The sequence below is a fragment of the Polaromonas sp. P1_F4 genome (genome assembly GCF_056405675.1).
Genome location: NZ_JBFUBP010000005.1, coordinates 163,549 through 221,219 on the forward strand (window position 1 = coordinate 163,549; position 57,671 = coordinate 221,219).

Sequence of the window (57,671 nt, forward strand, 5' to 3'; positions counted from 1 at the left end):
TCCAGGTCAACGGCAAGCTGCGCGGCTCCGTCACTGTTCCCGCCGGCGCCGACAAGGCCACCGTCGAGGCCGCCGCGCTGGCGTCGGAGGCTTTCACCAAACAGGCTGCGGGTGCGCCCGCCAAGAAGGTGATCGTGGTGCCAGGCCGGCTGGTCAACATCGTCATTTAGGTCATTGAGACCGCTTCAAAAAAACACACAGAAAGCAAGCCATGCAGCGTCGCGCATTCCTCACACTGTCGGCCTCAGCCGCCGCACTGACCTTGAGCGGATGCGGCTTCGCACTGCGCAAGGCGCCCACCTTTGCCTTCACTACGCTTTATTCGGGCTTGGCCGAGACTTCGCCGCTGGGGGTGGAACTCAGGCGCTCACTGCAGGCGACGCGCAAAGTGGAGGTGATCACCGAGGCCCGCAGGATCAATGAGGCGCAAGTCATCCTCGATGCACTGGGCGATCAGCGCGAAAAAGTTATCCTGAGCCGCAATGCCTCGGGCCAGGTGCGCGAGTTTCAGCTGCGCCTGCGCTTTCGCTTCAAGCTGCGTACCCTGGCGGGCAAGGAACTCATCCCCGACACTGAAATCATGCAGCAGCGCGACATCAGCTTCAATGAGTCGGCGGTATTGGCAAAGGAGGCCGAAGAAGCCCTGCTGTACCGCGATATGCAAAGCGATGTCGTCCAGCAGATCATGCGCCGCCTGGCGGCGGTGACGGAACTCTGAAGCCCCTAGCCCATCAGGCCCGCATCAGTGTGCTTTTGCCGAACAGGCTCTCGATGAGGTCCACGGCCACCTCGGCCGTGCCGTTGCGCACGTCCAGTGCCGGGTTCAGCTCCATCACATCAAGCGAGCCGAGCAAACCGGTGTCGGCAATCATCTCCATGCACAGCTGCGCCTCCCGGTAAGTAGGGCCGCCCTTGATGGCGGTGTCTACACCCGGTGCGATCGACGGGTCGAGGAAGTCCACGTCAAAGCTCACATGCAGGTGGGTGTTGGCGTCCATGCCCGAGAGCGCTTTTTCCATGGCGTGTCGCATGCCCATCTCGTCGATGTAGCGCATGTCGAACACCTCCAGGCCCTCTTGCCGCACAAAGCGCTTTTCGCCCTCGTCCACGCTGCGGATGCCGATTTGCCGAATCGCCTTGGGGCTCATGGCGGGCACCGTGCCGCCGATGCTGGTGAGCTCGGCCGGGCCGTGGCCGCACAGCACAGCCACGGGCATGCCGTGCACATTGCCGGTGGGCGTGAGGGTGTTGGTGTTGAAGTCGGTGTGGGCGTCCAGCCAGAGCACGCGCAGCGTTTTGCCGGTGTTACGGCAGTGGCGCGCCACGGCGCTGATCGAGCCAATCCCAAGGCAGTGGTCGCCGCCCAGAAGAATAGGAAGGTGGCCGGCTGCCAGGCTCTGGTACATCGCCTCATGCACCGACTTGTTCCAGGCGACCACCTCGTCCAGATGCCGGTAGCCCTCGTCGGGCGGCAGCCAGGGGTTGGTGGGGCCGGCGAGGTTGCCGGTGTCGACCACCTCCAGCCCCCGGCCGTGTAGCGCTTCGCGGATGCCCGCCACGCGCAAGGCTTCAGGGCCCATGGACGCGCCGCGGCTGCCCGCGCCGATGTCGGTGGGAGCGCCAATCAGTGCTACGGAAGTGGTCATCAACGGGCCATTTCAGGAATAGAGGAATTACGCGGCGCCTTGGCGGCCGGCGCTGCAGCCGGAGCGAGCAGGCCAAACAGGTCTTTGGGATTGTCCAGGTGCGGCACCAGGTCGATCTGGCGGCGATTGGCTTCGTCTGCCAGTTGCAGCTTGTGCAGATAGCGCAGCGCCGAATAGTCTTCCAGCGCGAAACCGACCGAATCAAAAATCGTGACTTCTGCGGGCGATGCACGCCCTTTGGCCGTGCCCTTGAGCACGTCGGCAAATTCCGCCACCTTGAAGTCTTCCGGCATTTGCTGGATCTCGCCTTCGATGCGCGACTGCGGCTCGAACTCAACCACCACGCGCGCGTCCTTGCGCAGCAGGATGTCGGCATGCAGCTCGGTCTTGCCGGGGCAGTCGCCGCCCACGGCATTCAGGTGCATGCCGGGTTGGATCATCCCGGGCGTCAGGATGACGGCGTTGCGTTTGTCGGCGGTGATGGTGGTCACGATGTCGGCTCCTTGCACGGCGTGGTCCGCAGACTGGCAAATCGTCACGCTGAGACCCTGCAGCCCCATCGCATGCAGGTTACGGGCCAGTTTATCGCTGGCTGCCGCGTCAATGTCAAACAGGCGCATCTCGCGTATGCCCAGCATGTGGTGAAAGGCGATCGCCTGGAATTCGCTTTGTGCGCCGTTGCCGATGATGGCCATGACGCGGCTGTCAGGGCGGGCCATCCACTTGGCGGCCAGCGCCGACATAGCCGCCGTGCGCAGCGCGGTGGTGATGGTGAGCTCTGACAGCAGCAGCGGGTAGCCGGTGTCCACATCGGCCAGCACGCCGAAGGCGGTTACCGTCAGCAAACCCAGCTCTGTGTTTTTCGGGTGGCCGTTGACGTACTTGAAGGAGTACTGGTGGCCGTCGCTGGTGGGCATGAGTTCGATCACGCCGTCGGGCGAGTGGATGGCGTGGCGCGCCGACTTGTCAAAGTCGTTCCAGCGCCGGTAGTCATGCTCGATCTCGCCGGCCAGGCCCTCGATAAAGGCTGCAGCGCCGCGCTGGCGGACGATTTTCTGAATGCTTTCAATGCCAATGTAGTCAACCATGTGGGGCTCCCGGTCTTATGTTGATTTCCATTGTCCGCAGCCGCTGCGCCAAAGAAAAGTCAGTAAGTTGATCAAATTAATGACTTGTTTGAGCAAATAGCCAACTTTAGTTGGCGTTTCGACAATAAAATCGCTTGATGGACGACACCGACCGCCAATTGCTTTCCCTGCTGCGCGACGACGCCCGGGCTTCGGTGGCCTCTATCGCCAAGGTTTTGCGCGTCTCGCGCGGCACGGTGCAAAACCGCCTGGCCCGGCTGGAGGCCGACGGCACCATCACCGGCTACACCGTGCGCCTGAAGCCCCAGGCCGAGGGTCACCGCATACGCGCCTTCATGACAGTGGCGGTCGAAGGCAACCGCACGGACGCGGTGCTGGCCGCCCTGCGCGGCGACCCGGCCGTGAGCGCACTGCACACCACCAACGGCCGCTGGGACATGGTGGCTGAGCTGCAGGCCGACAGCCTGGAGGCCTTTGACCGCGTGCTGAGCCGCATCCGCCTGCTTGAGGGCATTGCCAATACCGAGACCAGTTTGCTGCTGTCGACCACGAAGCTGTGAACCACTAAACTCCCGTCATGAATCTGGCCCCCGCCCAACTCCAGGAACACCTCAAGCGCGGTTTGAAAAGCCTGTACACCCTGCACGGCGACGAGCCGCTGCTGGTGCAGGAGTTTGCCGACGCGCTGCGCGGTGCGGCGCGCGAACAGGGCTATACCGAGCGCACGGTGCACACCGTGGCCGGCGCGCATTTCGACTGGAGCGAGGTGCTGGCCAGCGGCGGTTCGCTCAGCCTTTTCGCCGACAAACAAATCGTCGAGATCCGCATCCCCAGCGGCAAGCCTGGAAAAGACGGCTCCGTCGCGTTGCAGCAAATCGCCGAACGCGCACAGGGCGACGACTCCACCCTCACCCTGGTCATGCTGCCGCGGCTGGACAGCATGACGGCCAAGGGCGCGTGGTTCGGCGCGCTCGAAAGCTTCGGCGTCACCGTCAAATTCGATCCGATAGACCGGCGCAGCCTGCCGCAGTGGATTGCCCAGCGCCTGCAACAGCAGGGCCAGCGCGTGGCCGCCGGCGAAGAAGGCCAGCGCACGCTGCAATTCTTTGCCGATCGGGTGGAAGGCAACCTGCTGGCCGCGCACCAGGAAATCCAGAAGCTGGGACTGCTGTACCCGGCCCAATCCGGCGGCAGCGACGGCGTTCTCACTTTCGATCAGGTTGAAAACGCCGTGCTCAACGTGGCGCGCTACGACGTCTTCAAACTTTCTGAAGCCGTGCTGGGCGGCCAGTCGGTGCGCGTGGCACGCATGCTCGACGGCCTGCAGTCCGAAGGCGAGTCCGAGGTACTGGTGCACTGGGCGCTGGCCGAAGACATCCGCAGCATGAAACGCGTGAAAGATGCGATTAGCGCCGGCCGCCCCATGCCCATGGCGCTGCGCGAAAACCGCGTCTGGGGCATCAAGGAAAAGTTGTTTGAACGCGTGCTGCCACAGATCGGTGACACCACTTTGTCCAATCTGTTGCACGCCGCGCACAAGGTTGACGGCATCGTTAAAGGCCTCAAGCAGCCCGACTGGCCGGCCGACGGCTGGCAGGCGTTGCACCGGCTGGCCGGTATGGTGTGTGAGCAATGCGCCATGCAGGGGCAGGGCCGTCCCAGGCAGGCATAGTCCCCCGCGCACCGGGCCCGCGTCAGAGGCCTAAAATGGTGTGATGAACGCGCCTGACTCCCACAAAGCCCTTTCTTCGTCCAGCGACCTCGCCAGCGATGTCCCTCGACTGATGGAAGCGCTTGGGTCCAAGGCAAAAGTGGCTTCAGCCCAGATGGCACGGGCGCAAGCAGCTATCAAAAACAGAGCGCTTGTGAATCTGGCCGCCTTGCTGCGCCAGAATGTGGCTGCGCTGGAAACCGCCAACCAGCGTGATATTGAGCGCGCCACGGCTTCAGGTCTGGCCGGGCCCATGCTGGACCGACTCAAACTCAGCCCCAAAATCATCGAGACCGTAGCCGTTGGCTGCGAGCAGCTCGCCGTGATGCCCGACGTCATTGGCGACATCATTGGGATGAAAGAGCAGCCCAGCGGCATCCGCGTGGGGCAGATGCGCGTGCCCATCGGCGTGTTCGGCATGATTTACGAGAGCCGGCCCAACGTGACGATTGAAGCCGCGTCGCTGGCGATCAAGAGTGGCAATGCCTGCATCCTGCGCGGCGGCTCGGAAGCGATTGAATCGAACAAGGCACTGGCTGCGCTGGTGCAGCAGGCGCTGACCGACGCCAGCCTGCCTGCTGACGCGGTGCAACTGGTGCCCACCACCGACCGCGAAGCCGTGGGCCATTTGATCGCCATGCCGCAGTATGTGGACGTGATCATCCCGCGCGGCGGCAAAGGTTTGATCGAGCGCATCAGCCGCGATGCCAAGGTGCCGGTCATCAAGCATCTGGACGGCAACTGCCATGTGTATGTCGACGACCCTTGCGACATCGAGATGGCGGTGAAAGTGGCCGACAACGCCAAAACCCAAAAATACAGCCCCTGCAATGCCAGCGAAGGTTTGCTGGTCGCGCGCGGCGTGGCGGCGCAGTTTCTGCCCAAAATCGGCGCCATCTACGCCGCCAAAGGCGTTGAAATGCGTTGCGATGCCGAATCGCAGGCCATTCTGGCTAGCGTTAAAGGCGCCAACCTCAAGGCTGCCACCGAGCAGGACTGGTACGAGGAGTACCTCGCGCCCATCATCAGCATCAAGGTGGTGGCGGGTATTGATGAAGCAATCGCCCACATCAACCAGTACTCCAGCCACCACACCGACGCCATTCTCACGCGCGACCACATCAATGCCCAGCGCTTTCTGCGCGAGGTGGATTCAGCCAGCGTCATGGTGAATGCGAGCACCCGCTTCGCCGATGGATTCGAGTTTGGGCTGGGCGCCGAAATCGGCATCAGCACCGACAAGTTCCACGCGCGTGGACCGGTCGGGATTGAGGGGCTGACGTCCCTCAAATATGTGGTGCTGGGCCAGGGCGAAGTCCGTACCTGAAGCCATGCCGGGCTGAGAAGTCGGCCCACGGATTTTTGGATGGCTTGCGTTGGCGTTACCCCTTGTAACCCCCGTAGTTTGTCCCAATCTCCCTAAAATTCGGTCAGATATAACCGAAGCAAATAACAGATTCCCTCATCGAAAGTGGCCGCATGGTTCCGCACCTCATCACCGCCCTGAACGGCCCTATCAACGAACTCGAACAACGCGTCCTGGACTCCACGCCGGCGATTGAGCGCTGGTTTCGGCTGGAGTGGATGGAGCACACGCCGCCGTTTTACAGCTCGGTCGATATCCGCAACGCCGGCTTCAAGCTCGCCCCGGTCGACACCAACCTCTACCCCGGTGGCTGGAACAACCTGACGCCCGAAATGCTGCCGCTGGCGGTGCAGGCCGCCATGGCCGCGATCGAAAAGATCTGTCCCGAGGCGCGCAACCTGCTGGTTGTGCCCGAGAACCACACGCGCAACAGTTTTTACCTGTCCAACGTGCTGCAGCTCAAGCGCATCTTTCACCAGGCGGGCCTCAATGTGCGCTTCGGCTCGCTGAGCTCCGACATCAAGGAGCCCACCACGCTGAACCTGCCGACCGGAGAGACCATCACGATCGAGCCGTTGATCCGGACCGACCGCCGCTTGGGCCTGAAAGACTTCGACCCCTGCACCATTTTGCTGAACAACGACTTGTCGGCCGGCATCCCCGGCATCCTCGAAGACCTCAACGAGCAGTACCTGTTGCCGCCACTGCATGCCGGCTGGTCGGTGCGCCGCAAGTCGCGGCATTTCAAGGCCTACGAAGAAGTTTCCAAGCGTTTCGGCAAGCTGCTGGGCATAGACCCGTGGCTTATCAACCCCATGTACGCCCAGTGCGGTGAAGTCAACTTTGCCGAAGAAACCGGCATGGACTGCCTGACCACCAACGTCGATGCGCTGCTCACCAAGATCAAACGCAAGTACAAGGAATACGGCATCAACGAAAAGCCTTTTGTCGTCGTCAAGGCGGACAACGGCACCTACGGCATGGGCATCATGACGGTGCGCGACGTGAAAGACCTGGACGCGCTGAACCGCAAGACGAAAAACAAGATGAGCACGACGAAAGACGGCCAGCCGCTGTCCGAAGTGATCATCCAGGAAGGCGTGCTGACCAACGAGCGTGTCAACGACGCCGTGGCCGAGCCCGTGGTCTACATGATGGACCGCTACGTGGTGGGCGGCTTTTACCGCGTGCATGCGGAGCGCGGTGTGGACGAAAACCTCAATGCGCCCGGCGCCAGCTTTGTGCCGCTGGCCTTTGCCGACAGCGGCCGCCTGCCGCAGCCCGGCGAGAAGCCCGGCTCCAGCAGCCCCAACCGCTTCTATATGTATGGCGTAATTGCCCGTTTGGCCATGTTGGCCGCCAGTTACGAGCTCGAAGCCACCGACCCGGACGCCGAGGTGTATGACTAGGCACACCCCTATCGTTCTCACTACGCTGCGCTGCGTGTAGTGCCGTTTCCCCTTGCAGGGGACGCCGCACGGCATCCGGCAAAGCCGTCCTGCCCGCGGCTGCTTGGAAAGTCGGGGAACTGATGCACCCGCGACGGTCCGAACTGTGAGTCTTTTAGGCCTCTAGCCCAAACAGGCCGTGCGCAAGCAGCTATTAAAAAAGTAGCGCCAAAAACTCGCCTGTTGGCGCTGGCTTACCCAGCGCCTGCCGGCCCGTTTTGTTACAAGTTGTTGCGGTGCAACAAAATCGGGATTAGTTGGATTTAGGGGTGTCCGCCGACTTGCAAGCCGGGTACCTGGGCGCAAAATAGCGTTCCCAAAGGTAACCATTCCCGCCGCTTTGGACCCGCTTGAACGGGCCGAGCGCAAAGACGGGAAGTTTTTGTGTCCAGTAAAAAATCATCACTCGCGGCGCTCACCCTGGGCGCCATTGGTGTCGTCTACGGCGACATCGGAACCAGCGTCCTGTATGCCGTCAAGGAAGTTTTCGGTTCCGGGCATGTTCCCTTTACCCCAGACAACGTCTACGGCATCCTGTCCATCTTCTTCTGGACGCTGACCGTCATTGTCTCGATCAAGTATGTGGCGCTGGTGCTGCGCGCCGACAACAACGGTGAAGGCGGCCTGATCGCCATGTTGGCGCTGGCCTCCACCGCGGTGAAAGACAAGCCCCAGCTGCGCAAGACCTTGCTGATCGTTGGCATCTTCGGCACATCCCTGTTCTATGGCGATGGCGTCATCACCCCGGCCATCTCGGTGCTGTCGGCCGTCGAAGGCCTGGAAGTCGTCTCGCCTGCCTTCAAGCAGGGCGTGATCCCGATCACCCTGGTTATTTTGTTTGCCCTTTTCGCGGTGCAAAAGCACGGCACGGCGGGCATTGGCAAATTTTTCGGCCCCATCACGCTGATCTGGTTTGCCGTGCTGGCGTTGCTGGGCATTTCGCAGATCGTGACCCATCCCGAAATCCTGGTGGCAGTCAGCCCGCACTACGCGGTGATGTTCATGTGGGCCAACCCCGGTACCACCTTCATCATTCTGGGCGCCGTCGTGCTGTGCGTAACCGGCGCCGAGGCGCTATACGCCGACCTTGGCCACTTCGGCAAAAAACCGATTCGCCTGGCCTGGTTCTCGGTGGTCATGCCTTCGCTGGTGCTCAATTACTTCGGCCAGGGCGCGCTGCTCATCGGCAACCCTGCCGCGGTGAAGAACCCGTTTTTCCTGATGGCACCCGAGTGGGCGCTGCTCCCGCTGGTGGGCCTGGCCACCATGGCCACCGTCATTGCCTCGCAGGCGCTGATCACCGGCGCCTTCAGCGTGACCAAGCAGGCCATCCAGATGGGCTATCTGCCGCGCCTCAACATCCAGCACACCAGCGTGCGCGACACCGGCCAGATCTACATGCCTTTCGTCAACTGGGGCCTCTTCATAACGATCGTGCTTGCGGTGGTGATGTTCCGCTCGTCCAGCAACCTGGCGGCCGCGTACGGCATTGCGGTATGCACCGACATGCTGATCACCACTATCCTGACTTTTTACGTGATCCGCTACGGCTGGAAGTATCCGCTGAGCCTGTGCATTGCGGCGACCGGCGTTTTCTTTGTCGTTGACTTCGCGTTCTTCGCTTCCAACCTCATGAAGCTGTTTGCGGGCGGCTGGTTCCCGCTGGTGATTGGGGGTGCGGTCTTCACGCTGATGATCACCTGGAAGGAAGGGCGGCACCTGCTCAATGAAAAGCTGCGGGCCGATGCGATCGATTTACCCAGCTTCCTGGACGCCGTCTTCGTCAGCCCGCCGGCCCGTGTCGAAGGCACCGCCGTATTCCTGACAGCCGAGCCTGGCAGTGTGCCCAACGCGCTGCTCCACAACCTCAAGCACAACAAGGTGCTGCATGAGCAGAATCTGTTCGTGACGGTGCGCAACCATGAGATCCCCTGGATCGGCATGAACAAGCGCCTGGAGATCGAATCACTGGGTCACGACTGCTGGCAGGTCAACGTGCACTACGGCTTCAAGAACGACCTGGATCTGCCCAAAGCGCTGCAGCAGATCAAGGGCCGCGGCTGCGAGCTGGAGTCCATGACGACCAGCTACTTCCTCTCGCGCGACACGGTGATCCCGACTATCGGCAGCGGCATGGCGCCGTGGCGGGAGAAGCTGTTTGCGCAGATGCACCACAACGCCAGCGGTGCGGCGGACTTCCTCAACCTGCCAAACAACTCGGTGGTAGAGCTGGGCAGCAAGATTGAAATCTGAGTATTTACCTGAGAATTGGGCCTCGAGGCCAATAGTGACGGGCGCAACTAGCTATTGAATTGATAGCGATTGTGCTTCTTCCGTGGCTCGGTCGGCTTTCCCCGGGTCCGTGCCCTGGCCTGTTGCCAACCCCGGTGCCCGGATAGCAGAAAATACTGTCATGACTCTCAACGCTGCCAACCCCACACGCTTCTGGTCCGACTTGAAGAGTCCTGACTTTGCCGGCATGGATTTGACCCGCTGCATTGCCGTACTGCCCGTGGCGGCTATCGAACAGCACGGCCCTCACCTGCCGCTCAATGTGGATGCGACGTTGGTGGAGGGCGTAATTTCCGCTGCCTTGCCGCATTTGCCGCAAACGCAGCCGGTGCTGTTCTTGCCAACCCAATCGGTGGGCTTTAGCCCCGAGCACACCCGCTTCGCCGGAACGCTCACACTGAAAGCCGAAACCGTGATCCGGCTCTGGACCGAGCTGGCCGAGTCGGTCGCGCAGACGGGCGTCAAAAAACTGGTGCTGCTCAATTCGCACGGCGGCCAGGTTGGCCTGCTGGATGTGGTGGCGCGCGACCTGCGGGCCCGGCTGGGCATGCTGGTCTACAGCGTGAACTGGTTCAACCTGCCGCTCACAGGTGACGATGGCAAGTCCGTGAATGATTTGTTCAGTGCCGAAGAGCACCGCTTCGGCATCCACGCCGGCGAGATCGAAACCTCCATGATGCTGGCGCTCAAGCCGGATCAGGTCGACATGGCCAAGGCGCAGAACTTTCATTCCACTTCGCAGGACAGGGCGGCGAAGTTCAGCATCCTGGGTGACGGCCGCAGCGCCAAGCTGGCCTGGCAGATGCAGGACTACAACCCGCAAGGCGCGGTGGGTAACGCCGCCGCTGCCACCGCCGACAAAGGCCGTGCCTTGCTGGGTGCCGCGGGCAGCAGCCTGGCGCGGCTGCTGGTGGAGATCGACCAGTTGCCGGCCGATACGCTGAGCGATAAAACCGCGTTCTAGGCTTTTGCAAGCAGGCATTTAGCGCAGGATCACGGTCTGGCGCTTCCACGCGGCGTCTTGCGAGCGTGCGAAGGCCGCCAGCGTTCCCGGGTCACCGGCCTGCTTCTCGGCCGTCAAGCTGTCCATGCGCGCCACCTCGAAACTGCGGCGCAGGCGACCGGCAATGCGGGTCTCGCGGGCCAGCAGCATCTGCGGCGCGCCGCGCACCCAGCCGGCAAATTCCACATAGCCCAACTCGGGGCCGTTACTGGCGGGCGGCAGCACCTCAATCGTCCATTGCCCGGATTTCTTGCGAAACACCCACAGCTCGCGCCAGGCGTCCAGCGGCTGCACCGCGAGCGCCAGGGCCTGACCGTCGGGATGCGCATTGGCGGACGCGGCCCACACAATGCCGTAGGTGCAGCGCCTGGCCACGGCGTCCTTGCCGGGTTTGCCGTCGGCCTTGTTTTCATACAGCGCCACGCAGGTTTCGCCGGCCTGGCCCGTCTCGGTGGCTACCGTCAGTTTGGCGAAGCGGGGAAGCGCGGTTTCAGCACCCCATCGTGAGGCGCCCACGCGAATCGCTGCGTCGTTGTAGTCCTGCCTGTCGTTGTCTGTCAGCTCCAGCTTGTTCACCGCCGCGAGTTCCGCCCGGGCGCGCTGTGCGGCTGCCGTGGGCGCTTCAGCCCGGCGCGCCTGCTCAAATGCCAGGCTGGCGTGCACGCCGGCACGGCGCAGGCGCAAACGGTTTTTGCTGACTTCAGACAACTGGGCGAACTGAGCGACGCTGACTTTGTCCAGCACTTCGGCGCGCCACTGGTCTTGCACCAGGCGTTCCTGCGGGTGCAGGTCGGGGCTCATGCAGTCAGGGCGGGTCACGGCCAGCGCGGCGCGTGCGCGTTGCTCGGCGTCGGATGGCAGCGCCAGCACGCGGCGAAAGGCCTCGCCGTTGTAGCAAAGCTGCATGCTTCCGTTCTGCTCATAACCCTTAAAGTTCACGCCATAAAAGGTGGCCACTTCCATGTGCGCAGAGATCACGTCACTCGTGGCCTTGCCGTGCTTCATGGAGCCGCGACGCGCCAGGCGTTCGGCCATGGTGCCCAACGCATCAAAGGCTTCCGCGCCTATGGCGTCTGCCGGCGCGGCCTTGAGGTAAGCGGCCGTGTAGGCAATGCCCAGGGCTTCAGCGCCCGGGCTTTCGCGCAGGAAGCGCACCACCGAAAGGAGCTGGGGTGCGTCCTCGGGCTGCAGCGAGACCGTGCGAACCTGACTCACGTGGATGAAGCCTGCGCGTTCGCGCCTGTGGTCGTAGACCTGCAGGTAATCCATGCGCTGGCCGCGAATTTCCAGCGCGTCGCCTTGCCACAGGGCCGCCTGCTGTGCGGCCGAATCACGCGGTGCGGCGCGCAGGGTGGCCTGGTCCTGCGTCACGATGGCTAAAGTCAAAAGTGCGGTGGTGATCATTATTCGGCCTCTTCTTTGTCGTTGTTGTCTTGCGTGCCGGCGTCGCGCGGCGCTTGCGCCGCGGTACGGCCGGCCTTGGGCGCTCCGCCCAGCAGGCCCGCGCCTACAAAGCCGCCGCTGGTAGAGGGCGGGGCGATGATCACGGTGATCTTGTCGCTGAGCTTGTCGGCCATGGTTTTCTGGATCAGCAGCGGGTGGCGCGTGATGAGCACGCCTTCGCGCGCCATCTGCTCGCTGTTGATCTTGCCCACGCGGTCCAGCCGGTAGGCTTCAGCGTCCGCCAGTTTCTGGCGCGAATCGGCCTCGCCAGAGGCTTCAATACGCCGGGCCTGCGCGCTGCCCTCGGCCGTGCGGATGCGCGACTGCTTGTCGGCTTCGGCTTCCAGCTGGCGCTGCTCGATCTGCTTTTGCTTGAAGGGCAGGACATGCTTCATGGCTTCTTCCTGCGCCTTGGCTGCAATCACCTGTTCGCTGGCGGCGGCCTGCGCATTGGTTTCACGGCGTATTTTTTCGGCCATCGCGTCCAGCTCGGTTTCTTTCACGCGCTTTTCCTTCAGGGCCAGGGTGTAGCGCATCTTCTCCGTCGCAAGCTCTTCGGCCAGCAGCTTGTCCATGCCCTGGCGGTAATCTGCGGGCAAGTCGACCTTGCCCATTTGCACCGTACGCAGCAGGATGCCGTCGGCCGCGAGCTTGGGTTTGAGTTCAGCTTCGATGAGCTGCTGGATCTCGGCACGTTTGCTTGAGAAGATCTCCCGCACGGTGTAGCGGGTGAAGGTCTTGTAGATCACGCCTTGCACAGCGGGCTGCACGATCTGGCCCGCGATGTCGTCGGGCAGGTTTTTCGACAGCGCGTTGACCCTGGCTGGGTCCAGCGCATAGCGCACCGTGAGGTCCACGCCCAGCGACATGCCTTCGATCGACTGGAAGGGTGAGGGGCCGTCGGCCCGGCTGCTGCCTTCGGGGCGATAGACCTGATCGCGCAGCGAGAAGGTGCGCACTTCGTGCAAGCCGGGCAGCAGCAGCAGGGAACCTTCGCGGAATTCGTCGACGCCGCCGGTCAACTGGTTGGTGCGAATCGCCACGTCGCCGCGCGCCACCGACTCCATGGGAGGGTGCACCCACAGCAGGTAGCCGACCGCGCCCGCCGCGGCGGTGGCGATCATCAGGCCGCTGGCGCTGGCGGCGCGTTGCACCCCACTGGAAGCGATACGGCGGGTGCTGCGCACCCCTCTGGAAAAGATGGCGCGGATGCGCAGGGAAATACGGCTAAGGCGTGGGTTCATGATGGGCTCCTCCGGTTGGTTTGGCGAGAGGCGCGGATTGCGCTTTCTCTGGCCTCCATTGTTCGAATCGGGCCCGGAGCATTCAATGCGCCTGCGCGGTGTCTTTGCACGGTTTGGCGGCGGCAACCCTCCGCCAACGGAAGAAACACTCACACGGCCTGGCGCAGGCCACACCCATAATGGCGGCACCCCATCCTCTTGAGGCCTCATGACCAAAATTGCCGTAATCGAAGACGACCTGCCCATGAGCAACCAGCTCAAGGGCTGGATTGAATCGGCCCGCCCCGGTATCCGGGTCGACCAGTGGTTCAACCGCGACGATGCCGAGGCCGCCGTTGCCCGCGAAGGTTATGACGCCGTGGTGCTGGACATCGAACTGGGGCGCGAACGCCATGCCGGCGTGGCCATCATCAACGCCATCAACAAGCAGCGGCAGGGTACGCCCGTGCTGGTGGTGTCCGCCATGCCGGCCGCCATCTACCGCAGCATCATGAAAGCCCTGGACGCCTGGGACTACCTGCAAAAAACCACGTTTGAGGAGGCTGACTTCATCGAAACCTTCCTGGACATCCTGCGGACCGCCAAGGCCAAACCCGCAGGCAGGGCGCCAGCCGGCGACAGCCAGGAGCTGCAGCTGGACCCGCTGCGACAGAACACCGCCATCTGGCGCGGTCAGCGCGTGAACCTGCCGCTGACGGCGCAACGCATCCTGGCGGCGCTGCACGCGCGCCGCGGCGAGGTCGTGAGTTACGACGACCTCTACCAGGTGGTCAAAAGCGGCCGCAACCGCGACAACATCCGCAAGCACGTCAGCACGATTCGCGACGCGTTCAAGGAAATCGATGCGGCCTTTGACGGCATTGAAAATATCCCGATGCGAGGCTTTCGCTGGGCCGAGGCGCCGGAGCCCCCGCGCGGCAGAGGCAAGGCGTGAAGCTGCCGACCCGCCAGGACGTGGAGCGCCTGCTGCCGGCGCGCGTACCCTTCGGCCTGCGCGTATTTTTTCGCGGCGCTTTTTTTCTGCTGGCATTGGCCACCGTCGCCTTGGCCATCGCCGTGTTGCAGGACGAAAAGGAGCGCAGCTACCGCAATTACCAGGACGGCTTTCGCAAGAACCAGGCGCAGATCGCCGCCAAGCTGCGCCATCCCACGGGCCAGCTGGTGCTGCTCAACCCCACGGCCTACGAGCATGAGGTGACGCCGCTGCGCCCGTTGGTGCTGCCTTTTTCGGCCCTCGATTTCGACGATCGCAACAAGGCCCAGCAGGCAGTGGAGATGGCCGGCTGCCTGGTGCAATACCCCGATGCGGCCTCGATGTGTGTCGCCGTCGGCAACAACCCCTTTGCCGGTGGTTTTATCTACGCCGTCGGCAGCTTCAACAGCGGCCCGCTGGTGTCCCACACCTCGGGCACGCTGGACTTGAGCCTGGCGCACCGTGCCCGCATCACGGTCGACATGCGCGGGCAGCGCTACCGCTGGATCGCGCCTTTCCAGGCCATGCAGGCCATGGACGAGGGCCGCAACGCCTCGCCTTTTGCCAATGCCAGGGGCCGGCTGGTGGGCTTTGCCGATGAGGGCCCGATCACACCGGCCAGCCGGCCCGTGCGCGACTTCCGCGGCTGGCTTTGGCAAGACAGCCGCTGCGTGGACGGCACGCTGGCGGCAGACCCTGATTGTGCCCGGCGTGCCTTTGTCAGCGTGCGCCTACCGGTTGAGCTGTTTCGCGAAGCACTGTTTGCCAAAGGGCCTGCGGGCATCGTCTGGCCGCCGGCTGACCTGGACCAGATCAAGGTGCAGGTGGAAATGCTGGCCCCCGGCGAGGGAAAGCCCCTGTTCGACAGCAATGCCGGGGGCGCCACCGCGCCTTTTTCATGGTCTGAGCTGACCCCTTTGCTGCTGCCCGGCGAGAAGCTGCGCATCCGCAGGATGGGCAGCGCGGGTGTCAGCTCGGACGTCGTGTCGCTGTCCGGCGCGGAGACGACGGAGCGGTCCTCGCCCCTGATTGCGTGGTTGATACGCCGGCTGCAAGTGGATGGTTATGACGCACCCGTCACGAGCGCCGACATCATCAGCACGCCGCTCGGGCGTTATGAGCTCTCGCTGACCGGTGACATTCGCAGCGTCAACAAGGCCCTCACGGCCGTGGCCACCCGCGTGTCCTGGTTTGTGGGCGGCATGCTGCTGGCCATCTTTGTGACCTGGCTGGCCATTGAGCTGCGCATCATCCGCCGCATCACCGAACTCACCCGCCGCGCCGCCACCGTGTCCAAGGGCGTGCGCGCCAGCGACAACCTGGCAACGGTTGACCTGGCCGACCTGCGTGGCGGCGACGAGCTGGGTGTGCTCGCCGGCGGCCTGCAAGACCTGCTGCAGCGCGTAAATGAAGACGTGCGCCGCGAGCAGATTAGGGTCGCCCAGGAAAAAGACACTTGGCACGCCGTAGGTCATGAAATCATGTCGCCGCTGCAATCGCTGATGGTGCTGCACGGTAGCGTCGACGACCCGGCGCACCGCTACATCAGCCGCATGCAGCAGGCCGTGCGCGTGCTGTATGGCAGCGCGTCGCCCAGCGAAGCTTTTGAATCCACCGCGCTCAATGTGCAGACCCTGGACGCCAATGAGTTTCTGAGCCATGTGGCGCGCAACGCCGCGGCCGCGGGCATTCCCGGTGTGGCCTTTGATCCGCTGGCCCAGCCGGTCAGAGTGCGCGCCGACGAGTATTCGCTGGAAGATGTCGTGTCGCATGTGCTGCGCAACGCTGATCGCTACCGTTTGCCCGGCAGCCTGATCCGCATCACGCTGTCACAGCAGGCGCAGGAAGGCACTGCGCCTGAGGCCGTGATCACCATCAGCAACCTCGGCCCGCAGATCGAGGCCGGCTTGCTGGACAAGATTTTCGAGTACGGGGTGTCCGACCAGCCCGACACGGGCGCAACAGGTCAGCGTGGGCAGGGCCTGTTTGTCGCCAAAACCTATATGGCCAAGATGGGGGGCACCATCACCGCGCACAACCTGGACAGCGGCGTTTGCCTGGAGTTGCGCCTGCAGTGCGCTGTCGGCTGATCCCTGATCCATTGCCAATTCGCTGCGAGAGTAGGCGCGCCGCCGCAGACAGTGCTTAGGGCCTGCCAATGCCATTTATGCAGATGCGTTGCGAGTCAAAAAGGCCTTGAGCAAGGCGCAAAACGCAGGCGGGGTAGACCCCGTCAAGGCTTTGCAACGCCGCGCAAGGCCTTTTTGATCGCAACCCGGAGGGAATGGGGTGAAAACGGCGCCACTCGGCGTTGCGCTTCTAGCCAGACAAAAGTCTGGGCGTCGTCGCGCGCCTTGATTGGCACCGTTTTCACCCCATTCGCATTTGCATAAATGGCATTGGCAGGCCCTGGCACGGCAAGGCGGCGTAACGACCTATCGCAGCGAATTAGCAATGGAATAAAAATCAAAGCCCCCAGTGAGCGGTAACTCGCTGGAGGCCTTGTCTTGCCAGGCGGACCGGTAAGCCCGCTGCCATGGAAGAAAGTATCTCCCGGGAGTGGCCGAATAATTTGCCTGATTTGCTGCTGAATTTTCCATAAACAGATAAAAAATCTGTGAAATTGGAAATTTCAGATAAATTAGCCGAATGGATACTTTAGACCGGAAAATCCTTCAGGTTTTGCAGGCCGACGCGCGTACCAGTCTGCAAGACATCGGCCAGGCCGTGGGCCTGAGCCCTTCGCCCTGCTGGGGCCGCATCAAGAAGATGGAGGAGGCCGGGGTGATTGAGGGCTATACCGTGCGGCTCAATGCGCAGGCGCTGGGCCTGGGCGACACGGTGATGGTGCAGGTCACGCTCGACAGCCATTCCGACAACACGCTGGGGAAATTCGGTGAAACGCTGGCGGCGATTCCCGAAGTGATCGAGGCTTATCTGGTGTCCGGTGAATACGACTACCTGCTGCGCATTGCCGTGCACGATACCAAGGACTACGAGCGCCTGCTGCGCGAGCGGCTCTACAAGATCAAAGGCATACGCCACAGCAAATCCAGCTTTGTGCTGCGCACCCTCAAGAAGGCCGATTTGCCTCTATTGCCAGGCTGAGCCAGGCGAAGGTCAGCGCTGACAGCGGTCGGTGGGGCCGGCTGACAGCTGCGCGGACCTCACCCGCCCACACTGACGAATGCCCCGCACCCTGCAGGGGCGCCGGCGTTGCCGCCATTTCTTCAAGGGGTTTTATGCGATCGATTGCCTGTCAACGCGTCTGGCATGTTCTGGTGCTGTGCGCGGCATTCGCCTGTACGCTGGCCGCGTGCGGCGACACCGCCCTGTTGCCGCCGGAGGCCGGGATGGGTGCCAATCCAACCCTGCCCAAACCCAACAAAACCCTGTTTCCTACGGTGAACATCGCGCCGGCCAAGGGCTGGCCCGAGGGGGCTATGCCCACGCCCATGGCGGGCCTGGGCGTGACGGCCCTGGCCAGCGGCCTGGAGCATCCGCGCTGGGTTTACGTGCTGCCCAACGGTGACGTGCTGGTGGCTGAAAGCAATGCGCCGCCCAAGCCGGAAGACGAGAAATCGGCTCAAGGCCTCCGCGGCTGGTTCATGAAAAAAGTGATGGGCCGGGCCGGCGCCGGGGCGCCCACGGCTAACCGCATCACTTTGCTGCGCGATGCCGACGGCGACGGCAAGGCCGAAAGCCGCAGCGTGTTTCTGGAAAACCTCAATTCGCCCTTCGGCATGGTGCTGGTGGGCAATGATTTTTACGTGGCCAACACCGATGCCGTTGTGCGTTTCCCTTACCAACCGGGCCAGACCCGCATCACGGCGGGGCCTGTCAAGGTGGTAGACCTGCCGGCCGGCCCTATCAACCACCACTGGACAAAAAACATCATCGCCAGCCCGGACGGCAGCAAACTGTATGTCACCGTCGGCTCCAACAGCAATGTGGGCGAACGCGGCATGAAAGCCGAAACCGGCCGCGCCGCCATCTGGGAGGTCGACGCCAAAACCGGCAGCCACCGCGTGTTTGCCTCGGGCCTGCGCAATCCCAACGGCATGGGTTGGGCACCCGGCAGCGGCGCACTCTGGACGGTGGTGAACGAGCGCGACGAGATCGGCAGCGACCTCGTGCCCGACTACCTGACTTCGGTGCGTGATGGTGTGTTTTACGGCTGGCCCTACAGCTATTACGGCCAGAACGTGGACGACCGCGTCAAGCCGCCGCGTCCGGACCTGGTGGCGCAAGCGGTTTCACCCGACTACGCACTGGGCTCCCATGTCGCGCCATTGGGCATGGTGTTTTCAGAAGGCGATGCGCTGCCGCCATCACTGGCCACGGGAGTTTTTATTGGTGAACACGGTTCCTGGAACCGCGTGCCACACAGCGGGTACAAGGTGGTGTTCGTGCCTTTTCGCCAAGGCTTGCCGGCTGGTTTGCCGGTGGATGTGCTCACGGGTTTCCTGAGCCCCGAAGGCCATGCCTACGGTCGGCCGGTGGGCGTGGCGATGGACAAGCGCGGCGCGCTGCTGGTGGCCGACGATGTGGGCAATGTGGTCTGGCGGGTGAGCGGTAGCCAGCTGAAATAGAAGGTTTGGATTTCTTAAGGGAAAAATGCCTGAAACCCTTATGTGATGAGCGCGAGTAGCTATTAATTTAATAGCGATTATGCTGCCTGAATCGCATCAGGCTGTCGGCAACACCATGTCGGCGGTGCCGGGGCAGACCCAGCGGGGGTGTTCCCGCGAGGTGTCTATGCACCCGCCCGATGCATACACGCCCTTGGGTTCACGCATGCGCAGCATCAGTTCCAGGATTCGCGCCGTCTCGGCCGGGTCGGCGCTGGAGGCCTTGACGCCGGCTTCCACAATGCTTTCATTGATACGCAACTCGCCGGCTTCGTCGGTGTAGGTGGCATGCCGCCAGTGAAACAGCTCCAGGCATTTGGCCGTCAGCGTGTAGGGCTGCTCGCGCTTCCAGAAGTTGGTGAACTGCCCGTTGCCGATGTAGAACACCCAGGAGCCTTCATAACCCGAAACGTCCGAGGAGTGTTCATCGGGGTTTCGGAACCATAGCCGGTCGCCGGGCACGTAATACTTGGGCGGCAGGGGTTGCTCCATCGTGCCGTATTCGCGCAGGAACACGTCATGGAATTTGCCCGACATGATGGCGCGGCGCTCCCAGCGCTGCTGCAGCGCGGCCAGCAACGGCGGGTTGCAGGTTTCGAGTTCCTGCGCTATGGCCAGCAGGATCACGTATTCGGTCGCGCGGTAGCAGGAGAAGGAATACAGCTTGCCCGAGGCCTCGGGTTGGGTGGCTTTTTCCAGAGCGGGAATCAACGCGTGACCGGGCTTGACGGTAAAGCCAGCGTCTTCCGAGTAGACCCAGCAATCCTCCGGCCGGTTGACTTCGGTGGTGTGGAATTCCAGTGCAGTCTTGCGTGCGGCCAGCACGATGTTGCGGCGTATGCGCACTGCCGATGCCAGCTCCGCATGGCTGGGAAACTCAAAGGCGACCGGGCTGAGCAGCATGGCCAGAAGAATCTCTCGTTCCAGGTCTTCGCTGTCATTCAGCGTATCCAGCTGCAGCCGTTCCGCCAGGCCCAGGGTGTCCAGGCCGGGCGCCCATTGTGCGGCGAGGCCGTCCGGCAGGCAAAAGCTTCTTGCAGCGGCGGCCCCCGGGAAAATCTCTGTGGTTTCCACGGCGTCCTGCAGCCCGAGCTTTTCAAGCTGCACCAGGAAACTGTAGGTGGAAGCCGCCAGCGCGCCGGTTGTTTCACCGTGAAGGTGAATTCCGACAGGACGAAGGCTGGGCATCAGGGCGGCGGTCATGTTGCCGCAAAGTATCTTTGCTTGTGGTCGATTCGGCAATGGCGGAAAAACCACGAAGCCGGCTGCTCGCAGGCGCGTTCAGGCGTAGGTAATCCAGCTTGCGTGTTCGGGCGCGTCCAGGTGCGGCAAGGTGTTGTAGGTCACCAGCATGTGCCGCTTGGGCGTAAAGGCAAACTCGGTAAGTGAGCAGTTGCGTATGCGCAGGTTCAGTTCTATCGTGGTTTCAGGGCTGGTGCCCAGCACATGGCCCACTGCGGTCGAGATGGGCCCGCCGCTGGAAACCAGCAGCACATTTCCGGTGTAATTGGCACGAATGTGGTCCAGGACAGAAGTTACACCCTCAACAAACCCGGTGTAGCTTGGCATGCCCTGGGGGGTGACGACGCCGGCCATCCACTGTGCCAGCCCGTCACGCAGCAGCCGGAAGTGGCCGCGGTATTCCTCAGGTGTGGCGGGTTTTTCGAGCTTATGCGGGTGGATGGCGCCGATGACGGCGTGGCTGTCATATTCATTAAGCCCGGGGCGCTGTGCGGCTTGCATGGTGATACCCATGCCTTCACAGATCCCGGCAAAGGTATTGATCTGCCGCTGCAGCGTGCCGGTGAAGGCGGCGTCAAAGGTGATGCCCTTGTACTTGAAGTACTCGCCCAGACGCACGCTTTGCTGGCGCCCCATGGGGCTGAGCACGTCGTAGTCGTCTTCGCCAAATGAGGCCTGGCCGTGGCGCACGAGGTAGAGGGTTCCCATGGCTGGAATTGTGTCGTGCGTGGCAACTGCGGCCAGTCACGCGTGCGACCGGTGCCGGCACCCAAAGGCCAATCCAGCCGGGGCCGCGGAACCGGCTTTGCCGGGCCGCAGGCGCAGCGCCCCCTCGGGGGGCAGCGCACTACGCGAAGCGAGAAGCGTGGGGGCCGGCATCTAGCACCTTGGCGACAGTCGCCGTGTCCACATTCCCGCCGCACAAGGTGGTGCCCACCACCAGACCTTTGAGCTGGCCGCGCTCCTGCATGGCCGCAGCAAAACTGGCCGCACCCGCGCCTTCGGCCACGTTGTGTGTGTCGGCATAAAGGTCGCGCATGGCCTGGGCTACTTCGTCGTCCGTCACCTTCACGACGCGTTCCAGGTGCGGCAGCAAAATATCAAGTGCTGCCTGGTCGGCGACGCGGCAGGCCATGCCGTCGGCCAGGTAGGTGGTCACCGGTGCTTCAATCACGCGCCCCGCGGCCAGCGAGTCGGCGTAGGTGGTGGCGTGCGCGCTGACCACGCCCACGATGCGCAGCTTGCGGCCCAGCGCCAGCTTGGCGGCAACGGCCGAACACGCGCCCGAGCCCTGGCCTATCGGCACATACACCACGTCGAGTTGCGGCACCGCCAGCATGAATTCCCACCAGTAGGTGCTGACGCCGCGCAGTAAATCCGCATGAAAACTCGGCACCATGTGGGCGCCGCGTTCGGCAGCCAGCCTCTTCGCAAACTCGCGGCTTTCCTGGAAGTCATTGCCGTGCTCGATCAGTGTGACGCCCAGTGCGCGCATGGCGGCGTTTTTCTCGACCGAATTGCCGTGCGGAACCACGATGGTGCAAGGCACGCCGTGGGCGCGCGCCGCCCAGCCTATGCTCTGGCCGTGGTTGCCGCGTGTGGCGCTGATGGCTTCTCGCGGCAGTTCGCCGCGTTGCCTGAGTGCCTCAAAGTAGGTGAGTCCGCCGCGCAGCTTGAACGCACCGACCGGTGTGTGGTTCTCGTGCTTGATCCAGCAGTCGGTGCCCAGCCGCTGGCTTGAGAGGCCCCAGCGGTACTGCGGCGTGGCCTGGAATTCGCGGTAGACGACTCGCGCCGCGTCTTCAATCTCCTGCAGCGAAGGCAACATGCTGTTCCCCAGCTCCCGCGCGTGGTCGAGTACGGCGCTCATTGGATGGCCTCCGCTCTGCGAGCTGCGGCATTCGCCCTGGGAACGGCCCGGCGGCTCATGCGGCCACCCGCTTTTCAGTCAGCAGGCGCAGCGCCAGCAAGCCCAGCACGGTACCCATCACATAGCGCTGCACGCGCATCCAGCTGATGTTGCGGTTGAGGAAACCGGCAATCGCCGCGGCGAAGCAGATCAGCACCGTGTTCACACCCGTGCTGACGCTGATCTGCACGGCGCCCAGCGTCAGGCTTTGCAGCAGCAGGTCGCCGCGTTCGGGGTGCAAAAACTGCGGAAAGAAGGAGAGATAAAACATGGCGACCTTGGGGTTGAGCAGGTTGGTCATAAAACCCATGAGGAAGAGCGTGCGCGGCGGGTCGTGCGGCAGCTCGCGCGTTTCAAAAGGCGCCAGGCCTCCGGGCTTGACGGCTTGCCAGGCCATCCAGAGCAAATAGGCCGCGCCCGCCACCTTGATGGCATCAAAGGCCAGCGGCACGGCCAGCAGCAGTGCGGTTAGCCCGAACGACGCGGCCAGCAGGTGCACCACAAAACCCAGCGCCACGCCGCTCAGCGAGACCAGCCCGGCGCGGGGGCCCTGGCACAGCGTGCGAGAGATGCAATAAATCATGTTGGGCCCGGGAGTGAGCACCAGCACCAGGGCGGCAAGGGCGAACCATGCAAGTTCTGTCGTGGTAAACATTTCAGGCTCCTTTCGATTCAAGCGTGACCAGGCCGCGTGGCGTTTGCAGCGTGGCAATGAGATTGGGCGGGCCCTGCGAGAGGCCTACACCCGAAAGACCGATAACCTCGTAACCACCGCGCAGCGCGTCGGGGCGCGGGTGGCTGGCGTGCAGCGATTGCAGCGTGACGCCCGACGGCGCCATGTCATCGGCCGGGTGCGCATCGCCCCACTGGATCAGCGTGGGTAGCGCGCCGTAGAACAGCCGCTGGCCGTCTTCGCGCACGGTGATCTTCCAGCTCAGCAGGCCTTGCGGTGTCATGCGCGAGACGTCCAGCGCCTCACCGCGATCCAGCCCCAGGCGGGAAAGCGCCCGCACCGCCGCGGTCACACGGGGCGTCGAGGCGACAAAGTGCGCGAGCTGCGGGCCGGTCTTGCTCAGCCGCAGCTGCAACTCATGATCATCCAGGTCAAACCAGCGTCTGGCCGGTGCCACACGTGGGGTTTGCTTGTCCGGATTGATTGCAATGATTTCGAAATAGGCGCGTGGAAAGGCCGGCGACGCCACTGTGAAAAGCCGGTTGTGCGTGCCCATCAGCGGATGCTCGCCGCCCGGCCCTGGCGTGATGCCCAGCACGCGTTCGCACCACAGCACGCCTTCGGCCAGGTTGGCCGCCACGACCACGAGGTGATCGACCTGCGAGGCCAGTGGTGGAGATGCGGTGGTGGTTTCCATGATGAGCCTTTAGATCGTCACGCTTCCGTCGATGCAGGTGACCGATTCGCCGCCCACCCAGACCTGGCCAGCCGCATCGCGCTCGATATGCACCTGACCGGCGCGGCCCAGGTAGACACCTTGCGAGGCGGTATAGCGCTCGGGCGCGTGGCCTTCGGCAATCAGCCACTGGGCCAGGCTGGCATTGAGGCTGCCGGTGACGGGGTCTTCGTCGACACCGATGGGAGAGGCGAATGCCCGAACTTCGAAATCAGGGGTCGTTTCAGGTGCGGAGGCTGCGAACGCCTTGGCTTCGCGGTTGGCGCGTGCAATCAGCGGCGCGGTTTCCTCACGTGGGTAGCGCGCCACCACGCCGACTTTGGTGCCCAGCTTGGCCAGCGCCTTGTGATCGGGCGCCAGTTGCAGCACGGTCTCCGGGCTGTCCAGCAGCAAGCCCAGCCACATCGGGCCGTTGTCCAGGCACTGGGCGGCGAGGATGCTTGTCGCTTTTAATCCCAGCGCGCCGGCTACCTGCGCCAGCAACGCGGGGCTGGGGGCAGAGCGCTTCAGGGCCGGCGCGGCAAATGCGAGGCGCCTTGTGCCCGTCTCGCGGCGAATCTTCACCAGGCCTGCTTTGCACTCCTGCACGATAAAGTCTTTGCTGTGCGGTTGCCCACCGGCTTCCAGCCAGCTGTGGCAACTGCCCAGCGTGGGGTGGCCGGCAAAAGGCAGTTCGCCGCCGGGCGTGAAGATGCGTACGCTGTAATCAGCCGTGGCGTCTGTGGGTGGCAACAGGAAAGTGGTTTCCGAGAGGTTGGTCCACTTGGCAAAGCGCTGCATGGCGGCGTCATCCAGGCCGCTGCCGTCCATCACCACGGCCAGGGGGTTGCCGAAGTAAGGGGTGGGTGTGAACACGTCGACTTGCTTGAATGCGCGCTGCTTCATGGGGTTTCTCGGTTTTCCAGGGTAGGTTTGAAGATTTATGACAAAGGCAGGTCCAGCACGCCGCGCGTGGCGGGCCGTGCCAGGAGGTTTTGGTACCAGCGGTCCAGGTGGGGCCGAATGGGCCGCGGCTGCGGCAAGCCGAACCACCGGTGCATTTCGCAGCCCAGCGGGATGTCGGCCATGCTGAACTGGTCGCCGCCCATGAACGCATGGTCAGCCAGATGTGCGTCGAGCAGTGTTAGCAGCGCTTCGGTGGCGGCTACGGACTGCGCAATCAGTTCTGTATTGCGCTGCTCCGCAGGCGTGCGGATCCATTGCACGAAAGCCGTGCGTCCGGCCGGGTTGAAGGTGGTCTGCTGCCAGTCCATCCATTGCTCGGCTGCAAAGCGTTGCGGCAGCGCTGTGGGATAAAAATTGCCTGGCGAGTGCTTGGCGCACAGGTAGCGCACGATGACGTTGGATTCCCAGATGAGCACCTCACCGTCTTCCATCAGCGGCACCAGCGCATTCGGGTTCTTGCGCCGGTAATCGGCCTCCTTGACGATACCGAACTGGCCCCCGGCGTCGGTTCGCTGCATCGTGAGGCCCAGCTCCTGCGCGGCCCACACGACTTTTCGCACGTTGATGGAGCTGATGCGCCCCCAAAGATGAAGCATGTCAGCCCCTTTCGCGTTCATCATGCTGCCGCGCGCAGTTGAGGCACGCCGGCAGGTAGTTGCTCGCGTATGGCCGCAGCCAGCGCGGCGATGCCGATGTTGATCTGCTCGACGCTGGACGTGACGAACGAGAGGCGCAGCGTGCGGGCGTCGGCATGGTCGGCGTAGAAGGCCCAGCCGGGCACAAAGGCCACGTTGCGTTCCACGGCCTTGGGCAGCAGGTCGATGGCGTTCATGCCTTCAGGCAGGCGCACCCACAAAAACATGCCGCCGGCCGGTGTGTTCCAGCTCACACCTTCGGGCATGCCCTGCTTCATCGCGGCCAGCATCGCGTCGCGCTGCGATTTGTAGAGCGCGCGTATGGTGGGCACGTGGCGGTCCAGGAAATTGTCTTTCATGGTCTCGACCACCATGCGCTGGTTGAAGCCTGGCGTGTGCAGGTCGGCGGCCTGCTTGGCCTGCAACAGCTTGGGGTAGAGCGACTTGGGCGCAACCATGAAACCCAGGCGCAAGCCGGGGGCCAGAATTTTTGAGAACGAGCCCATGTAGACGCAGCCTTCGGGGTTGCGCGCGGTGAGCGGCAGCGGTGGTGGGGTGTCAAACCACAGGTCGCCGTAAGGGTTGTCCTCAACGATGGGCAGGCCCAGGCGTGCGGCTTCGGCGCTCAGCGCGGCGCGCCTCGCCTCGCTCATGGTGCGACCGGTCGGGTTCTGGAAATTGGGCAGCACGTAGAAGAAACGCGCGCCGGCGGCTTTGCTGGCCAGGTCAGTGATGTCCACGCCTTCGTCATCGCTGGCCACGCCGACGATTTCGGGCTCCATCGGTGTGAAGGCTTGCAGCGCACCCAGGTAGGTGGGTGTTTCCACCAGCACGCGGCTGCCGGCGTCGATCAGTATCTTGGCGATTAAATCCAGGCCCTGTTGCGAGCCGGTGGTGATCAGCACCTGCGCCGGGTCAACTTCCCAGGGCAGCATTGCGGCCACCATCTCGCGCAGCGGCGCATAGCCTTCGCTGGCCGCATACTGCAGCGCCGCATGGCCGTCTTCGCGCAGCACCTTGTCACAGGCTTCGCGAAAGGCGGCGACCGGAAAGGTCTTGGGCGAGGGCAGGCCACCGGCAAAGCTGATGATGCCGGGCTTCTCGGTGACCTTGAGGATCTCGCGGATCACCGAGGGGTTCATTTTTTTGGCGCGCTGCGCTTGGGTCCATTCCATTTCACTCTCCTCCTGATGGGCTGTCAAAGACAAGCCTGTTCACAAAAACCTTCTGCAAGGCATTTAGCTAAATGCGCTTCCGACGGCAGCCGGCGGCAGGATGAATCAATGCGTTCATTCTGCACCTCTCCCTCGCGCCTGCATGGCATGAATCAGGCTCACGGCCTGCGGCGCCACGCTTCCTGGAATTCCCCAGTAATCAAAGACGCCGCCGTCGGCCGCATGGTGCCCGCAGACGACAAACACCCCCGTTCCCAGCTGCTGCTTGAACTCGCTGGCGAGCCAGCCTACAAAGCCGCTGTTGGGAATATCACGCGCGAAATGCAGGCACACCACGGCGTAGCGGTCCTCGGCTTTTGCTGATGCAGATGCGGGCAGCAGAGCGCTCCAGACTGCATGGTCACGTACCAAAGCGAGCGCTTCGCTGGCAGGGTTTGCCACCAGATGTGCGGGAAACTGCGTCAGAGGAAATTCGGCGAAGGTGTAGTCGCCCGGCAGCATATCCACGCGCGCGTGCGCCATCACGCGCAAAAGCCGTTTGCGTGTTTGTTCGGGTGTTTCCGGCGTCACGTCCATCAGCTTGGTCCCGCTGTCGTCACGACGACGCGCCGGAGGTCTCCGGCATCATTTGCTGCTCCTGCATATTCGCTTTCAGGTGCGCAAGTCCCCGTGCGACGTATTCTTCCTTTTCACCGACTGGGGCAAAGTAGTGCAGCACCTCACGGGCTTCGTCAATGCCCTTCAGCCGGGCAATCAGCCATGCGGAAATGTATTGCGCGGACATGCAGCCGCCCGCGGTTGCCAGATTGCCCTTCGCAAAGAAGGCCTGGTTCAGAATGCTCACCCCGGCTGCCTGAACCCAGGGCTTGCTGGTCAAGTCCGTGCACGCCGGCATTTGGCCGACAAGCCCCAGCTTGGCGAGCAAAAATGTTCCGGAACACTGCGCTGCGATGAGTTGCCTTTCCGGATCAAGCTGCAGCCTGCCGAGGATGGAGGCGTCGTTGGCAACCTCACGCGTTTTCATTCCGCTGCCGATTAATACGGCATCGGCCTGGTTGGCTTCCTTCAGGCCGATGTGCGCATCGATGGTGAGGCCGTTCATGGACGTCACCCGCTCGGTAGGACTGGCAATGCTGACCCTCCAGTCAGCATCACCCCGCAGCGAAATGCGGGTCAGCATTCCGTAGGCAATCAAGGAATCCAGTTCGTTGAATCCGTCGAAGGTAAGGATGGCGATGTGCATGAAAGCTTTCCTGGTGTGGGTTGGAGAACTATTTCACTGACAGAAAAAGTTGGCGGTGTGGCGGTGGCTTGTGCTGGGTCAGTCCACGATAAACAGTTTGGCACCCGAAGGCGAGGTCGACCGGTGGGCTTCGGCGCCGTCTGCCACCTGGTAGCTCATGCCGGGCAACAGCACGTGCACACTGCCGTTGTCCAGTTCCGTATGCAACTCGCCTTCCAGGCAAAGCAGGATGTGGCCTTTGCTGCACCAGTGGTCGGAAACATAGCCGGGCGTGTACTCCACCATACGCACGCGCACGTCGCCAAACTTGCGAGTGCGCCAGAAGGCCTTGCCTTCCAGGGCGGAATGTTCGGTGCGCTCCACGTTGGACCAGTCGGTGGTGCCGAAGGGAATTTCGTTCATTTGCATGCTGCTTACTCCGTGACCGACACGATGGCTTCGATTTCCACCGCAAAGCCGCGCGGCAGTGAGCCCACGCCGACCGCCGAGCGCGCATGGCGGCCGGCCTCGCCGAATACCTGTACCAGCAAATCAGAACAACCGTTGATGACTTCGGTATGGCCCATGAAGTCGGGCGTTGCGTTGACCATGCCCAGCAGCTTGACCACACGGCGCACGCGTGAGAGTTCGCCCAGGGCGGCCTTCATGGTGGCAATCAGGTTCAGTCCGACTTCATGGGCATGTTGGCGGGCTTCCTCCGCGTTGACCTCGCGCCCGACCTTGGGGACCACACCCAGGTCCTGCCTCAGCGGCGAGCCTTTGCCCGACAGGTACAGCATGGAGCCGTCGAGCACCCAGGCATCGAAGTTACCGCGAGGGGTCACGACGGGCGGCAGGATCAGGCCGAGTTGCTGCAGGCGTTGTTCGGGGGTCATCGATGGCTCCTTGTTGTAGGGGATATCCTGGAAAACAGTGCAAAAGCGGCGGGCTGCCTCAAGCCCGCTTCATGCCCGCTTCCGCTGGTTGGGCGTGATGTGTGCAATGGTGCCGTCGCCGTAAGAGCGCAACACCTGTGAGATGACGATGTGAAAACCTTTGTACCACTGCGTGTACTGGCGTTTGGCTTCCAGGTGCTTGGGGTGTGCTGAAAAAACGCGCAGCGATTCTTCGGTTTCCCAGAAGTAAGTGGCATTGGTCAGCACGCCATCCGGCGAGCGCCAGGACTCCGAGCCCAGGTAGCCCGGCGTGGCGTGGGCGGCTTCTTCGATCAACGCGTCCAGCGTGTGGAACCGTTCGTCGTAGGTGCCGGGTTCAAAGATAAAGGCGGCTGAGTACATCACAACTTTCTGGTGTTGAGCAAAGGGCCCGATTTGGCGGCTTGCACGCGGGTGCCTGACTGCACCGGCATTTTTTTACCGATGAAAACGGTGGCAATCACGGCCAGCCCAAAGCCAACGGTGACCGCGTCCAGGTGCTCGCCAAGCAGCGGCACAGAAAACAGCATGGATAAGAACGGCTGCACCAACTGCACCTGGCTGACACGCACCGTGCCACCCAGCGCCAGACCGCGGTACCAGGCGAAAAATCCCAACCAGGCCGAGAACACCGCCACGTAGGCAAAGCCGGCCCAGGCGCTGACCTTGAGGGGTGCCTCGGGCCAACTGAGAAGAGACAGCGGCAAGGTCAGAGGCAGCGAGAGCACCAAGGCCCAGCAGATCACGTGCTCGGCGCGCATGTGCTGGGACAGCCGCGCACCGTAGCCGTAACCGACGGCCGCGCACAAACAGGCGGCCAGCAACAAAAGGTCAGCAAAATGGATGGACAGCCCGCCCGCACTGTTTGAACGCAGCATGGCGAACAGAACCACCAGCGCGCTGCCCAGCGCCGCGCACAGCCAGAAGCCGGCAGACGGACGCTGGCGGTGCAGCAGCGCGCCCACCGCCGCGGTGGCCAGGGGCAGCACACCGAGGATGACGCTTGCATGCACGGCTTCCACGTAACGCATGGCAATCGAGGTGAAGAGCGGAAAACCAAACACCACGCCGCCCGCGGTGATGGTCAGCGGCAACCAGTCCTTTCGCTGCGGCAGCGGCGCGCGGGTGGCCAGCAAAAACGCCGCCGACAACACGGCCGCCACCGTGGCCCGCCCGAGCGCGATGAAAACGCCGGACATCTGCGGTGCATCCGGCGTGCCCACGGCCAGGCGTGTCATGGGCAGCGTGACGGCAAAAATCACGATGCCCAGCAAGCCGAGCCATAGCCCTTTGTTTGTGTCGGCAGATGTGGACGTCATATAAAAAGCATCCAGATGGCGGTGGCCACGAGTACCAGCGCCATGGCGCGGTTGAACCACTGGAGCCGTCGTCCGCTGCCGGAAGGGCCGGTCAGCCACTCGCGCAGTAATGACCCTGCGAGCGCGTAAGTGAGGTTGCTCACAAAAGCGTACGCCAGCATCACAGGCAATACGATGGCCAGCCGCGCGGCCGGCGCCTCACGGCCGGCAATCCATCCGCTCACGATGGCCAGCGCCAGCATCCATGCCTTGATGTTGACAAACTGCAGTGCGGCGCCTTGCCAGAAAGTGACGTTCAGGCGCGCCGCGTCCGCCTCGCTCAACTGGCGCGACTGCGAAATCTTCCAGGCCAGCCACAGCAGGTACGCCACGCCGATGATCTTCACGGCCCAGCTCAGCAAGGGCACGGCGAGAACCAGTGCGCCCAGCCCCAGGGCACACACCAGCAGCAGCATGCCCCAGCCGACCGGCACCGCGCAGACAAAAGGCAGTGCGCGTTTCAACCCATGGTTGGCTCCCAGTGCGGTTGACAGCGTCGTGTTGGGTCCCGGCGAAAAGCTCATCGCCGTTGCCAGCACCAGTAAGGCCGTAAATTCTTGCCAGTTCATGTTTTCAACTTTATAGTTGAAAGCAATACACCACCAGTACAGTTGTTAGTACAAATTCCCAAACTGTATTGGTCAAATTGTCAGCACACATGCCGCCTGCAGGGCGTGCCGAGGCCACACCATGTTGATGAAAACCGCTTCTCAGTCCCTGACCGAACAGCTGTCGGCGCGCTTTGCCGAGCGCATCCGTAGCCGCCTGTTGGCTCCCGGTGCGCGCTTGCCTTCTGTGCGTCTGTGTGCCGAGCAGCAGGGTGTGAGTGCCTCCACCGTGGTGGCGGCCTACGACCAGTTGCTGGCGCAAGGCCTGGTGGTGGCGCGCAAGAACCGCGGTTTTTTTGTCCGTGATACTTCGCTTAATGCGGTGCTGGGGCAGGCTCCCAAAGCGCCGGCAGCTATAAAAAATATAGCAGATGCAAAAACTGGTACGACCGCGGGCCACGCCCCCCTGGGCGCCTGGAGCACTGCGACCTGGATGGCCACGCGCCAGGCGCCGGTGGATGCGACGGCGCTGATCCGCGGTATGTTCCACAAGGTCAGCAACAAGCCGCAACCCGGCATGGGCGTGTTTCCACCAGACTGGCTCGAAACCACCTTCATGCCGGCCGCCGTCCGCAAAGTCACCAGCGTCAGCGCGCTGCGGGACTTTTCGCTGCAGTACGGCGAACCCATGGGCGACAGCGGCCTGCGCCGTGCGCTTTCGCAAAAGCTCAGCGCGCTCAATGTGCACGCCGCGCCCGAGCAGATCATCACCACCGTTGGCGCCACCCATGCGCTCGACATTGTCAGCCGCACGCTGCTGCGTGCCGGGGACTGTGTGATGGTGGAGGAGCCCGGCTGGGCGGTGGAGTTCGCCCGGCTGGACGCTTTAGGCATGCGCATCCTGCCGGTACCGCGCCGCGCCGACGGCCCGGACCTGGCGGTGATGGCCCAATACTGCGAAATCCACCAGCCCAAGCTGTTTGTCAGTGTCAGCGTATTCCACAACCCGACGGGCTACTGCCTCACGCCCGGCAGCGCCCACCGCGTGCTGCAGTTGGCGATGCAACACAACTTCCACATTGTTGAAGACGACACCTACAGCCACCTGGCGCCTGAGCATGCCACGCGGCTATGCGCCCTCGATGGCCTGCAGCGCACGATTTATGTCAGCGGCTTCGCCAAGATTCTGGCACCCGGCTGGCGCGTCGGCTTCATGGCCGCACCCCCCGACCTCATCGAGCGCCTGCTGGACACCAAACTGCTGGCCACGCTAACCACGCCAGCCCTGCTGGAGAAGGCGCTGGCCTGGTGCATAGATCAGGGCCAGTTACGCCGGCATGCCGAGCGTATTCGCACCCGGCTTGACGGCGCGCGTGCACGCAGCGTCAAATTGGCCCTGGCTCACGGCTGCACATTTGCTGCGGAGCCCGCCGGCCTGTTCGGCTGGGTCGACACGGGCGTCGATACCGATGCGTTGTCCCAGCGCATGCTGGACGAGGGCTACCTGATTGCGCCTGGCGGCTTGTTTCACGCGGCGCGCAAACCCAGCACATTGATGCGCATCAACTTTGCAACCACGCAGGAGGCTGCGTTTTGGAAGGTGTTTGCGCGCTTGCGTGATGCCGTGAGGTAACTTTCCTCCTTCTTTCGCGGCTTGCCCTGGCAGCGCAGGGCCGCCCGCGAAGAAGCGAGCTTGGCGCCGGGTTCGGGCCGCTTGTCTTCGCCACGCTGCCCGCCGGGAGCGGCCGCGACTACGCGGTTATGTCTTCCGCCCGCCATGCTCCGCGTTGGAGTTCACCTGGCTTGTTGCGCCTGGGGAGTTGCTCTTCACTCCCTTTTCTCCTTGTTTTCCTCATCCTCCGGCTTCCCATTGGCGCTGCCCGGCTACCTATCCCCTTTCCAAAATGACACTCGGCTTGGCCGCTAATCTGATAGTCGTTTCCATTGGTTACGGATTAACTCTAATTGATCAGCTACAGACCCGGTTTTAGTTAATTTTCATTAATTTTTTCGAGGCTTCGGGGAGATTTTCAATGTTTTAAGATGTAACTTTCTGTTTTAATTACTATTATTAAAGGTTGAAATTCAACTAAATACGGACATTTATGCGATTTTTCTCACGAAATTTTTGTTTTTATTCACATCTATTGCATCTGTGTGAAGTAATCGAGGCTCTAAAAGTTGATAAGTAACATAAAGTTACGTCTCAAACACATATCGATGCGCATATGTTGCCGGCCCTACATGGATCTGCCTCCGAGCCAGCCATTTGCCGAGAGTCACGAAAGGACGTTACCCATGAAATCTGCCCTGAAACTTTGTATTTTTGCCGTCGGGCTGGTGTTTGGCCAGGCCGTGCTGGCCCAAGCCTCGCCGGTGTCTTCCCAGCTCCTGGCGCAGCGCGTGGAGATGGTGGGCGGCAAGCCCGTGCTCAAGCCTGCCGGCGATGGCAAACCGGGGGATGTCCTGCAGTACAGCGCAACTTACCGCAATACCAGCGCCGCTGCAGCCGGCAAGCTTCTGGCAACCATACCGGTGCCTCCGGGCACCACCTTTATCGCGGCAAGTGCCGAACCTGCACAGGCTCTGGCCTCAACGGACGGAAGCATCTTTGCACCCATGCCGCTGACGCGCATGGTCAAGCAGGCCGACGGCAGCGTGCGCAAAGAGCCCGTTCCCCTGGCTGACTATCGCGCCTTGCGCTGGGAAACCGGCACCTTGGCCGCAGGCGCCAGCACCGTGGTCAGTCTGCGTGTGCGCATCGATTCACCTGCAGCCGCACCGGCTGCGAAACCGTGATGACGGCCAGCTTCCCTCGCAGCTGCGCCTCCCGCCATGCGGGCGGCGCATTTCGCCTTTCCGTTCCCCGTTAATTGTTTGTTGATTCACCGTTGTTAAGTAGCCAGGAGAAAAAGCCATGTATGCCAATCCTTCGAGTCCGCAGCCTTTAGGGTTGCAGCACTTCTTCACCCACTGGATTGTGGGATTGTTTGTCGCGCTTGCGCTGGCTCTGGCCGGCCTGGCGGCCCATGCCGCGCCGCCGCCCGCGGGCACGTCCATCAGCAACCAGGCCTCGGCCACGTACTCGGATGCCTCCGGCATTACGCGCACGGTCACGTCGAACGTGGTGCAGACCACGGTGCAGCAGATTGCGAGCTTGACCCTGGCGGCCAACGGCGCGCAGAACGCGACACCCGGCAGCGTGGTGTACTACCCGCACACCCTGACCAACACGGGTAACGGCACGGACACGTTCAACCTGACCACCAGCAATACCGGTGGCTTCTCGATGGCCAGCGTCCAGATTTTTGCCGACAACGGCAGCGGCACACCAACGGGCCCGGCGATCACTTCGACGGGCGCACTGGCCGCAGGCGGCCTCTTCAAGTACATCGTGGTCGCCACCTTGCCGGGCACGGCTACGGCGGCACAGACCAACACCATCACGGTGACCGGCACCAGCGTATTTGACCCGACGAAAACCCAGTCGAACACCGACGTGACCACGGCCACGACCAACGCAGTCGTCACGCTGACCAAGTCGGCCAGCGTATCCAGCGGCTCCGCCGGCACGGCCATCACCTACACCCTGACCTACACGAACACCGGTAACAGCACGGCCACCGCCGTGGCGATCACCGACGTTCTGCCGGCAGGCCTGACCTATACCGCGGGCTCTGCACGCTGGAGCGTGACGGGCGCCACGGCGCTGAGCGACTCTGGTGCCTCCAGTGGTTCTGCACCCAACACCCTGACTTCGGGCTACACCCTGGGCACCAAGACCCTGCTGGTCACGCTCAACCAGGTAACGGCTGGCCAATCTGGCACCATCAGCTTCGGCGTGACCGTGGCCGGGGGAACTGCACCCGGTGTGCTGAACAACACCGCCACGACGTCCTACAACAACGGCGCTACCACGGTAACGGGCGGCTCCAATACGGTGCCGTTCACGGTGCTGCAGACCGCCGCCGTGACGCTGACCGGCACCACGGTGCCTGGCCCGGCCGCGCCCGGCTCGACGGTAAGCTTCACCAACACGGTGACCAATACCGGCAACGGCTCCGACACCTTCAACATGACGCTGAGCACGGGCAACTTCCCGGCCGGCACGACCTTCCAGCTGTACAAGAGCGACGGCGTCACGCCGTTGGTCGATACGAATAGCGACGGCACGGTTGACACCGGCCCGCTGGCCGCAGGCGCCACCTACAACGTGATCCTCAAGGCCACGCTGCCGCCGAACGCGACCAACACCGGTGCGCCTTTCATCATTACCAAGACGGCCACCTCGGTGTTTGACCCGACCAAGACGGCCACCACCAACGACCAGTTGACCGCCGTGACTGCCGCGGCAGTTGATGCGACCAACAATCTGCCGACCGCCGTGGGTGTGCCCGGCGTGGGTGTGTTTGCCAACGGTGAAGGTGCCGCGCAGGTCACCAACACGCTGAACCCGGGCGCTTCGACGGTCTTCACCATCGTGGCCAACAACACCGGCCCGTCGCCGGACAGCTACAACCTGGGCGCCAGCACGGTGAACACCTTCGCCAGTGTGACGCTGCCCGCTGGCTGGACGGTCAGCTTCCGCGCCGACGGCGGCGTTGGCAACTGCTCGACCACCGGCGCGACCATCACCAACACCGGCTCCGTGGCCGCCGGCGGCAACGTAGTCGTCTGCGCGGTGGTGGGTGTGCCGGCCGGCTTTGCGGCAGGCACCACGCAGCTGTATTTCCGCACGCTGTCGCCCACGTCGAACGCTTCAGACACGCTGCATGACGCGGTGATCGTGAGCGCCGTGCGCTCGGTCACGCTGACGCCCAATGGCGCCGGCCAGACCTACCCAGGCGGCTCCTACGTCTACAGCCACACCTTGACCAATACCGGCAACGTGCTGGAAGGCAACGGCACGGTCAGTACGCTGACCCTGGCCGGCGCCGACAACCAGGCCGGCTGGACTTCCGCGCTGTACTACGATGCCAACGCCAACGGCGTACTCGACGCGACCGACCCTCAGATCAGCAGCACGCTACATGCCGCGGGCGTCCTGCCTGCGGGTCTGGCTCCCGGTGCATCGATCACGGTGTTCAACAAGGTGATCGCTCCTAGCGGCGCAACCCCCGGTGCAGTGGACGCCACGACCATCACGGTCACGACCACCAATGGCAGCTACGCGACGACGGTTCCTGCCGTGGCTACTGCGGTTGACAGTACGACCGTGATCGCCGGCAACCTGACGCTGACCAAGGCGCAATCCCTGGACACGGCTTGCGCTGGCGCCAACGGTGGCACGGTCTACGCGGCAGCTACCCTGAGCGCCCGTCCCAACCAGTGCGTGCTGTACCAGATCACCGTAACCAACGTCGGATCCGCGAACGCGACCTCCGTTGTGGTGTCCGACGCGACACCTAGTTACACCACCCTGAGCAGCGCTGCGGCAAGCACGGTAGGTACCGTGACCGGCCCTTCCGCAGGCGCAGCGGGCACCGTCACCGCGACGATCGGCACCCTGACCCCTGGTCAGTCGGCTGTCGTGACTTTCGGTGTACGCATCAACCCCTAACCCGGGACTGACCTCAAGCGCGGGAAGCGAAAGCTTCCCCGCTTTTCAAAGGGCACGGCCGCGTGCCCTTTGGAAAGCGACGCCCTGTCGAAAACCGAACAACAAGCCCATCAACCATGCTTCCTCGCCCGCTGCGCAAGCTGCTGATCTCCTGCATGTTGCTGCTCTTCTGGGCAGCAGCACAGGCAGCGCCGACCCCGGCGGGGACGGTGATCAGCAACACGGCGACGGCGACTTTTGTGGACGCGGCGACGGGTCTGACGGTTCACCTCAACTCCAACACCGTGAACACCACGGTGGCGACGCTTGAGGCGCTCACGCTGGCATCCAGCCAGAACCTGTTGATCGGCGTAGGTTCGTCATTCACGATCAACCATAACCTTGCCAACACCGGCAACAGCACGACGAACTACCTGATCACGGCCAGCGTTTCCGGCGGCAGCGCCTTCACACCGCTCAATGTCCAGGTGGTGCTGGACGTCAATGGCAACGGTCTGGTGGATGCGGGTGAACCCGTGGTTCCTGCCGGAAGTCCCGTGATGGTTGCCGTTGGCGCCAATGCCGGATTGCTGATCACGGGTCAGATCCCGCCGGGCGCGACGCCTGGCCAGACGGCCCAGATTACCCTGAGTGCGTTGAGCCAGGTCCAGGGGGCCAGCGCGACCAACACCGATACGATCAATCTCACCAATGGTGCGGCAATCCAGGTCAGCTATTCAGCCTCGTCGGCCACCGCTACTCAGGGTGGTGCTCTCAGCTTTACCGCAAGGGCCATCAACAACGGAAACATGGCGGCCAGCCCGGCGAATGTGCTTGTCAATGGCGCACCGGTGGCGCTTTTCATCCTGCGCGCCCCGGTGCCGGTCAACACGGCCTTTGTCTCGGCCCTGCCGTCTACCAGTCCCGGTGCCCAGACGCTGTATCACCTGCTGGGCGGAGCGACCAACAGCTATGTCACGGCAATACCCGGTGGTGCCACGGTGGACGCCGTTGCCTGGGGCATTGCCGCGTTGCCTCAGGGCGGATTGTTCCAGGGAACATTTAATGTCAGCGTGAACGCCAACGCGTCTGGCAATGTGTCGGGCACGGCCTATGCGGACTGGACTGATGCCGCTGCACCGTTGACCACCACCAGCAATATGGTGGTGCTGCCGTTGCCGGCATACGCGGCAGACATCCTTTTCTACAGCAACGCTTCTTATGCCAACCGGACTGCCCTCGGTACGCCGGGCCATCCACTGTTTGTGCAGGCCAATGCCGCTGTGTGCAACGCTGACTCCACGACAGTGGGTACGGTGCCGATCACGCTGGTGAGCCGGCTTACGGGAGATTCAGAGACCTTTACGGCTGTGGAAACCGGCCCCAACACCGGCATCTTCCGCATCATGCCGAACGTTCCCACAGCCAATGCGGCGACGCACATCGTGGCTTCCGGCGACGGCATACTGGAAGTGCTGCGAAACGACACGGTGACGGCCACGATTTCCTCCTGCGGCGGCATCACCGTCTCGGCGACGACCACGCTGCTGGTGGATCCTTCCGGCATCGTGTTCAACTCATCCACCAACCAGCCTGTTGCCGGCGCCACGGTAGCGCTGATCGACGTCACCGGTGCCGGCAATGGCGGGGTTCCCGGTGGGCCAGCCGTCGTGTTCCAGATAGATGGGGTAACGCCGGCTCCCAGCGTTGTCGTGACAGCTGCCGACGGGTTTTATGAATTTCCGCTGGTGGCCAACAGCACATACCGGCTGGTAATCACCCAACCGGCGGGCTTCACCTTTCCATCGCTGCTTCCTGCCGGGGTACAGCCTGCGGGTCGGCTGATCGATACACCGGGCTCTTACGGAGGCAATTTCGTCGTGGCGGGTGCGCCTGTGCATTTCGACGTACCCCTGGATCCTGGTGCGAATGCGGGTGGCCTGTTTATCCAGAAAACAGCCAACAAGAAGACAGCAGAAATCGGGGACTTTGTCGACTATTCGATCAAGCTCAATAACGTCAGTGCGGGGGCGCTCCCCGGTGTTGTGGTCAGCGACAGCCTGCCAGCCGGCTTTGCCTATGTGCGCGGCACGGCACGGCTCAACGGCGTGCCCCTTGCAGACCCTTCAGGCGGTGCGGGTCCCAGCCTTCAGTTTGCGGTGGGTGCCATTGCCTCCGGCTCACAGCCGACGCTGACCTACCGTGTGCGCGTCGGCGTGGGCAGCCAGGGCGGCGACGGTATCAATACGGCGCAGGCCGCCAGCGGAGTGGTGCGGTCCAACCGGTCCAGCGTTCGCGTCCAGGTCGTTGGTGGTGTGTTTTCCAACAAGGCCTATGTGATCGGCAAGGTGTTTGCCGATTGCAGCCGTAATGGTGTGCAGGACGCTGGCGAACCGGGTATTCCGGGCGTTCGGATTTATCTGGAAGACGGCACCTATGCGGTGACGGACGAGGAAGGCAAATACAGTTTCTACGGCCTCGAGCCACGCACCCATATCGCCAAGATCGACAGCATCACATTGCCTGCAGGTGCTTCGCTCCAGGTGCTCAACAACCGGAATGCCCTGGATGCAGCCAGCCGTTTTGTGGACTTGATCAATGGCGAACTCCACAAGGCCGACTTTGCCATCGCCGAATGCACGCCTGCCATTCAGGAGCAGATCGCGCTTCGCCGAAAGGCCTTGGGCAATCCGTCGGAGATCGCCCAGGCTGCAGGCCAGTTGCTGCAGTCCAGCCGTGCAGCCTCGGTGGACAGCCGGACGCTTCCCTCCAGTGGCGTGCTCGGTCTGCCCGGAGCACAGAAAAACAATACTCCCGCAGGTTCGGTGGCACCGCTGCCGGGCACCCTGGGCGCAGTGGGCGATCCGGGCGGACCATACGCGCCTAACGCCCAGGGGTTGCCCAAACCTATTTACACGCCTTTGGAGGTCGCGTCGGAGTCTGTGCCACCTTCCGCGGTTTCCGCTGCCGAATCACTACAGGCAGTCGTTCCACTGGAAGATCTCCTGCCGGAGCTCAATGGTGAAACGGGTTTTGTCGGGCTGGTCAACGAGCAGGTGTTGCCTTCAGCCCAGACCCGCGTCCGGGTGAAAGGCCCGCTAGGCGCCACGTTGGAAGTCACCCTCAATGGGCAACTGGTACCCGCCACGCAGGTAGGCAAGAAGAGCAGTCTTGAGAAGAACCGCGTCGTCGCCTGGGAATACATCGGTGTTGACCTCCGCCCCGGCCGCAACACGCTGGGCGTGCGCGCTGTTGACGGTTTTGGCAATGCGCGTGGAACCGCACAAGTCACGGTTCTGGCTCCGGGAACTTTGGCAAGAATCGAAATCGATGCGCCGAAACAGCTGATTGCTGACGGCGCGACTGCCGTTCCCGTCACCATCTCCCTGCGCGATGCGCAAGGGCTGCCGGTGGTTGTGCGTACCCAGGTGACGCTGCAGGCAAGCCTTGGCCAGTGGCAGACTCCCGACCTGGATGCACGCCAGCCCGGCACGCAGGTCTTTGTTGAAGGTGGTGAGGGCCGCTTTTTGCTGTTGCCACCAGCCCAGCCCGGAAAGGCGGAGCTTGGTATTGCCAGTGGCACCGTCAAGTCTGTGGCGGCCATCGAGTTCATGCCCAACCTGCGGCCCATGATTGCGGCCGGTATTGTGGAGGGCACCCTCAACCTGCGCAGCCTCAATCCTTCCGCATTGCAACCTGCGCAGAGCGGCGATGTTTTTGAACGGCAGATCCGGAGCACGTCGCGCAGCTTTGCGGGCGGCAAGGGCGAAGCGGCTGCGCGGACTGCGCTGTTCCTCAAAGGCAAGGTGCTCGGTTCTTCACTGCTGACGCTGGCCTACGATTCCGACAAGCCTTCCAATACGGCGCTGTTCCGCGATATCCAGCCCAACCAGTTTTACCCGGTGTATGGCGATTCGTCGGCGCGTGGCTTTGACGCCCAGTCCACCGGCAAGCTCTACGTGATGCTGCAAAACGGCACCAACTACGCACTGCTGGGCGACTATTCAACCCAGAGCGACAACGCCGCACGTCAGCTCACGCAATACGCGCGCGCCCTGAACGGTGTCAAGGGCCGTTACCAGGAAGGCGCAGTGACCGTGGAAGGCTTTGCAAGCCGCACGGCGACGACGCAGCTGGTGCAGGAATTCCGCGCCAATGGCACTTCCGGGCCGTTCCGGCTCAACATCAACGGTGTGGTCAATAGCCAGCAGGTCGACATCCTCACGCGCAGCCGCAGCCAGGCGTCGGTCATCGTCAATGACACACCGCTGGCGCAGTTCACCGACTACGAAATCGAACCTTTCAGCGGTCAGCTCCTGCTCAAGACCCCGGTTCCGAGCGTGGACGCCGACCTGAATCCGATCTTCGTGCGGGTTAGCTATTCGGTGGACTCGGGCGGCCCCAAACATACGGTCGCCGGCGCCGATGCGCGCCTGGAAGTCCTTCCGGGTATATCGCTCGGCGCGACGGCGGTGCAGGACACCGACCCCGCCAATCGACAGAACCTCAGCGGACTGAACGTAACGGCGAAGCTGGGCGAAAAGACCGTGGCCACCGGCGAAATCGCCCGCAGCAGTACAGACCTGCAGGGCAACGGCTCAGGCCAGCGCGTGGAAGTCCGCCATGACGACCAGGCGCTGCAGGCGCGTGTCTGGGGTGCGCGCACCAGTGCGGGTTTTTACAACCCCAACAGCGTGCAGTCGGCCGGCCAGTCTGAATACGGCGCAAAAATCGGTTATGCAGTGGATGACAAGAACAGGCTTGTCGCTGAAGCGCTGCGCACTGCCAACAGCGTGACAGGCGCGGCACAAACCGGCGCGGACCTGAAGCTCGAACACAGCCTGCCCGGAAATGTGAAGGTGGAAGTTGGCGTGCGCTATAGCAGCGCCAACACCGCCGCTGCGCTTTCCGGTCCGGCCTTGCCTGGCAGTAGCGTTCCGGTGACGCCTTCCGCCACGGCGCTGGCTTCAGGCTCGTCCGAGGAGGTGGGTTACACCACGGCGCGGGTCAAGGTGACGGTGCCGGTTCCGGATGTGCCCCAAGCCGACGTCTACGGCCTGGCCGAATACGCGATCGACGGCAGCGGCGGCCGGGAGGTCGGCGTCGGCGGAAACTATGCCATTAATTCCACAACGCGCCTGTATGCGCGCCACGACTTCATCAATAGCCTCAAGAGCATTTACACGCTCAATGCGTCGACTTCGCAATACACCACCGTTGCCGGCCTCAACACAGAACTGCCGGACAGCACGCAGCTGTTCAATGAATACCGCATGGGTGACAGCATCAACGGCCGCAGCAGTGAAGCAGCCGTTGGCCTGCGCAGGCTCTGGCGCCTGGACAACGGCGTCGGCCTGACAGCCAGCTTGCAACGCATCAAGCCGTTGTCGGGTGTGACCATTGACGATTCCAGCGCCGTCACCATCGGAGCCGACTACACGGCCGCGGCCACCTGGAAAGCGTCCGGCCAGGTGCAGTGGCAGACATCGACCACTTCGAGCAGCTGGCTGCTGACGGGCGCGCTGGCCAACAAGCTGGACGAAAGCTGGACCCTGCTCAATCGCGGCCTCTACAGCGAGCAGACCAACCTCGGCGCCACGGGCGGTAAGCGTGAATTGATTACAGCCCAGTCCGGCGTGGCCTATCGCCCGGTGAGCACTGACGTGTGGAATGCGCTGGGTCGTATCGAATACAAAAAGGACTCGGACAGCACCCTGGGCCCGGGTGTCAGCCGCGATGAGTCCGGGCTGATTCTTTCCACCCACCTCAATATCCAGCCCAGCCGCAGCTGGGTGACGAGCGCACGCTATGCCGCCAAATGGGGCCGCGACAAGTCCAACGGCATTAGCAGCCGCTCCTTTACACAGTTGATCGGCGGCCGCTCCACCTGGGACCTTACCGAGCGCTGGGACGTCAGCCTGCAGGCCTACCGCATGTGGGGTAACGGCGCTGCGGAGACCGCGGTGGGCGTGGAAGTCGGCTACCTGGCCTGGAAAAACATGTGGGTGTCACTGGGCTACAACATCAAGGGTTTCAGGGCCGCTGACCTGGCGGGCGAAGCCTACACCCAGCGCGGTGTCTACCTGCGTGTACGCTTCAAGTTTGACGAGAATGTGTTCGAACCGGCTGGCACGGCCACTGCCTCACCTTCCAACACGGCGGGTCCCAAATCATGATGTTCTTTCAGCGTCCAGGCGTTTCCTCTTTTGCCCATGACTTGCGTCCGCAGTCGTGCACGGCGGGCCGCATGGCATGGGCCGCCGTCATCATGCTGGTGGCTGCGCCGTGGGCAATGGCGCAGACGACCTTTAACTACACAGGCGCGTTGCAAACCTATACCGTGCCGGCGGGTGCTGGCGGCGTGATCATCCAGGCCAACGGCGCTGGCGGCGGCAGCGGCGGCAATGACTTGAACGGCGACGGCGGCGCCGGCGCCGCGGGTGCACGGGCCACCGGCACTTACTACATCGCTCCCGGCACCGTGCTCAATGTGGCCGTCGGACAGGGTGGCCGGCCCGGCAACACATCGCAAGGTGCTTTTACCTGCGCCAACGCGGCGGGCGCGGGCGGCCTTGCGGGCGGTGCTCCGGGCTGGGCCGGCGGCTCCGGTGGCCAGGCCGGCTGCAGCGGCTGGTCCGGCGGCGGTGCCGGCGGCGGTGCCGCCAGCGTGGTGGCCACGGCCGCCAATGCCAGGCTGATCATCGCCGGCGGCGGTGGCGGCGGGCAGGGCGGCGCGCTCGACGTGCCGGGCCGCGCCGGCCTGCCGGCAGCGATAACGATCGGCACCTTGCAAGGCGGGGCCGGCACCGCCGGCACGACGCGTGTCGGCGACGGTTCTGGCGGCGGCGGTGGTGGCGGCGGTTGTGCGGCCGGTGTGGGTGGCGCGGAACTGGTGGACAGCAGCGGTGCCAACGCCACCCGCCAGGCCACGGGAGGCGGCTCCTGCCGCGACACGGTGCTGATTTCAGCCTTCACCGCGAGCGCCTCGGCGGGCGGCGCGGGCGGCGCTTCCGTCACCGGCACAGCGCCGGGTACCGGCAATCCCGGTGGCGACGGCTCCGTGACCATCACGCCCATCTACCCCACGCTGACCGTCACCAAGTCGCAGCCCAGCCCTGCGTTGCAGGTGGGCATCAACAGTGTCTACACCCTCACTGTGGCGACCACCACCACGACACCGGCCTTTGTCGCGCGGGTGGTGGACCAGCTCCCTGTCAACATGACCTACGTCAGCAGCAGCGGCACCGGCTGGACCTGCTCGACCGCGGCCAATGCCGGCGGCACGCTGGTGACCTGCAATTTCGTTGGCACCATCACAGCCAGCGGCGGCACCTCGACGCTGCAGATCACGGCAAGACCGACGAGCAACATCACGGTCACCAACTACACCGCCGTAGACCCGGCCGGCGGCACCAGCCCACCGACCCCGACCACTTGCACGGCTGCCAACACGCCGAGTGCCGGCTGTGCTGCGCCCGTGGTCAGCGCAGTGGCCCTGGGTTTCGGCGGCAACGTTTACAGCGACCCCAACCACAACAGCAATCTGGACGCAGGCGAGGCCGGCATAGGCGGAGCCAGCGCACTGTGGGTCAAGCTTGCGCCACGCACGGGCGGCACCTGCACGGGGCCGGCCACCGTGGCTGCCTCGGTCAACCTGACCACCGGCGCTTACAGCTTCACCAACATACAGCAGGGCAACTATTGCCTGATCGTGGATGGCAATAACACCCTGAGCGACATCGCGGCTGCGTATCCGGCCGGCTTGATCGGTACGCAGAACCCCACCGGCGTGATTCAGTTCAGCATCGTGGGCGCGCCGCCCCCACCGCAGAATTTCGGCCTGTACAACGGCAGCACGCTGAGCGGCAACGTGTTCGCCGACAACGGCGCGGGCGGCGGCACCGCCAACAACGGCGTGAAGGCCGGGACGGAGCCCGGCCTGGCCGGCATTACCGTCAATGCCATGCAGGGTGCGACGACGGTGGACACCGAACCCACGGCCAGCGATGGCAGCTTCATTCTGTGGATTCCAGGTGCCACCAGCGGTACCGTGGTCCTCACGCCCGTGCTGCCGTCCGGCTATACCGCCACCGGCGGCTCGGCGGGCACCACGGGCGGCACTTACACCCGCCCCAGCGTGAGCTACACCGCCGGCTCCGGCCTGACCCGGACCGGCATCAGTTTCGGCATGGTGGCACCCAACACCTTGGGTCCCAACGGCGCACAAACCGCCCAGCCCGGCACGGTCGTGTTTTACGCCCACACCTACACCGCCGGCACCGGCGGGCAAGTCACCTTCTCGATGGCCAACACCGCCACGCCGGCCAGCCCTGCGTGGAGCCAGGTGCTGTATCAGGACAGCAATTGCAACGCGGCGCTGGAGGCCAGCGAGGCGCAGGTCACCACAGTTCTCACCGTCACCGCCGGGCAGACCGTCTGCCTCATCGTCAAGCAGTTCGTACCCGCAGGCGCCGGGCAGGGGGCGCAGAACAGCGTAACCCTGAGCGCCGCTTTCAGCTACACCAATGCCAGCCCGGCGCTCAGCGTCAGCACCCTGCTTGTCACCGATATCACCACCGTCGGCCAGGCTGGCGACCTGTCGCTGGCCAAGCTGGTGAGCAACGTCACCCAGGCCATTGCAGCGGCCACCAGCGTGAACGCCAGCCCTGGCGACACCCTTCAGTACACGCTGACGGCCACCAACAACGGCACGCAGGCGCTGTCCACGCTGTTTGTGAGCGACTCGACACCGGCGTTCACCGGCTTCGTCTCAACCGCCTGCCCGGGCGTGCTGCCGACGGGTATTACGGGCTGCGTTGTGACCACGCAACCGGCCGTGAACGCGCAGGGCGCGCTGAAGTGGACTTTTACCGGTTCGCTGGCCTCCGGGGCCCAGATCGTTGTCACTTATCGCGTCAAGGTCGACCAGTAAGCTTGTTGATGAGGAAGAAGGCTGCTGCCCTGGGACAATTGGTTGATGGTCTTCTCGTTCCGGCCAATAAGGACGGGCGCAAGCAGCTATCAAATTAATAGCTGCTTGCGCCCGTCCTTATTGGCCCCGGAGCCGGATTCTTCATCAATATTCCCGCTGATCGGACACGCTTGTCAGGCGGCTTTGGGCTGTGACCGGGCATTCCGGTCAGGCACTCTTGCCGCGCATGATGGCAGCCGATACATCCGCGGTTGTTTCGGCATAGCGCTTGAACTCCATGGTGTAGGTCGCACGGCCCTGCGTGAGCGAGCGCAAGGTGGTGGAATAGCCGAACATCTCCGACAGTGGCACTTCCGCGCGTACCAGCTTGCCGCCGCCGCCCGCGATGTCTTCCATGCCCTGCACCATGCCGCGGCGTGATGAGAGGTCGCCCATCACGTTGCCCATGAAGTCCTCGGGCATTTCGACCTCGACCGCCATCACGGGCTCCAGCAGCACCGGCTTGGCGCGGCGCATGGCTTCCTTGAAAGCCAGGGAGCCGGCCATGCGGAAAGCGTTTTCGTTGGAGTCGACGTCATGGTAGGAGCCGAACACCAGCGTGGCTTTCACATCGACCACCGGGTAGCCCGCCAGCACGCCGGCCTTGAGCGTTTCGACAATGCCTTTGTTCACGGCCGGAATGTATTCGCGCGGGATCACGCCGCCCTTGATGGCGTCGACGAACTCATAGCCCTTGCCAGAAGGCTGCGGCTCCAGGTTGATCACTGCGTGGCCGTACTGCCCGCGCCCGCCCGACTGCTTGATGAACTTGCCTTCGACATCGTTCACCGCCTGCCGGATCGTTTCACGGTAGGCCACCTGCGGCTTGCCCACATTGGCCTCGACGCTGAACTCGCGCTTCATGCGGTCGACCAGAATTTCCAGGTGCAACTCGCCCATGCCCGAGATGATGGTTTGGCCCGACTCCTCGTCGGTGTGCACGCGAAATGACGGGTCCTCCTGCGCCAGGCGGTGCAACGCGATTCCCATCTTTTCCTGGTCGGCCTGGGTCTTCGGCTCCACGGCTTGTGAGATGACGGGTTCAGGGAACACCATCTTCTCCAGAATGATGACGTGGGCCGGGTCGCATAGCGTGTCGCCGGTGGTCGCCTCTTTCAGGCCCACGGCGGCGGCGATGTCGCCGGCGTACACCTCCTTGACCTCGTTGCGTTCATTGGCGTGCATTTGCAGGATGCGGCCCAGGCGCTCGCGCTTGCCCTTGACGGGGTTGTAGACCGTGTCGCCGGCCTTGACCACGCCCGAGTAAACGCGAAAGAAAATCAGTTGACCGACATAGGGGTCAGTCATGATCTTGAAGGCCAGCGCGGAGAAGGGCTCGTCGTCTTTCGGATGGCGCTCGGCCTCACCGTCGTCTTCGGTATGGCCCAGTATGGCAGGCACGTCTACAGGCGAAGGCAGGTAGTCGATCACCGCGTCCAGCATCGCCTGCACGCCCTTGTTCTTGAAGGCGCTGCCGCACAGCATGGGCACGATCTCGTTGGCGACCGTGCGCTGGCGCAGGCCCTGCTTGATTTCGTCCTCGCTCAGGGCTTCGCCCGCCAAGTACTTGTTGAGCAACTCGTCGTTGGCTTCGGCGGCCGCTTCAATCATCTTCGTGCGCCATTCATTGGCGGTGTCCACCAGGTCTGCAGGGATATCACCGTATTCAAAATGCAAGCCCTGGCTGGTGTCGTCCCAGATGATGGCCTTCATCTTGACGAGGTCGACCACGCCCTGGAAGTGGTCCTCGGCGCCGACCGGAATCTGCACCGGGACAGCCACGCCCTTCAGGCGCTCGCTGATCTGGCGCTGCACGCGGAAAAAGTCCGCGCCCACGCGGTCCATCTTGTTGACGAATGCCAGGCGCGGTACCTTGTATTTGTTGGCCTGGCGCCAGACGGTTTCTGACTGCGGCTGCACGCCGCCCACGGCGTCATATACCATCACCGCGCCGTCGAGCACACGCATGGAGCGCTCCACCTCGATGGTGAAGTCCACGTGGCCGGGAGTGTCGATGATGTTGATGCGGTGCTCGGGGTAGTTGCCGCCCATGCCTTTCCAGAAGGCAGTGGTCGCTGCCGAGGTGATGGTGATGCCGCGCTCCTGCTCCTGCTCCATCCAGTCCATGGTGGCCGTACCTTCATGGACTTCGCCGATCTTGTAGTTCACACCGGTGTAAAACAGGATGCGCTCGGTCGTGGTGGTTTTGCCGGCATCAATGTGCGCACTGATGCCGATGTTGCGATAACGCTCGATAGGGGTGTGGCGGGGCATGACGAACTCCTTTTTGTGCCGGCCAGCGCGTGTTGGAGTTGTGGCGTGGCCGGGCTCGCCAGTTTGCGCCAAAGCGCCGGTTTTTGCTCGGTTTTCCCCGAGCACCCACGTCAGGTGTGGGCCCTGCCGTCAGCCCGCATGCAGCATTTGCGCCATAAAGGCAGGCAAAGGCCTGCCGTCGGACAGCAGGTATTTCGCCATGGGGATCACCGTGCTCTGTACCGAAGGCCGCGCACTCATCCTGTCGCGCCATGCCAGCAGCAGCGGCGTAGCCGGTGTGAGGGGCGCGCCCTGGCGTTCGCCAAACACCATCGCCATATACAGCGCGATGTCGGCGAACGAGAAGGTTTCCATCATGAACTCCCGGCCAGCGAGGAGCTTCTCAAGCCATGTGTAGAAGTCCTGCGCGCCGGCAATCGCAGTGACGGCTTGCGGGTCGTTCAGGTCGTGCTGCAAGCCCATGAGCCGGATGATATGGGGAAAGTAAACCTCGTCCGACATATGTTCCATCTGCCGGGCTCGCGCACGGGCGGCAATGCTGACGGGCCACAGCGCAGGCTCGGGCTGCAGGTCTTCCAGGTACTCCAGGATCTGCGTCGAGTCGAACAGCTCCAGGTCGCCATGGATCAGTACAGGTACCTGCTTTTTGGGATTGATGCGCACTACCTCCGGGTGCTTGGGCGAGTAGCCCTCGGTCTGCGTGAAGGGCACCATGACGATATCCAGCGGTATGCCTTTTTCAAACGCGGCGATCTGCACCTTGGCGCCGAACATGCTGAGGCGGGCTGAATAGAGACGAATCGCGGGCGTTTTTTCTGTAGGAGTGTGTGGCATGGGTGGGTGAGTTTCGTGGTGATGGGCGTTTGTTCAATGACTATCACGTGGAGGGCGGCGGCTCTCGGTCAAACAGGCCGGGTGCGCCGCCGATCTCGGCGCCTTCAATCAGTAGCATGCGCAGCTTGGTCGAGACACCACCAGGTGCGGAAAAGCCGCCCGACTGCGCGCCAGCCGCCAGAACGCGGTGACAGGGCACGATGATGGGAAACGGGTTGTGCCCCAGCGCCTGACCCACGGCACGCGCCGAGCCGGGTTCACCAAGCTCGGTGGCGATGTCGCCGTACGTGCGGGTCTTGCCTGGAAGAATCTCCTGCGCAATCGCGTACACCCGGCGGTTGAAAGAGGGGACGTGACGCAGATCCAGTGTGCAAAAGCGCAAGTCACGGGCCTCACCCGCCAGCAGGGCTGTCATGGCATCTATGGCCAATTGCATGCCGCGCGGCGGCGCGGCAGGAGCCAGCTGCGCAAACTCCCTGTGCAAACGGGACAGCATGCGACTCTCCGATGTTTCGGGCAGCCGCACGGCTGAAATCCCGTGTGCATTCCACACCAGCGCGCACTGCCCAACGGCAGTGCCAAAAAGTGCGAAGGCGTGAAGTTCACTGTCTGCGGCCATGGTGTCCGACATGCTACACGCGACCGGTATCTGGGGTTTGAGGCGTTTCGACATTGGAAGATCGGCGCTGCGACGGCGGCAAAAAAATCCGTCGCATGTACCGAAACGAAGTGAGCGAATCTCCAGCGCCAATTGGATGGAGTTTCCTCATGTGTTGCTGGCCAGACGTAGGCACGCGTAAGGTCTGTTGTTCTTGCCGCATCGTCAATGCAAACTGGTGAATGTAAGAATTAATTTCGTTACCTATCTTGCACACCACTGAAGCTTTTAATTTTCTGCAGACGTACCATGCGTTCTTTTTGAAGGAACTCACAATGGCAACACCGTTCTTTGGCAAGCGAGAAAACGAGACACCAACGGGCTTGCGTCATGGCCCGGGAAATGGTTATGGGACCACGGGCACGTCCAGTGCTTCCGGCGCGCTGCAGTCGGGTGCATCGTCCTCAAATGTGAACCAGCAAAACACCGCCAAGGCGGTCAATGAAGCGCCTGCGAGCACGGGAAAAGAAGGCGGCAGCAAGTTGACGGTCGGCCCCAACATCAAACTCAAAGGCGTGGAGATCACGGACTGCGATACGCTGGTGGTCGAAGGCCTGGTGGAGGCCACCATGGATTCGCGTGTGATCCAGATTGCCGAGCAGGGGGCGTTCAAGGGCTCCGCAGAAATCGACGTGGCGGAAATCCGTGGGGAATTCAACGGCAACCTTACAGTGCGGCAGAAACTGGTGATTTACTCGACCGGGAAAGTCACGGGCATCATCCGCTACGGCAAGCTGGTGATTGAAGAAGGCGGCCAGCTCTCAGGCGAAATCCTGTTCGGTGCGCTGGCTGCGGCCAAGCCGGCGAGCGTGGTCAAACCAGGTTTGCAGGCGGTGTAGGAGACTTAAAGCAACAACAGGGCGCGTTTCTAACGCGCCATCGAAACCTCCATATCACCTCCCTGTTGCTCGCGGCAGGAAGGTGATGCGGAGTTTTTGTATTTGCGGTTCGGGCTACAGCCACCGGAACGCCAGCGGTATCAGTGCGGACGCCAGAACCACCTGCAGGCCCAGCGCCAACCCGGCGTAAGCGCCTGCGTCGGCGTTGACCTGCAAGGCCCGCGCGGCGCCCAGCCCGTGAGATGCCGTGCCCAGCGCAAAACCACGCGCGGCCCAGCCCGCTGCGTCTACGGGAATTCGCAGGGCGTCAAACAGGTATTTGCCGCAGAGCGCACCCACGAGGCCAGTGACCACGGCAAACACAGCCGCCAGGGCGGGGATCCCGCCGATCTTTTCCGCAATACCCATGGCGACCGGTGCGGTGACAGATTTGGGCGCGAGCGACAAGGTAACTTCGGCGGGCAAGCCTGCGGCCCACCCCAGCAACAATGCCGATCCGCTGGCCGCAGCACCACCGGCCAGGGCGGCAAGCAGCAGCCGGCCCCAGCGCCTGCGCAGTTCTTCGCGCCGCAACCACAGGGGCCATGCCAGTGCCACCACCGCAGGGCCGAGCAGAAAATGGATGAACTGGGCGCCCGCAAAATAGGTGGGGTAAGGCACGCCGGTGGCCAGCAGGGTGCCGGCCAGGCAGATGACCGTCCACAACACGGGATTGGCCCAGGGCGCTTGTCCGAGACGAGCGTAAACGGCTTGCGCGAGCACATACACCACGAGCGTCGCGGTCAAGCCAAACAGGGGTGTGGCCGACAGGTAGACCCACAACTCCACAAATTTAGGCATGTGGAGGCTCCTGGGGAGGTGTGTCGCTGCGGTCCCGCAGCAGGTGCAGCATTAGCACGGTCACGAGCAAACCCGCCAAAGTGGACGCCACCACGACCAGCAGCATGCGTGCGCCGTACTGGCTGACCAGTGAAAGATGGGTCATCACCCCAACGCCGACAGGTACAAAGAGTAACGAAAGGTGCGAGAGCAGGAAGTCTGCGCACACTGCCACAGGGCCGCGCACCGTGTCTGACTGGAGGCCGAGCAGAAGCAAAACCATGCCAATCACGGGGCCCGGAAACGGCAGGGAAAAACCGCGAGAAAGAAGTTCCCCCGCGGACTGAAAGACGAGTAACCAGGCTAAACCCCGCAACGCTGTCATGGCATGGTTTCCACGGCAGGTGAGTGCACTCCCGATGCGAGGGCATCGCCCGGAATTGCCGGAATGGTCATGGCAATATTTATTCTGGAAAGTTTAAGGACTGGCAAAAAGATCCCCTTGCGGCCACTCCCGTACCGCATTGGCTGCGCCCCACAGTGCCTGGTCGATATCTTTGAAGAAGGCGCGGCGCCCGGATGGGTCCGGCCTGGAATTGAAGGCCACCACCCATGCATAGCCTTGCCGGGTCCGAAGTGCCAGGGTCTGCAGGCCCGGCTGGCTGCCTGTGTGCCACCAGTTATCGCCCTTGTCACTCCTGACGACGTGGATGCCTGCCGCATAAAAGCTGCGCGGATTGCCATCTTTTTCCAGCGTCGGCTCGCTGCGCATGGTTTGCAACGATTCCTCATTCAGAAGGCGTTTTCCCCGTGCGCCGTCGATCGCCAGGAAAAACTTCAGCACATCTGTTGGCGTCGCGATCCAGGCGCCAAGCGCGTCCATGTTTTCGACGGAGTAGGAGCCGTAAGGACTGGGTACATTCGCGTTCGTGACACCCGGTGCGCCCCGCTGCAGCGGCTCTCCGGGATACGCGTAGTACTTCGTCTCGCCCTGCCGGCTCCCGGTGCTGCTTGCGACCTGAAAGCCTTTGCCGGTGGACGGCATCAGAAACTCCCGGCTGCTGAAGGCGCGGTAGGATTCGCCGGTGACGATTTCCACAACCCTTCCGAGCATGCAGTAACCGGTATTGGAATAGGCGAAGCGCTCGCCGGGCGTGAAGTCCAGCTTGTCCTGCAGGGAATCCCGGATGATCGCATCGCAGGTGACGGGCGCAACGCCTTGCCGGCGGGCTACGTCCCTGAGCCGGGGCTGAAAAAACGGATCACCCGAGCGCTCGCGATCGAACCCGCCTGAATGCTGAAGCAGGTGCCGGATGAGGATGTCCTTGGCGCGCGGGTCAGCGGGGGAGCCGGACGCTATCCCGGCTCTCTCGAAAAGGGGTAGCACCGGGTCGTCCAGTTTCAGCTTTCCATCCTCTGCCAGCTTGAGCACCATGACCGCCGTCAAGGTCTTGTTGATGCTTCCCATGCGGAACAGGGTTTGCGGCGTCATGGCGTCCGGCTTGTCCCTGTCGGCATAACCGTAACCTTTGGCAAGGAGCAGCTTGCCGTCCTTTGCCACGGCCAGGCTGGCGCCCGGGACATCGTGTTTTTTCATGACCTCCAGCATGGCCCTGTCGAAGGGTTCGAGGTGGGGCAGTGACTGCCCTGCCTCGAGGCACCAGCCCCACTGCGGGACGAACGCCAGCAAGGCGACCGACAGGCCGCGAGAGAGTTGGCAGCGTATGGTGGGAAAACCGCTGGACGGTACTGCATGCATTTTTTTTGCTTGGGTTGTCCGCGCAATCTACGAGGTTGCCAGGCGACTGCGTCGTTCGCCTAAAAGCGCGGTAAGTCGGGGTGCTTGATCTGCCCGCCGCGTACCAGCATTTTTCCGTATTCGGCGCAACGGTTCAGCGTCGGGATCACCTTGCCTGGGTTGAGCAGGCTTTTGCTGTCGAACGCGCGTTTGACACCGAACATCTGCTCGTTTTCTTCAGCGGAGAACTGCACGCACATGGAGTTGAGCTTTTCCACGCCCACGCCGTGTTCGCCCGTCACGGTGCCGCCCATCGCGACACTGGTTTCCAGAATGTCTGCGCCGAAGAGTTCGCAGCGGTGCAACTGGTCGGGGTCGTTGGCATCGAACAGGATCAAGGGGTGCAGGTTCCCGTCGCCCGCGTGGAACACATTGGCGCAGCGCAACTGGTATTTCTTTTCCATCTCTGCGATAGCCAGCAGGATGTCGGCCAGGCGCTTGCGCGGGATGGTGGAGTCCATGCACATGTAGTCGGGGCTGATGCGTCCCGATGCGGGGAAGGCGTTTTTGCGGCCGCTCCAGAAGCGCAGACGTTCAGCTTCGTTCTGGCTCACGGCAATGGCGGTGGCGCCACAGCGGCGCAGCACATCGGTCATGCGGCCGATTTCTTCTTCAACTTCTTCCGGCGTGCCATCGCTTTCGCACAGCAAAATGGCTTCGGCGCTGAGGTCGTAGCCGGCGTGCACAAAGTCTTCCACTGCGGCCGTCATCGGCTTGTCCATCATCTCAAGGCCGGCGGGAATGATGCCCGCGGCAATCACGGCGGCTACGGCATCGCCGGCTTTGCGCAGTTCGTCAAAGCTGGCCATGATGCAACGCGCCAGTTGGGGCCTGGGTATCAGTTTCACCGTCACTTCAGTGGTCACGGCCAGCATGCCTTCGCTTCCGATGATGATGCTCAGCAGGTCATAGCCTGCTCCATCGAGTGCATCACTGCCGAATTCAACTTCCTCTCCTTCAATGGTGAAGCCTCTGACCTTGAGCACGTTGTGTACCGTCAGCCCGTACTTGAGGCAATGCACGCCACCCGAGTTCTCGGCCACGTTGCCGCCTATGGTGCAGGCTATTTGGCTGGAAGGGTCGGGCGCGTAATAAAGGCCCAGCGGCGCGGCCGCTTCGGAAATGGCGAGGTTGCGCACGCCGCCCTGCACCACGGCCGTGCGGCTGATGGCGTCGAGTTTGAGAATCTTGTTGAACTTGGCCAGCGATAGCGTGACGCCCAGCTTGTGCGGCATGGCGCCGCCGGAAAGCCCGGTGCCGGCGCCGCGCGCGACCACAGGCACTTCCAGCGCATGGCAGCTCTTGAGCACGGCCTGCACCTGGTCATAGGTCTCGGGCAAAGCCACAACCAGCGGCCGCTGGCGGTAGGCGGTCAGGCCGTCGCACTCGTAAGGTGTGGTGTCTTCGTTGTTCCACAGCAGGGCATGAGCCGGCAACACCGCCCGCAGCGCTCGCACGACCTGCGACTGCCGTTCCGAGCGTTCAAGCTGGCTTTGCTGTTTGAGCGAGGCGGGGGCGTTCATGGTCTGTCTGGCTCCGGGGTTGAAACCAGACTGTAGGGCAAGCGGCGGCGGCCGGGTTGAAGAAATTTAATGCCGGGTGTGAAATGCCGGCCGCCAGAATCCGCTCAAAACGGGAAGAGCTTCAAGACTTCGTTCCCGGAGCCTTGCCGGCGCCGGGCGTGTCGTAAAACTTGACCTTGCCGGTCTTCACGTCGTACATGGCCCCCACGATCAGGATTTCTCCCTTTTGCTCCATCTCGCGCAGGATGGGGCTCTTCTCGCGAATCGTTTCCACTGTGAGATGCACATTGCTCTCCGCCACCATCTCGACAAAGGCATAGTTCTTGGACGTGCGGTCCTTGATGTCGGCGGAGACCAGGTTCGCGGCCGGCTTGATTTTGCCGATGAGTCCCGTCAGGTTGCCCAATTGGGCGTCGTCGCAAGCACCCTTGATGGCGCCGCAGCTGGTGTGACCCATCACCACCAGCAGTTTGGCACCCATGACTTTGTGCGCGAATTCCAGGCTGCCCAGGATGTCTTCGTTGACGATGTTGCCTGCCACGCGTGCGTTGAAAAGGTCACCTATGCCCTGGTCAAACACAATCTCGGCCGGTGCGCGCGAATCAATGCACGACACCACGCTGGCCAGCGGAAATTGGCCGTCCGCCGTGGCCTTCATTTCCTTGAGGTAGTTCTGGTGGCGCGGCTTGCCGGAAACGAAACGCGAATTACCGGCCTTGAAGCGCGACAGGATTTGCGTGGGCGTCACGGCTTCCTGGCATGCCTTGGCGTCCTGGATGGTACAGAAGGTGCCGGGTTTGACAGCCTTGGCTGCGGCGGCCTTGCCTTCGGCGTGAACCGCAGGCGAAAGTGCGAGCATGGAGAGCAGGATGCCGGCCACGCCGGCGGCCAATTGATTTTTCCTCATAAGAATTTCCCTCGTTGAACAGGTTGGTTTTTTTGACTATGTGCAGTCGGCCGGACCCTCACCCGGTATCACTGCCAGCCCATCATAGGCATGAGCCGGTACGGACGCAAAACCACCTATCGGACGGCGTCAGGAGCGTTAATGCTGTTGCAAGTCAAAAGGCCTTGAGCAAGGCACAAAACGCTGGCGGGTACGTCCCCGTCAAGGCTTTGAAATGCCGAGTGGCGGCCTTCTCGCTAACGGCCCTGGGGTTCTAACCCAGGCTTTTGCGCAGCCAGTCGGCAAAAGCCGCGCATTCCCAGCGGTCCATGGTGCCGGTGCGCCAGCACAGGTAATGTGCGTGCGGGCTGGGAATATTACCGGCGAACACGGCGTTGCTGCCCAGGCGCACCAGCGAGCCGTTTTCCAGCCAGGGCGCGCCCAGTTTGAGACGTATCAACGCGATGCCCATGCCGGCCGCGGCGGCATCGCACATCAGACCGATGTCGTTGAACTGGGAGCCGTCGGCGGGTTCGGGCCAATCAAGTTTGTGGGCGGCAAACCAGGTGCGCCAGGGTTCCAGCGGCGAGCGCAACAGGCTTTCGCCTTCGAGATCTTCAGCCGCCTCAAAGGGGCCGTGTTCGCGCACAAAAGCCGGTGAGGCGAGTGGCGCGACCTCGTCCTTGCTGAGGCAGACGTGCTCCAGGTCCGCATAGCGGCCGGTGCCGAAGCGCACGATGAGGTCGGCATCCTCGGCCACCACGTCCAGCAGCGGGATGGACACCTGCAGCGTCAGGTCGATTTCAGGATAGGCATCGGTGAACTGGCGCAGGCGCGGAATCAGGATGGAACGTGCGAACGTGGGCGTGACCGCCAGCCGTAACTTGCGCTTGCCGGCGGTAGTACTTTGCCCGGCCGCACCGGGAAATTTCTGCAGTGTGGCCAGGCCTTCGCGCACGTGCGCCAGGTATTCGCTGCCTTCGGTGGTCAATGAAAAATCGGCACGGCCAAACAGCTTGGTGCCTATGATCTGCTCCAGCTGCTTGACGCGGTGGCTGACCGCGCTGGGCGTGACGCAAAGCTCCTCGGCCGCCTGCGTCACGCTGCGCAACCGCGCCAGCGCTTCAAAGGTCAGCAGGCACTGAATGGGCGGGATTCGGGCAGGAGTAGCCATGTCTACTGGTGAACGCTACACGTCGTTTGCGACGCTTCTTTGCAAGCAGGGGCCGCGGGACCGGCTTTGCCGGACCGCAGGCGTAGCGGCCCCCTCGGGGGGCAGGAAGCTACACGCAGTGAGCGACCGTGGGGGCTCATGGTTATTTAAAGATGACAGTCTTGTGGCCGTTCAAAAGCACACGATGTTCACTGTGCCACTTGACGGCGCGTGCAAGTACCCGGCTTTCGGTGTCCTTGCCGCGGGCGGTCAGGTGTTCGACGGTGTCCTTGTGATCAACCCGGGTCACATCCTGTTCGATGATCGGGCCTTCATCAAGGTCTGCCGTGACGTAATGCGCCGTCGCGCCTATCACCTTCACACCGCGTTCATGTGCCTGGTAATACGGTCTGGCGCCCTTGAAGCTCGGAAGCATGCTGTGGTGGATATTGATGGCACGCCCCGAGAGTGATCCGCACATCTCGTTGCTGAGTACCTGCATGTAGCGTGCCAGCACGACCAGCTCGGCACCTTCTGCCTCGATGATCTCAAGCTGCTTCGCCTCGGCCTGCGCCTTGGTGGCCGCCGTCACCGGGATGTGATGGAAAGGAACGTTGTAGCTTGCAGCCAGCTGGTAAAAATCTCGGTGATTGCTGATGATGGCGCGCACATCCAGCGGCACCATGCCGGACTTCCAGCGAAACAGCAGGTCGTTGAGGCAATGGCCGTCGCGGCTGACCATGATCACGGTACGCATGGCTGCTTCTGTCGAGTGAAGCTTCCACTTCATGCTGAAAGGTGAGGCGAATGCTTCGAGTTGCGTCTTCAGTTCTTCCTGGGTCAGCTGGTCGCAGGCAAACTGAACCCGCATGAAGAAAAGGCCGGTGTCATGGTCGTTGTATTGCGCGGCTTCTTCAATATTGCCGCCGTTCTGCAACAGGAAACCAGAGACAGCGTGAACAATGCCCATACGGTCCGGGCAGGACAGGGTAAGGATATAAGCGTGATTCATAGGGGGTGAATTGTCGCAGGTGAAGGCTGTGTCTGCCCGGCCGGCGGGCAATTGAAGGTGCAGGGCGGCGGCAAGAGTGCCAGAATGCAAGATCAAGCGCTGCTATCCCAGCTTCACACCTTTCGACGCAGGAAACCACCATGGCCTACCAGAATTTCAACATGGAGCACCAATGGCTCCCGTTCACGCCCAACCGCAGCTTCAAAAAAGACCCGCGCGTGTTTGTGGCCGCAGACGGCATGCATTTCACGACGCACGACGGGCGCCAGGTGATCGACGGTATTTCCAGCCTGTGGTGCGTGGGCGCCGGCCATAACCGAAAGCCCATCAACGAAGCCATCAAGAAGCAGCTCGATACGCTGGACTACGCGACCGCTTTCCAGGCCAGCAACGATCAGGCCTTCAAGGCCGCCGAGATCATCGCGGGTATGGCGCCCGGCGACCTCAACAAAGTGCTGTTTTGCAATTCGGGCTCGGAGGCCGCGGACACGTCGTTGAAGGTCGCGCTGGCTTACCACCGTGCGCGGGGCGAAGGCCACCGTAATGTATTCATCGGCCGTGAAAAGGGCTACCACGGCGTTGGCTTCGGCGGCATGAGTGTGGGCGGCATTCCGGCCAACCGGAAGGTGTATGGCGCCGCGCTGCTGCCTCGCGTGGACCACATGCGCTTCATCCATGACCCGGTCAACCACGCCTATATCAATGGTGCTGAGCCCGTGTGGCAGGAAGACCTGCTGCTGGAGCTGGAAAATCGCATCCTGCCGCTGCACGACCCGAGCAACGTGGCTGCCGTCATCGTCGAGCCGGTGTCAGGAAGCGCCGGATGGTACCTGCCGCCCAAGGGCTACCTGAAACGGCTGCGCGAAATTTGCGACAAGCACGGAATCCTGTTGATTTTTGATGAAGTCATCACGGGCTTCGGCCGCCTGGGTACCGGTTTCGGGGCGGACTATTACGGTGTGGTGCCCGACATGCTCAACTTCGCCAAATGCGTGACCAACGGTGTCATCCCGCTGGGCGGTGTGATCTGCTCCGACCGCATCTATGACGGCATGATGAACGCCAATGCCGGTGCGCCCGAGCACGCCGTGGAGTTCTTTCACGGCTATACCTACTCCGGCCACCCGGTCGCTTGCGCGGCC

General features: G+C 62.9%; 48 protein-coding genes (2 of these 48 only partly in view). 19 read left to right on the plus strand and 29 right to left on the minus strand.

Going from position 1 to position 57,671, the window contains the following annotated elements:
* Positions 1 to 170 carry the end of a leucine--tRNA ligase gene (leuS, locus tag AC1DYQ_RS12485; protein WP_477687049.1) on the plus strand. The gene continues 2,473 nt to the left of window position 1, outside the view, so only the last 170 of its 2,643 coding nucleotides appear in the window; its start codon lies beyond the left edge, outside the window; it ends in the stop codon at positions 168 to 170.
* Between the two features lie 41 nt (positions 171 to 211).
* Positions 212 to 718, plus strand: coding sequence for an LPS-assembly lipoprotein LptE (locus AC1DYQ_RS12490; RefSeq protein WP_477687050.1), 507 nt, complete (start codon positions 212 to 214; stop codon positions 716 to 718).
* Positions 719 to 731: 13 nt separating this feature from the next.
* Here AC1DYQ_RS12490 and rocF read toward each other — a convergent pair whose 3' ends face one another.
* Positions 732 to 1,646, minus strand: coding sequence for an arginase (gene rocF / locus AC1DYQ_RS12495; protein ID WP_477687051.1), 915 nt, complete (start codon positions 1,644 to 1,646; stop codon positions 732 to 734).
* Positions 1,646 to 2,734: an ornithine cyclodeaminase gene (locus tag AC1DYQ_RS12500; protein ID WP_477687052.1), complete on the minus strand. Its 1,089-nt coding sequence runs from the start codon at positions 2,732 to 2,734 to the stop codon at positions 1,646 to 1,648. The genes rocF and AC1DYQ_RS12500 overlap by 1 nt, the downstream gene beginning before the upstream one ends.
* A 137-nt stretch (positions 2,735 to 2,871) precedes the next feature.
* Here AC1DYQ_RS12500 and AC1DYQ_RS12505 point away from each other — a divergent pair, with 137 nt between their 5' ends.
* The 6 genes from AC1DYQ_RS12505 (at position 2,872) to AC1DYQ_RS12530 (ending at position 10,515) form a co-directional block, all read left to right on the plus strand.
* On the plus strand, positions 2,872 to 3,294 hold the full coding sequence (locus AC1DYQ_RS12505) for an Lrp/AsnC family transcriptional regulator (RefSeq protein WP_477646703.1): 423 nt from the start codon (positions 2,872 to 2,874) through the stop codon (positions 3,292 to 3,294).
* Between the two features lie 17 nt (positions 3,295 to 3,311).
* Entirely contained in the window at positions 3,312 to 4,406 is a 1,095-nt protein-coding gene (gene holA, locus AC1DYQ_RS12510; protein ID WP_477687053.1) for a DNA polymerase III subunit delta, read from the plus strand.
* A 43-nt stretch (positions 4,407 to 4,449) separates the two neighbouring features.
* Positions 4,450 to 5,772, plus strand: a complete 1,323-nt coding sequence (locus AC1DYQ_RS12515) for a glutamate-5-semialdehyde dehydrogenase (protein ID WP_477687054.1) — start codon at positions 4,450 to 4,452, stop codon at positions 5,770 to 5,772.
* Positions 5,773 to 5,924: 152 nt separating this feature from the next.
* Positions 5,925 to 7,220, plus strand: coding sequence for a glutamate--cysteine ligase (gene gshA / locus AC1DYQ_RS12520; protein WP_457281482.1), 1,296 nt, complete (start codon positions 5,925 to 5,927; stop codon positions 7,218 to 7,220).
* Between the two features lie 423 nt (positions 7,221 to 7,643).
* On the plus strand, positions 7,644 to 9,512 hold the full coding sequence (locus AC1DYQ_RS12525; protein WP_457281481.1) for a potassium transporter Kup: 1,869 nt from the start codon (positions 7,644 to 7,646) through the stop codon (positions 9,510 to 9,512).
* 160 nt (positions 9,513 to 9,672) lie between these two features.
* Positions 9,673 to 10,515 (plus strand): creatininase family protein, encoded by an 843-nt coding sequence (locus AC1DYQ_RS12530; protein ID WP_477687055.1) that lies wholly within the window; start codon positions 9,673 to 9,675, stop codon positions 10,513 to 10,515.
* Positions 10,516 to 10,533: 18 nt separating this feature from the next.
* Here AC1DYQ_RS12530 and AC1DYQ_RS12535 read toward each other — a convergent pair whose 3' ends face one another.
* Both AC1DYQ_RS12535 and AC1DYQ_RS12540 read right to left on the minus strand, forming a co-directional pair.
* Positions 10,534 to 11,958, minus strand: a complete 1,425-nt coding sequence (locus tag AC1DYQ_RS12535; RefSeq protein ID WP_477687056.1) for a hypothetical protein — start codon at positions 11,956 to 11,958, stop codon at positions 10,534 to 10,536.
* Positions 11,958 to 13,241 carry an SPFH domain-containing protein gene (locus AC1DYQ_RS12540; RefSeq protein ID WP_477687057.1) on the minus strand — a complete coding sequence of 428 codons (1,284 nt, stop codon included), beginning with the start codon at positions 13,239 to 13,241 and terminating at the stop codon, positions 11,958 to 11,960. The genes AC1DYQ_RS12535 and AC1DYQ_RS12540 overlap by 1 nt, the downstream gene beginning before the upstream one ends.
* A 208-nt stretch (positions 13,242 to 13,449) precedes the next feature.
* Here AC1DYQ_RS12540 and AC1DYQ_RS12545 point away from each other — a divergent pair, with 208 nt between their 5' ends.
* From AC1DYQ_RS12545 to AC1DYQ_RS12560, 4 genes are all read left to right on the plus strand, one after another.
* Positions 13,450 to 14,175 carry a response regulator transcription factor gene (locus AC1DYQ_RS12545; protein ID WP_477687058.1) on the plus strand — a complete coding sequence of 242 codons (726 nt, stop codon included), beginning with the start codon at positions 13,450 to 13,452 and terminating at the stop codon, positions 14,173 to 14,175.
* On the plus strand, positions 14,172 to 16,304 hold the full coding sequence (locus AC1DYQ_RS12550; protein ID WP_477687059.1) for a sensor histidine kinase: 2,133 nt from the start codon (positions 14,172 to 14,174) through the stop codon (positions 16,302 to 16,304). Before AC1DYQ_RS12545 ends, AC1DYQ_RS12550 begins: the two co-directional genes overlap by 4 nt.
* A gap of 559 nt (positions 16,305 to 16,863) precedes the next feature.
* Positions 16,864 to 17,322 carry an Lrp/AsnC family transcriptional regulator gene (locus tag AC1DYQ_RS12555; RefSeq protein ID WP_477687060.1) on the plus strand — a complete coding sequence of 153 codons (459 nt, stop codon included), beginning with the start codon at positions 16,864 to 16,866 and terminating at the stop codon, positions 17,320 to 17,322.
* A 134-nt stretch (positions 17,323 to 17,456) separates the two neighbouring features.
* Positions 17,457 to 18,806 (plus strand): PQQ-dependent sugar dehydrogenase, encoded by a 1,350-nt coding sequence (locus AC1DYQ_RS12560; RefSeq protein WP_477687061.1) that lies wholly within the window; start codon positions 17,457 to 17,459, stop codon positions 18,804 to 18,806.
* A 96-nt stretch (positions 18,807 to 18,902) separates the two neighbouring features.
* On the opposite strand, the gene AC1DYQ_RS12565 is transcribed toward AC1DYQ_RS12560, so the two are convergent.
* The 15 genes from AC1DYQ_RS12565 to AC1DYQ_RS12635 form a co-directional block, all read right to left on the minus strand.
* Positions 18,903 to 20,033 carry a hypothetical protein gene (locus AC1DYQ_RS12565; protein WP_477687163.1) on the minus strand — a complete coding sequence of 377 codons (1,131 nt, stop codon included), beginning with the start codon at positions 20,031 to 20,033 and terminating at the stop codon, positions 18,903 to 18,905.
* Positions 20,034 to 20,126: 93 nt separating this feature from the next.
* On the minus strand, positions 20,127 to 20,795 hold the full coding sequence (locus AC1DYQ_RS12570; RefSeq protein ID WP_477687062.1) for a histidine phosphatase family protein: 669 nt from the start codon (positions 20,793 to 20,795) through the stop codon (positions 20,127 to 20,129).
* Positions 20,796 to 20,934: 139 nt separating this feature from the next.
* Entirely contained in the window at positions 20,935 to 21,957 is a 1,023-nt protein-coding gene (locus AC1DYQ_RS12575; RefSeq protein ID WP_477687063.1) for a threonine dehydratase, read from the minus strand.
* Between the two features lie 55 nt (positions 21,958 to 22,012).
* On the minus strand, positions 22,013 to 22,651 hold the full coding sequence (locus tag AC1DYQ_RS12580; protein ID WP_477687064.1) for a LysE family translocator: 639 nt from the start codon (positions 22,649 to 22,651) through the stop codon (positions 22,013 to 22,015).
* A 1-nt stretch (position 22,652) separates the two neighbouring features.
* A complete protein-coding gene (locus AC1DYQ_RS12585) occupies positions 22,653 to 23,366 on the minus strand; it encodes a VOC family protein (protein ID WP_477687065.1) in 714 nt (237 codons plus the stop codon).
* 9 nt (positions 23,367 to 23,375) lie between these two features.
* Positions 23,376 to 24,290, minus strand: coding sequence for a PhzF family phenazine biosynthesis protein (locus AC1DYQ_RS12590; RefSeq protein WP_477687066.1), 915 nt, complete (start codon positions 24,288 to 24,290; stop codon positions 23,376 to 23,378).
* Between the two features lie 35 nt (positions 24,291 to 24,325).
* Positions 24,326 to 24,946: a glutathione S-transferase family protein gene (locus AC1DYQ_RS12595; protein WP_477687067.1), complete on the minus strand. Its 621-nt coding sequence runs from the start codon at positions 24,944 to 24,946 to the stop codon at positions 24,326 to 24,328.
* A gap of 20 nt (positions 24,947 to 24,966) precedes the next feature.
* Positions 24,967 to 26,160 carry an aminotransferase-like domain-containing protein gene (locus AC1DYQ_RS12600; RefSeq protein ID WP_477687068.1) on the minus strand — a complete coding sequence of 398 codons (1,194 nt, stop codon included), beginning with the start codon at positions 26,158 to 26,160 and terminating at the stop codon, positions 24,967 to 24,969.
* A gap of 114 nt (positions 26,161 to 26,274) precedes the next feature.
* Positions 26,275 to 26,736, minus strand: coding sequence for a DUF6196 family protein (locus AC1DYQ_RS12605; protein WP_477687069.1), 462 nt, complete (start codon positions 26,734 to 26,736; stop codon positions 26,275 to 26,277).
* A 19-nt stretch (positions 26,737 to 26,755) separates the two neighbouring features.
* The gene (locus AC1DYQ_RS12610; RefSeq protein ID WP_477687070.1) at positions 26,756 to 27,403 is read right to left on the minus strand and encodes a DJ-1/PfpI family protein; all 648 of its coding nucleotides are present in this window, start codon (positions 27,401 to 27,403) and stop codon (positions 26,756 to 26,758) included.
* Between the two features lie 78 nt (positions 27,404 to 27,481).
* Positions 27,482 to 27,811, minus strand: a complete 330-nt coding sequence (locus AC1DYQ_RS12615) for a DHCW motif cupin fold protein (protein WP_477687071.1) — start codon at positions 27,809 to 27,811, stop codon at positions 27,482 to 27,484.
* A 5-nt stretch (positions 27,812 to 27,816) separates the two neighbouring features.
* Positions 27,817 to 28,278, minus strand: a complete 462-nt coding sequence (locus AC1DYQ_RS12620; RefSeq protein WP_477687072.1) for a RidA family protein — start codon at positions 28,276 to 28,278, stop codon at positions 27,817 to 27,819.
* Positions 28,279 to 28,347: 69 nt separating this feature from the next.
* Entirely contained in the window at positions 28,348 to 28,680 is a 333-nt protein-coding gene (locus tag AC1DYQ_RS12625) for an antibiotic biosynthesis monooxygenase family protein (protein ID WP_477687073.1), read from the minus strand.
* Complete coding sequence (locus AC1DYQ_RS12630; RefSeq protein WP_477687074.1) at positions 28,680 to 29,636, minus strand: DMT family transporter; 957 nt, start codon at positions 29,634 to 29,636, stop codon at positions 28,680 to 28,682. Before AC1DYQ_RS12630 ends, AC1DYQ_RS12625 begins: the two co-directional genes overlap by 1 nt.
* Entirely contained in the window at positions 29,633 to 30,244 is a 612-nt protein-coding gene (locus AC1DYQ_RS12635) for a LysE family translocator (RefSeq protein WP_477687075.1), read from the minus strand. Before AC1DYQ_RS12635 ends, AC1DYQ_RS12630 begins: the two co-directional genes overlap by 4 nt.
* Positions 30,245 to 30,365: 121 nt before the next feature.
* Between AC1DYQ_RS12635 and AC1DYQ_RS12640 the strand changes: the two genes are divergently transcribed.
* From AC1DYQ_RS12640 to AC1DYQ_RS12660, 5 genes are all read left to right on the plus strand, one after another.
* Positions 30,366 to 31,856, plus strand: coding sequence for an aminotransferase-like domain-containing protein (locus AC1DYQ_RS12640; protein ID WP_477687076.1), 1,491 nt, complete (start codon positions 30,366 to 30,368; stop codon positions 31,854 to 31,856).
* A 665-nt stretch (positions 31,857 to 32,521) separates the two neighbouring features.
* Positions 32,522 to 33,022: a hypothetical protein gene (locus AC1DYQ_RS12645; RefSeq protein ID WP_477687077.1), complete on the plus strand. Its 501-nt coding sequence runs from the start codon at positions 32,522 to 32,524 to the stop codon at positions 33,020 to 33,022.
* A gap of 118 nt (positions 33,023 to 33,140) precedes the next feature.
* Positions 33,141 to 35,783: a beta strand repeat-containing protein gene (locus AC1DYQ_RS12650; RefSeq protein WP_477687078.1), complete on the plus strand. Its 2,643-nt coding sequence runs from the start codon at positions 33,141 to 33,143 to the stop codon at positions 35,781 to 35,783.
* A gap of 116 nt (positions 35,784 to 35,899) precedes the next feature.
* Positions 35,900 to 41,938 (plus strand): SdrD B-like domain-containing protein, encoded by a 6,039-nt coding sequence (locus AC1DYQ_RS12655; protein ID WP_477687079.1) that lies wholly within the window; start codon positions 35,900 to 35,902, stop codon positions 41,936 to 41,938.
* A 71-nt stretch (positions 41,939 to 42,009) separates the two neighbouring features.
* The gene (locus AC1DYQ_RS12660; protein WP_477687080.1) at positions 42,010 to 44,694 is read left to right on the plus strand and encodes a hypothetical protein; all 2,685 of its coding nucleotides are present in this window, start codon (positions 42,010 to 42,012) and stop codon (positions 44,692 to 44,694) included.
* 207 nt (positions 44,695 to 44,901) lie between these two features.
* On the opposite strand, the gene fusA is transcribed toward AC1DYQ_RS12660, so the two are convergent.
* The 3 genes from fusA to AC1DYQ_RS12675 form a co-directional block, all read right to left on the minus strand.
* Positions 44,902 to 47,007, minus strand: a complete 2,106-nt coding sequence (gene fusA / locus AC1DYQ_RS12665) for an elongation factor G (protein WP_477687081.1) — start codon at positions 47,005 to 47,007, stop codon at positions 44,902 to 44,904.
* Positions 47,008 to 47,136: 129 nt separating this feature from the next.
* Complete coding sequence (locus tag AC1DYQ_RS12670; RefSeq protein WP_477687082.1) at positions 47,137 to 47,841, minus strand: glutathione S-transferase family protein; 705 nt, start codon at positions 47,839 to 47,841, stop codon at positions 47,137 to 47,139.
* Positions 47,842 to 47,884: 43 nt separating this feature from the next.
* Positions 47,885 to 48,337 carry a methylated-DNA--[protein]-cysteine S-methyltransferase gene (locus tag AC1DYQ_RS12675; protein ID WP_477687083.1) on the minus strand — a complete coding sequence of 151 codons (453 nt, stop codon included), beginning with the start codon at positions 48,335 to 48,337 and terminating at the stop codon, positions 47,885 to 47,887.
* 437 nt (positions 48,338 to 48,774) lie between these two features.
* Here AC1DYQ_RS12675 and AC1DYQ_RS12680 point away from each other — a divergent pair, with 437 nt between their 5' ends.
* Positions 48,775 to 49,338 carry a bactofilin family protein gene (locus tag AC1DYQ_RS12680; protein WP_477687084.1) on the plus strand — a complete coding sequence of 188 codons (564 nt, stop codon included), beginning with the start codon at positions 48,775 to 48,777 and terminating at the stop codon, positions 49,336 to 49,338.
* Between the two features lie 114 nt (positions 49,339 to 49,452).
* Here AC1DYQ_RS12680 and AC1DYQ_RS12685 read toward each other — a convergent pair whose 3' ends face one another.
* The 7 genes from AC1DYQ_RS12685 to purU form a co-directional block, all read right to left on the minus strand.
* Complete coding sequence (locus AC1DYQ_RS12685) at positions 49,453 to 50,178, minus strand: LrgB family protein (protein WP_477687085.1); 726 nt, start codon at positions 50,176 to 50,178, stop codon at positions 49,453 to 49,455.
* Positions 50,171 to 50,542: a CidA/LrgA family protein gene (locus AC1DYQ_RS12690; RefSeq protein ID WP_477687086.1), complete on the minus strand. Its 372-nt coding sequence runs from the start codon at positions 50,540 to 50,542 to the stop codon at positions 50,171 to 50,173. Before AC1DYQ_RS12690 ends, AC1DYQ_RS12685 begins: the two co-directional genes overlap by 8 nt.
* A gap of 93 nt (positions 50,543 to 50,635) precedes the next feature.
* Positions 50,636 to 51,916 (minus strand): serine hydrolase domain-containing protein, encoded by a 1,281-nt coding sequence (locus tag AC1DYQ_RS12695; protein ID WP_477687087.1) that lies wholly within the window; start codon positions 51,914 to 51,916, stop codon positions 50,636 to 50,638.
* A gap of 59 nt (positions 51,917 to 51,975) precedes the next feature.
* The gene (locus tag AC1DYQ_RS12700) at positions 51,976 to 53,478 is read right to left on the minus strand and encodes an FAD-linked oxidase C-terminal domain-containing protein (protein WP_477687088.1); all 1,503 of its coding nucleotides are present in this window, start codon (positions 53,476 to 53,478) and stop codon (positions 51,976 to 51,978) included.
* Between the two features lie 121 nt (positions 53,479 to 53,599).
* On the minus strand, positions 53,600 to 54,385 hold the full coding sequence (locus AC1DYQ_RS12705; protein ID WP_477687089.1) for a carbonic anhydrase family protein: 786 nt from the start codon (positions 54,383 to 54,385) through the stop codon (positions 53,600 to 53,602).
* Positions 54,386 to 54,638: 253 nt separating this feature from the next.
* Complete coding sequence (locus AC1DYQ_RS12710) at positions 54,639 to 55,538, minus strand: LysR substrate-binding domain-containing protein (protein WP_477687090.1); 900 nt, start codon at positions 55,536 to 55,538, stop codon at positions 54,639 to 54,641.
* Between the two features lie 142 nt (positions 55,539 to 55,680).
* Complete coding sequence (gene purU / locus AC1DYQ_RS12715) at positions 55,681 to 56,529, minus strand: formyltetrahydrofolate deformylase (RefSeq protein ID WP_477646659.1); 849 nt, start codon at positions 56,527 to 56,529, stop codon at positions 55,681 to 55,683.
* A 140-nt stretch (positions 56,530 to 56,669) separates the two neighbouring features.
* Between purU and aptA the strand changes: the two genes are divergently transcribed.
* A protein-coding gene (gene aptA / locus AC1DYQ_RS12720; protein ID WP_477687091.1) for an omega-aminotransferase AptA crosses the window boundary here: on the plus strand, positions 56,670 to 57,671 show its 5' portion. It continues 339 nt past the right edge of the window; 1,002 of the gene's 1,341 nt are visible here — the first part of the coding sequence; its start codon is at positions 56,670 to 56,672; its stop codon lies off the right edge, out of view.

Bases quoted from the DNA above. Each gene is read 5' to 3' on its own strand.
- AC1DYQ_RS12635 (WP_477687075.1), bottom strand. From the start codon at position 30,244: ATGAACTGGCAAGAATTTACGGCCTTACTGGTGCTGGCAACGGCGATG.
- AC1DYQ_RS12490 (WP_477687050.1), top strand. From the start codon at position 212: ATGCAGCGTCGCGCATTCCTCACACTGTCGGCCTCAGCCGCCGCACTG.
- AC1DYQ_RS12560 (WP_477687061.1), top strand. From the start codon at position 17,457: ATGCGATCGATTGCCTGTCAACGCGTCTGGCATGTTCTGGTGCTGTGC.
- fusA (WP_477687081.1), bottom strand. From the start codon at position 47,007: ATGCCCCGCCACACCCCTATCGAGCGTTATCGCAACATCGGCATCAGT.
- AC1DYQ_RS12690 (WP_477687086.1), bottom strand. From the start codon at position 50,542: ATGACAGCGTTGCGGGGTTTAGCCTGGTTACTCGTCTTTCAGTCCGCG.
- AC1DYQ_RS12670 (WP_477687082.1), bottom strand. From the start codon at position 47,841: ATGCCACACACTCCTACAGAAAAAACGCCCGCGATTCGTCTCTATTCA.
- gshA (WP_457281482.1), top strand. From the start codon at position 5,925: ATGGTTCCGCACCTCATCACCGCCCTGAACGGCCCTATCAACGAACTC.
- AC1DYQ_RS12610 (WP_477687070.1), bottom strand. From the start codon at position 27,403: ATGCACATCGCCATCCTTACCTTCGACGGATTCAACGAACTGGATTCC.
- AC1DYQ_RS12675 (WP_477687083.1), bottom strand. From the start codon at position 48,337: ATGCTGTCCCGTTTGCACAGGGAGTTTGCGCAGCTGGCTCCTGCCGCG.
- purU (WP_477646659.1), bottom strand. From the start codon at position 56,529: ATGAATCACGCTTATATCCTTACCCTGTCCTGCCCGGACCGTATGGGC.
- AC1DYQ_RS12625 (WP_477687073.1), bottom strand. From the start codon at position 28,680: ATGTACTCAGCCGCCTTTATCTTTGAACCCGGCACCTACGACGAACGG.
- AC1DYQ_RS12545 (WP_477687058.1), top strand. From the start codon at position 13,450: ATGACCAAAATTGCCGTAATCGAAGACGACCTGCCCATGAGCAACCAG.
- AC1DYQ_RS12570 (WP_477687062.1), bottom strand. From the start codon at position 20,795: ATGGGAACCCTCTACCTCGTGCGCCACGGCCAGGCCTCATTTGGCGAA.
- AC1DYQ_RS12540 (WP_477687057.1), bottom strand. From the start codon at position 13,241: ATGAACCCACGCCTTAGCCGTATTTCCCTGCGCATCCGCGCCATCTTT.
- AC1DYQ_RS12645 (WP_477687077.1), top strand. From the start codon at position 32,522: ATGAAATCTGCCCTGAAACTTTGTATTTTTGCCGTCGGGCTGGTGTTT.
- rocF (WP_477687051.1), bottom strand. From the start codon at position 1,646: ATGACCACTTCCGTAGCACTGATTGGCGCTCCCACCGACATCGGCGCG.
- AC1DYQ_RS12680 (WP_477687084.1), top strand. From the start codon at position 48,775: ATGGCAACACCGTTCTTTGGCAAGCGAGAAAACGAGACACCAACGGGC.
- AC1DYQ_RS12695 (WP_477687087.1), bottom strand. From the start codon at position 51,916: ATGCATGCAGTACCGTCCAGCGGTTTTCCCACCATACGCTGCCAACTC.
- AC1DYQ_RS12655 (WP_477687079.1), top strand. From the start codon at position 35,900: ATGCTTCCTCGCCCGCTGCGCAAGCTGCTGATCTCCTGCATGTTGCTG.
- AC1DYQ_RS12640 (WP_477687076.1), top strand. From the start codon at position 30,366: ATGTTGATGAAAACCGCTTCTCAGTCCCTGACCGAACAGCTGTCGGCG.
- AC1DYQ_RS12605 (WP_477687069.1), bottom strand. From the start codon at position 26,736: ATGGACGTGACGCCGGAAACACCCGAACAAACACGCAAACGGCTTTTG.
- holA (WP_477687053.1), top strand. From the start codon at position 3,312: ATGAATCTGGCCCCCGCCCAACTCCAGGAACACCTCAAGCGCGGTTTG.
- AC1DYQ_RS12585 (WP_477687065.1), bottom strand. From the start codon at position 23,366: ATGGAAACCACCACCGCATCTCCACCACTGGCCTCGCAGGTCGATCAC.
- AC1DYQ_RS12505 (WP_477646703.1), top strand. From the start codon at position 2,872: ATGGACGACACCGACCGCCAATTGCTTTCCCTGCTGCGCGACGACGCC.
- AC1DYQ_RS12600 (WP_477687068.1), bottom strand. From the start codon at position 26,160: ATGGAATGGACCCAAGCGCAGCGCGCCAAAAAAATGAACCCCTCGGTG.
- AC1DYQ_RS12660 (WP_477687080.1), top strand. From the start codon at position 42,010: ATGGCATGGGCCGCCGTCATCATGCTGGTGGCTGCGCCGTGGGCAATG.
- AC1DYQ_RS12565 (WP_477687163.1), bottom strand. From the start codon at position 20,033: ATGCCCAGCCTTCGTCCTGTCGGAATTCACCTTCACGGTGAAACAACC.
- AC1DYQ_RS12595 (WP_477687067.1), bottom strand. From the start codon at position 24,946: ATGCTTCATCTTTGGGGGCGCATCAGCTCCATCAACGTGCGAAAAGTC.
- AC1DYQ_RS12615 (WP_477687071.1), bottom strand. From the start codon at position 27,811: ATGCAAATGAACGAAATTCCCTTCGGCACCACCGACTGGTCCAACGTG.
- AC1DYQ_RS12500 (WP_477687052.1), bottom strand. From the start codon at position 2,734: ATGGTTGACTACATTGGCATTGAAAGCATTCAGAAAATCGTCCGCCAG.
- AC1DYQ_RS12535 (WP_477687056.1), bottom strand. From the start codon at position 11,958: ATGATCACCACCGCACTTTTGACTTTAGCCATCGTGACGCAGGACCAG.
- AC1DYQ_RS12530 (WP_477687055.1), top strand. From the start codon at position 9,673: ATGACTCTCAACGCTGCCAACCCCACACGCTTCTGGTCCGACTTGAAG.
- AC1DYQ_RS12650 (WP_477687078.1), top strand. From the start codon at position 33,141: ATGTATGCCAATCCTTCGAGTCCGCAGCCTTTAGGGTTGCAGCACTTC.
- AC1DYQ_RS12590 (WP_477687066.1), bottom strand. From the start codon at position 24,290: ATGAAGCAGCGCGCATTCAAGCAAGTCGACGTGTTCACACCCACCCCT.
- AC1DYQ_RS12700 (WP_477687088.1), bottom strand. From the start codon at position 53,478: ATGAACGCCCCCGCCTCGCTCAAACAGCAAAGCCAGCTTGAACGCTCG.
- AC1DYQ_RS12620 (WP_477687072.1), bottom strand. From the start codon at position 28,278: ATGACCCCCGAACAACGCCTGCAGCAACTCGGCCTGATCCTGCCGCCC.
- AC1DYQ_RS12555 (WP_477687060.1), top strand. From the start codon at position 16,864: ATGGATACTTTAGACCGGAAAATCCTTCAGGTTTTGCAGGCCGACGCG.
- AC1DYQ_RS12580 (WP_477687064.1), bottom strand. From the start codon at position 22,651: ATGTTTACCACGACAGAACTTGCATGGTTCGCCCTTGCCGCCCTGGTG.
- AC1DYQ_RS12710 (WP_477687090.1), bottom strand. From the start codon at position 55,538: ATGGCTACTCCTGCCCGAATCCCGCCCATTCAGTGCCTGCTGACCTTT.
- AC1DYQ_RS12685 (WP_477687085.1), bottom strand. From the start codon at position 50,178: ATGCCTAAATTTGTGGAGTTGTGGGTCTACCTGTCGGCCACACCCCTG.
- AC1DYQ_RS12515 (WP_477687054.1), top strand. From the start codon at position 4,450: ATGAACGCGCCTGACTCCCACAAAGCCCTTTCTTCGTCCAGCGACCTC.
- AC1DYQ_RS12705 (WP_477687089.1), bottom strand. From the start codon at position 54,385: ATGAGGAAAAATCAATTGGCCGCCGGCGTGGCCGGCATCCTGCTCTCC.
- AC1DYQ_RS12630 (WP_477687074.1), bottom strand. From the start codon at position 29,636: ATGACGTCCACATCTGCCGACACAAACAAAGGGCTATGGCTCGGCTTG.
- AC1DYQ_RS12575 (WP_477687063.1), bottom strand. From the start codon at position 21,957: ATGAGCGCCGTACTCGACCACGCGCGGGAGCTGGGGAACAGCATGTTG.